Genomic DNA, 55898 nt, shown 5'->3' on the forward strand with positions numbered 1-55898 from the left:
GCCCGGCCGGGGACAGCTTGTCGAGCGCGGCGGCGGCCGCGTTGGCCGCCGTGCCGCCGGCAGTCAGCGCCTGAGTCTGGTCCCGCAGAGCCCGCGCGACGTCCCGCTGAGCGTCCGCTATCTGCTCGGCGGAACGCTTCTGCTGGCGCTCCGCATCGCGAACGGTGCGGTCGAGCTCGGTGTGGGCGTCCTGGACTTCCCGGACGGCCTCGACGCGGGAGCGGGCAGCCTGCTGCTCCGCGTCTTGGACGCCCCGGACGGCGTCCTGCTCCGCCTCCTGGGCTCGGGTCAGCTCCTGCTTAGCGGCGGTGACCTGGTCGCTGCCCTCGACGCCTTCCTGGTTCGCCTTCTTGACGTCCTCGGCGAGCCGCTGATTGCGGACCCGGACGTCCTCGAGCTGGTTGGTGGCCTCCTGGAAGGCGATCTGCGCCTCGCGCCGGTCGGTCTCGGACGCGAACGGCGAGGTGTTGACCTCGTTGAGCCGGGAGCGGGCCTGCTCCAGGCTGAGCAATGCCTTCTGCTCCTCCAGCGGCCCCCGGGCGGCGTCCCGGTTCAGGTCCTCCAGGGAACGCTGAGCATCCCGCCGGGCGTCGTTCAGTGCTTCCTGCGCGCGGGTCGCCGCCTGGTTGGCGCGGGTGACCGTCAGCTCGGCCGCCGCCAGCTGACGGTCGGCAGCGGCCACGGCAGCGGCGGCCTGCTCCTGAACGTCCGCGAGGCGGCGGCGGGCCTGCGCGACCTGCTCGGCCCCGCGAAGGGACTGCTCGTCGGCGTCGCGCTGCGCGGCACCGAGGCGGCGCTGGGCGTCCGCGACGCGGTCGGCGGCGGCCTGCCTGGCCTGCGCGGCGGCGCTGGAGGCTCCGGCGGACTGGGTATCCGCCTGCCCGAGAGCCTTCACGGCGGCGCCAATGCCGCTGAACGCAGCCAGGATGGTGCCGGCGCCCTGGGCGGCGGCGCTCATCGCTCCGGGCAGCGCACCGAGCAGTCCGACCGCAGGGGCAGCGGCCGCGCCCATGGCGAAGAGGCCGCCGGCTGCCTGGGTGAGGGCCTGGCCGAGCGCGAGCGCACCGGACGCCATCGCGGGTAGGCGCATCAGCCCGGCGATGGTGGACCCCAGCCCATCGGCGGCCTCGGCGAGGCCGCCGCCCGCGCCGCCTCCGCCGGTGTTGATCGGGATGTCCAGCGCGCGGCCTGCCGTCGTGCGGAACGCGGCGACGCGCGCGGCAGCGGCGGTCGTGTCGACCTCGACGCGGACGTTGACGGACAGACCGGCCAGCGCCGCCCGCACTCGGGAGCGCAGCCCGGCGGTGTCGACGTCCAGGCCGACCTTGACCGTGTTGGTGGCGGCTTCGACTGCGACCTCGACGCGGCGGCGCAGGTTGCCGGTGTCGAACGCGACGCCCACCCGCACGTAGGCGCCCCGGGCGGTCGCGGCCCGGATCTTCTCGGCCAGGCCCGAGGTGTCGGCATCGACCGCGACCTTGATACGGGCGCGGGCAGCCTGGGCGGCGGCCTGCACGCGCTGGCGCAGCCCGGTGGTGTCGGGCTCCAGCCGCACCCGCGCGCGCAGGTTGCGGGTCGCCGCATCCACTCGGGCCCGCGCGTCCTGCGCGAACCCGGATGAATCAGCGGCGACCTGGACGACCAGGCGACCGGAGTCGATCTCATCCGTCACCGCGGGGCGCCTTCCTGGTAGTGCCGCGCAGGACGGCGACCGCACGAGCGATCCCGTCCGCGTCGTGTCCCTGCGTGTGGCCGGCCCGCAGATGGGCCGGGCGGGGCAGCTCGACCGGCTGCCGCAGACGGCGCTCCGCCGCCATCACCGAAATCAGCTCGACGGCCTGCGCGAGGAGTTCCTGCGTCAGGCCCCAACGATCGGAGCCGACTTCGCCGGCGTCACGGCGCAGCAGCGCCTCAGCAGGCAGTCCCCGCATCAGGGTCAGGAGGCGGCGGGTGCCGAGGAATCCAGGGTCACCGGGCCGTCGCCAGACGCCCCGGGCGTCGAGGTGGTAGAAGCGCTGGAGGTCGGCTTCGAGGTCGTCCCAGCGTTCGAAGGCGTCTCGGACGGCCCGATGAGTTCCCCCAGGCCCGCACCCCCGCCCATGTACTTCGTCCAGGCGTAGCGCACCAGCTCCAGCACATCGGAGTGACTGGGCCGCTCGGCCATCAGCCGGGTGTAGCCGTCCTCACCAAGCAGGCGCCGGCCCATCTCCCCCGCAGCGGCGATCAGGTCGGACGGAAGGCCCGGCTCCGAACCGAGGACGTCCACGATCAGGCCGGCGGCCTCCGCCTGCTGCTCACCCTTCGACTGGGCGGCCTCCACCAGCTTGCGCAGCAGCAGCGGCAGGTACGGGATCCCGATCAGCGGCTGCCACACCTCCAGGGGCAGTTCGGCCGGCAGGAGCGCCACCTGGGCGCCGCCGAGGATGATCGGCTCCTCCCCGACTGTGTACTCGGCCTTCGCGGCGCGCGCCTTGTCGGCGGCGGCGGCCAGACGGCGCGTACGTGCGGCGTCCAGATCGATCCCGGGCATTCAGGGCTCCTCGGTCTGTCGGGCGAGTGATCGCCGCAGACGCTAGGAGCGGGCCAGGGTTAGCGTCGCCCCGAGACGCTGGCCAGAAACGGGACGAGGGGGCCCGTGAACGCGGCGGAGGGGCCCACGCCTGGCGTGACCCCCTCCCGGGTGCAGATCGGCCGCTAACGGCGGCCTACACGGGCCTCAGGGCCGCGTACAGCCACTCCAGCGCGGCTCCCAACGCTTCGGGCTGCGTGGTGTACAGCCGCTCCCGCCACTCGTCCCTTCCGGCCCATCCGTCGGTCTCCGAGGACCACCGCCAGCCCGGACCGCACGGGCCCCACTCGCACATGCACGACTCGGTGTAGAAGACCCTCACCCGCCGTCGGGCCCACGGCCGGATTCGTGCGCTTCCGGACGCGATCGCCTCGACCCGGCCTCCCGGGCGCTGCTGAATGCCGTACCAGCCCGGCGCCAGCTGCACGAGCGTGCCGAACCGGGTGTACTCGCCCTCCTGGTCGAGCCGGACGAACGTCCCTTCCGGGTAAGGCAGTTCCATGGTTCCTCCCCATGCCTGTTGTGGTCCGGCCAGCCTCAGCGGCGGCGGCCGGCGCTGGGCACAGCGAAGCCCCGGCCGGGGGGGGTTGGCCGGGGCTTCGCGGAATGCAGCCGGGCCCACCCTGGGGGGTAGGGCGGCCGGGCTGACACCACCACAGTAGGTGCACGAGCCACCCATGGGCACAGCGGCAAGAACGCCAACTTCGTTGGCAGGAAGGACGTTCAGGCGGTCGGGGCGAACCCGGGATCGTCGGTGAGGTCATACCAGGGGTCACCGACGGCGCCGCCAATGACCTTGAGCTCCAGCGGCAGCGTGGACTCCGCGTCGTTGGGGAACTTCTGGTTCACCGAGGCCACCTGCTCGCAAAGCGGCACGATCCGCCGGTAGTGCTTGGCCCCGTCGATCAGCTCGATCACCGCCGCGAACTGGTTACGGCCACCCACAGCGGGCGGCGTGTACCGGTAGAACGTCTTCCCGCCCGCAGTGACGCTGGTGACCGCGCCACCGCCGTACACCGCCACGATGTTGGTGGCGTTCCACTCCTGCAGCTCGACCTTGGCCGTCGCAGCGTCCTCGGTCTGGATGGTGCGGGCCGCGTACCGAAGCTGATGAGACTTGATCTCCTCGAACTTCGGGTCGGTGTTCCACTCCAGCGACCCGGGCTTGAACAAGCCCACGTCCTTCCAGGCGGCCGGCATGGCCACGATCGGATCGGCGGGCGCGACGGTACCCGGCACCGCCAGGTACAGCCGCGCCATCTGGGCGACGAACATGCTCTCCGTAGGCACGAACGATCTCTCCTCGGGGCGGACCGGTAGGTGTGCCGGACCGTAGGCGCCCGCCGGCCGTAGCGTCGCGCCGTCCCCGCACGGGCTGGGCGGCCCCTTGTCCGCGCGCGTGGGGCTGTCGCAGAAGTCGCGAAATCCCGTGGTTCAGCCGGCGGCGGGATGGGCCGTCAGCGCCACGACCCCGAGGTACCGGCCCTGCCCGGTCGGCTCGGGCAGCCACCCTCCGGTGGACAGGGCCTGTACGGCGGTCACCACCGGCTGTCCCGGCAGCGCGGGCCGCACGGTCAGCTCGTGCAGCGCCTTCACCGCGGTGCTGAACGCCAGGTGCAGCGCGGGCCGGGCCGTGGAGCGGTCGAGATCGCCCAGGGCCTCCACCTGGATGTGGAACGTGCCGAGCCAGCGCCAGCCGGCGGCGGCTCCGCCGGGGATCTGCGTGATGCGGATACGTGGGTAGGGCGGTGCGTTGCGCGCCCCGATCCGGCCCTTGCCGCCCAGCACGCCCGTCAGCTCCTCGTGGTTGGACAGCCAGTCCACCACGAGGAGTTCGGCGTCGAGGGAGGCGAGATCACGCACTCGGCTTGGCCTCGGCCTTGTCCGCCGAGGGCTTGGCGGCGAGCTGCTTGCGGGACGGCTCGGGCGCCAGGGCCTTCGCTACGGCCTCCGGGTCGGACGGGTCGACGCCGGCCACGTACCCCGAAGCGATGAGCTGCCTGGCCTCGTGGTGCGGCACCTCGATCTCGTCGCCGGGGGCCAGGGCCGCGCCGTCGCGGGTCAGGTGGTGGGCGAGGGTGATCCGGACGTTGCTGGCCATGGGGGCTCCTTCAGGACGGGATGGGATGACCCGCCGAAGGAAAGCAAGCCGAGGCGGCTACCGTCCCGCTGTGCCGGATGCGGCACGGCCGTCGGGCCTTGCGGGTGCTGTCAGCGGTGGCGGGTGGCGACCTGCGCGGCGGCCCTGCTCATGAAGTGCGTGCCCTCACCCTGCGCGAACTCGGCATCGGCGGCGCCCGGGAAGTCGCAAACGACCTGGGCCTCGGCACGCGAGCCGCGAATGGCGGCCTTGCCCGCAGTGATGGACGCGGCAACGGCCTCGGGGTCCTCGGTGACGGTGCACCGGCAGCCGGCAGTCTCCTCAATCGGCCCGCTCGGGTCGCGAGGACCAGCAAGCAGAGCACCACCCACGTTGAACGGCACCGGAGCAGCCCGGGTCTGCCCGTCAGCGTCCCGGTGACTGGGCCGTGCGTGCCCGTCTTCACGTGTGTGCCAGGTCTTCGCGCCAGGCGCCAGCCGCCGGGCTTCGACAGCCACCTCTTCCGCAAGGCGCTCGGCGCGCCGGGCCAGCAGTGGGGCCAGCCGGTCCGCGATATCGGGCGGCAGTTCGAGCCGTGCCATCAGCGGTGTCCTTCCGGTCGGGTGCCGCCCGCAACCCGAGGCCGGGCCGTCACACGCACGTAGGTGAGGGCGGGGTCCACCGCGTTGCGCAGCTCGTCGGCTGCCAGCACGGTCCACTCGGCGCCGGTGGCTGGCTCCGCCACGATGTCTCCGGCGAGCAGGAGTCCCGCCCGCGGGTCCACGGCCAGAAGCCAAGTGCCGTCCGTGTGGGGTTGAGCGCGGCCAGGCCACGGGCCACGCAGTTCACCGGGCGGCCCAGTCGTCTCGTCTCCGTACGCGTCGAGCACGGGCATGCCGCGGGTGCGCACGCCGAGCTGCCGGGCGGCGAGCAGGACGGCCATCACAGGCCGCCCGTGCCGGGGATGCCTCGGATCGTGAGCCCGGGCGGGGTGGGCCGTACTGGGGCCTGGTAGACCCGGCGGCCGCGCAGCCGCCATCGGTCCGTCGTGGCCAGGTCTGGGGGCGCGAGCAGGGCGGGCGGTTCGGCGGCGGTGTCGTAGGTGACGGACTGGCCCTCGACGGAGGCGGAGGAGATGCGGCGCTGCCGGGCCGGCGCGTCGGCCAGCAGCGGGTGATGGCAGGCGGTGGCCCGAAGCCACAGGCGTAGCGGGGCGGTCTCCGGCATGGAGCGGGCGTCGATGCCGGCCAGGTACCGGACGGTGTAGGTGGGCGCGCCGATGCCGAAAGGGCCGGGCGGAGAGTTGGGCTCCGAGGTCGCGGACAGGACGGTGACGACGGGGGCGTGGTGCAGGATCCAGCCGTCTGGGCCAGCGTGTACCCCGGTCTCGGTGTACTCAGCGGGGAGCAATGGCCGGCCAAGGTGGGCCACGAGGGCGTCTTGGGCGTCCTCGATGGCGGTCTCGATCCGTTGACGCAGCTCGTCGACGAGGGGCGTTGGGTAGCCAAGGCGCCGAGCGACGTCCTCCGGCGTGACGATCAGCTCCACTGCATTCCTCCTTCACCGGCTGTCGGAGGCTGACGTTAGGCAGCGGCTGAGATTGTGTCGTCCTGGCCCCGACGGCCGGTGGTGCGCGTTGTGATTGCCGATGCGGGTGACGGCGTCCTTATCAGGCGTCGCGCAGCGGCCCGAGTACGTGGTTGCGAGCGGCGCGGGCAAGAGCGCCTTGGGTGGCTGTCGGGATGCCGGCTCTGTTCCAGTGAAAGATCACCATGTGCGCGAGGACGGCGCGCAGGCCTCGGGTTAGGTCTCCGGTCCGGGCCGCTGCGGCGAGGGCTTGCCCAGCGGTGTGGAACTCGTAGGCCCACGTGGCGGCGTACTCCAGACGCGCTCCGGGCCGAGCAAGAGCGCCGGTGTCGGCTGACAGGAGCGTGCCGACGCTAGCGGTCAGCCGGTCCAGGTCGTCGGTGGCAGTCTCGGGGAGGGGACGCATGTGTGTGACGCGATCCCAGACGTCTCCCTGCTCGGTCCATTCCTGACCGGCCGCGCGAAGCATGTGGCTGCACAGCATCATCGAGAGCTCGCGGCGGCCGATCACCGGGCGGGGCGAGTCCGTGTTGCGCCAGTGGGTGTGGACGAGGATGGCGCGGCTGTCGGCGTGGAAGAGCCGGTGGGCGGCGGCGATGCCGTGGGGGCCTCCGAGGGCGGCGGCCTCGGGTTCGTAGATGCCGGGCCACCAGGCCGTGATGACGTCTTGCTCGCGTAGTCGGTCGAGTAGGCGGGCCGTCGCTTTCTGGAAGTCGTCGGCGGTCGCGGCGGGGCCTCGCTGGAGGCGGAGGCGCCAGCAGGGGTGTTTGCGGACGTACCACCAGGCGTGCACGGCGCCGCTGTTCTCGGCCTGGCGCAGGTGGGGGCCGAGATGGGCGGCGAGGTGCTGCTCTGCTTGGTCCCAGTCCGCGGGTTGTACGTACACCTGGATCCAGGCTCCGGTGGCTGCTGCGGTGGTCTGGGTGGTGAGGGCGTTCAGCCCGGCCGCCCGGTAGAGGTCCAGTGCGTCTGTCAGCTCGTTGGGGCTCAGGCCGGCCAGGGCAGCAGCCTCAGGTAGCGGGGTGCCGCTGAGGGCTGACAAGACGGCTTTCTCGGCCTGGTGCGGGGCGGGTGCGTCGGTCATGGGTTCCAGTCCGGTTCAGGAGAGCAGCAGGCAGGCGTCCCAGCTGGTGGTGGGTGCGCCTCCTCGGTCGGTGGCGTGGAGGGCGAGCGCTGTTCCTGCGGTGCCGTCGAGGAAGCCTGGCTGCCGGGCCGGAACCTGCGCGTGGAGCAGCGCTCGAAGGGCCGGCAGGTGGGCGGTGAACTGGTCGGGGCGGGCGGCATCCTGGGCGACGCGGTGAACGGTGTGGAGCAGGCCGGCGGCGCCGTGGCATAGGCCGGGTTCGCCGATCTGCGCGAGCTGGGCAGGGTCGGTGATGCAGCGCAGCAGGGCGTGTTCGGCAGCCTTCTTGCGGCGGTCGTCGCCGAGGGCAGTGGCGGCGAGCTGCTGGGCGCGGGCCAGGCCAGGGGTGCCGTAGCACCAGCTCGGCCGACGAGGGCCTTCCTGGAAGACGGTTGTGAGGCGGTGTTCGTCGGCGGTAACCCATTGCGGCCACCACGGTCCGGCCGGGACGTCCTGCCGCAGGCCGTCCAGCCAGGCCAGGATGCGCAGCATGGCGTCGGCGTGGCCGTCCACGAGCGCGCCCGCGCTTTTTGCGAGGGCGAGCAGAGCGAGGGGGCCGGTGATGCCGTGGGCGAGACCGAGGTTGCCGTGGCCGCCCGGGAACGCGCCGGAGGTGCGGCCGGACGGGTCGTGGCGCACCCACCAGCCGGGCAGGTCGCTGCCGGGAAGAGGCTGGGTGAGGCGTACGAGGTAGGCGAGGACATCGTGCAGGGTGTCGCTGCGCGGGTCGCGCTGCAGAAGGTAGGCGCCGAGTCCGGTCAGCCCGTACAGCAGGTCGTATTCGGAGGCGGTGGTGTGCTCGCCGCGGTCGATGCGGGCGTGGGCCTGGTCGAGGCGGCGCGTCGTGAGCTTGGTGACGGCCGCGTCGAGGGTGCGCAGGGTGTCGCGGTGGTGGCCGGTGGTGCCGGCTGCGGTGTTCAGGACGAAAGCGAGGGCGGGGGCGCCGACGAACAGGCTCGCGTCGTCGGAGGCGATGAGCGGGCTCGCCGCGATGCTGACCAGCCACTCGCGGACGCTGGCCCAGCTGCCGACGCCGATCTCGGCGCGTTCGATGTGCAGCAGGGTGATGCCGACAGCGCCGGTGGCGAGGGCCTGCGAGTGCTGGATGTCGTCGGGCCCGCACGGCACCACCGGCCGGGAGGCAGGGGCGGTCGGGTGCGGGTGGGCGGTGCGTGCGGTCATCAGGTGGCTCCGTGGGTGCGGGTGGTCCAGGAGAGGGCGGCGGCTCGGGCCAGGCGCCGGCATGCGCGTTCGGCGTCCGGGGCGATCCCTGCGGCTCGGATGTGGTGCATGTGAAGCAGGGACGTCAGGACGGTGTCTGCCGGCGGGCCGTCGAGGACGATGAGGCGGCGGCGGTACGCGTCCAAGGCGGCGCGGCGCCGCGCCCAGGCTTCGGTGATGCCCGTCCCGGTGGCGGCGCGCAGGGCGGCCCAGGTGTCGGCCGGGTCTGCGAGGGCGACGGCCTGGGTGAGCAGCGTCCGGTCCGGGGCGGAAGCGGGGGTACGGGCGAGGTTGTCGATGAGCCAGCGCATCCCGGCCTCGGTGCCGCCGAGGAAGCTGGCGGCGATGTCGGTCATGCTCGCGGCGGTGAGCGCGGGGGCCGGGAGCCGGCCAGGCCCGGTGTGCTGGAGCTGGGCGAGGACCGCGGCGGAGTCCGCGACGAACACCCACTCCGCGAGGCCGAGCAGCTGGCCCTCGCCGTAGCGGCCGGTCTCGGGCCAGTAGGTGTCCCACTGGACCCGGCCGGTGGCCAGGCCGGCGTCGGCCAGGTTCTGGACCCAGATGCCGACCTGACGGGCGGTCTCGGCGAAGCCGCCGTCCCCGTGGCGAATCCGTAGCCGTAGGTGCGGGTCGGGGTCCTGGTAGCGGATGAACCACCACGGCGATTCCCCGAAGGTCGCGGTCAGTTCGGGTAGGCGTGCCAAAAGGTCGGTGTGGCGGGCCGCGTGGGCATACACCTTCGCGTACGCCCACCCCGGGCCTGGAGCGCCCGGAGAGCGGCCCGGGGCGGGCGCGGCGGGGTGCCGGGGCGCGGGCAGGCGAACAGGCTCCTGGGTGGAGACGAGCGGGATGGTGAGTTCGTGCGCGCGGCCACCGATCCAGCCCAGGGCACTGGGCACGGGTGCCTCTCGCAGGATTGCCCGGCCGTGCTGGTCGAGGTGGGCGCGCAGGAGCTGCCGGTGGTGGCGCTCGGCGAGGTCGAGCCGTAGGCGCTGGTCACCGTCGCCGAGGTCGAGGGTGTCGGCCATCAGCCGGCGTTCGCGTAGCGAGGCCAGCGCGTTGTCCCAGTCCCGCCACGAGGCTGCAGCCGGAGGAAGATCGGTGCCGTGCAGGCGCCATCGGGCCGGGGCAAGGATGCTGCGCCCGTGCCGGACAGCAGGCAGGTAGGGCAGCTTCCCGGCGGCTGGCCCCCAGGAGAACGGCGCCAGGACGGCAGCCCGGGCCCGGGGCAGTTCGGCCAGGAAGCGGACCAGCGGGTGGGTGAAGTTGCTCAGCTGCACTGCGTTGAGGACAGCGGGCTCGACCGGGCGGCCGGTGAGGCGGGAGACCAGCCATATGCGTCGGGCGTCGGCGGTGACCGCGAGGTCCGCCAGCGCCATGGTGCCCTGCTCGTGCTCGGCGACCGTGATCGTCTCGGTCAGGACGGCAGGAGTGCGGGCGACGTTCTCGGTGCGCACGCGCAGCGGCGGGCTGGAGAGCTGGGCGCGGACGGCGCCGGCGGCGAGCGCCGGCGCTCGGCGAAGCGCCCCGGCCATGCGGCGGCGGTCGGCGCTGTCGAGCAGGTACAGGAACCGGCCCGTCGTGGTTCCTGCGCCTTGGGCGAGGCCGGTGACGACGAGCGTGAACAGTCCGTCGTCCAGCTGGGCCTGGGAATCGCTGTGGAGTTGGAAGCACAGCTCCAGGTGGGCGGGCGTCTGTTCCACCGGTCCGTTCGCCAGGCGTGGAAGCACATCGGTCACGTCCACCACCGCCAAGCCGTCGAGCGCGGCCAGCTGCGCGACCTCGAGCAGCGTGGCATCGCGGTCCTGCATGGCTGGCGGTTCGACAGGCAGCGGGGAACCGCGGTACCCGGCCGGGTAGCCGAGCCCTGTGTCGGGCTTGACGAGGTCCAGCAGGGGGACGTGCGCGCCTGGGCCGTAGCGCTCCAGGAAGCGACCGTGGTAGTCCCTCCAGGCGGGCGGGCCTTGCGGGTAGGGGCTGGCGAGTGCCAGGGCATCGGCCGCGCGCTCGGCTTCCTTGGCCACGCACGCCGGTATCACCAGGGCGCAGTCCAGCCGTAGGTCCACGGCCAGCAGCGGCGTGACGTCACTGGGTACAGCCGCCATGATGTTCAGCGCGTCCAGGCGGGAGCTGCCCTGCCGTGCGGGGTCCTCGCCGTTGTGCCGCTCTAGGCGGCTGTGCAGAGCAGTGAGCAGGCGCACGGATGGTTCCACGGAGCCGAGGTCGGCGGCCCCGACGTGCCCGAGCTGGGCCAGGACGTGGCCGAGCGGGTCGGAGGCGGTCATGGGCGGCCGTAGCGAGGTGATGAGCATGCGCTGCTCCACGAGCTGCATGACCAGCCGGTCGATGGCTCCGGGGGGAGCGTCCGGGAACTCGGCGCCCACCTTCTGGACCAGTTCCTCGAGCGGCACAGCGTCCCGGGCAGCGGCCAGGATCGCCGCGACCGGCGGGGTCCGGCGCGCCGACACTTCCTGAGGCGCGTCACCGCCTGGTGGCGGCTGACGGCACGGCAGCACGAGCTGATCGCCGCGCACCTGGCAGGTCGCATCCGCGATCACCAGCAGGCGGCGTAACAGGGTTCCCTCGGCCTCCAGGCGATTCACGACGCCGGCCAGCCAGGCCGCGTCTGGCCGCGCGGCTGCGCGGTGCCTACCGGCCCAGGAGACCTCAAGGCTGTCGCCCAGCCGAGCGGGCGCGACGCCGGCGAACAGTCCGAAGGGCGTCGCCCGGTGCCGCATCCGCAAGACGTAGCGCACCAAGGACTCCCCGAGCCGGCGCAGCTGGCGGTCCGAGGTGATCCGGCCGGCGCAGGCCGCTCGCACCCGTGAGGCGAGGACCGGGCTCGCCAGATCCACGGCGCCGGCCGCATCGGGACTCGCCCACGCTTCTGCCAGCCACCGCTGCCACGCGGCGCCGTCCGGCGGGTCGTCGCCGCTCAGGTCTGGCCATGGCCCGATGGCCGTCTCGCTGTCGGCGGTGGCTCGCAGCAGAACCGCGTCTACGGCCCGGAACATCCCTGCCCCCCAGTCTCTACGTCGGTTGGTCGGATCACCCGGCGTGCCGGGGCCCGGCTGGGCCCCGGCACGCCGCTCGGTCAGGCGACGCAGGTGCTGTTGGAACAGGCGCTCGCGCAGGTCTGCCCGCAGCCGTCGTCGGTGCTGCTCATCAGCTCGGCGATGACCGGACCCTGCTCGACGAGCGTGACGTCCAGCTCGAAGTCGTTGATCTGGGTGTTCTTCATGTGCGATTCCTCCTCGTGGAGTTGCCGGAATGACAGGTGGTGCCAACCTGGCCCTTGGTCTTGCCGGTCTACGGCTGCTGGCCGGGCCAGGAGATCGAGATGCGGGTGTGGGTCTTGTCGACCACGCGGCCCGCGGGGAGTCGGTCGTCGGGCGTGCTGGCGGGGTGGACCTCGATGCGGGCGCCGGGGCCGCCCCGGTGGTCCTGATCCCAGGTGCGGATCTCCTTCACCAGCCCGGCGGCGGCTGCGGCGGCGGCCGGGCCGTGGCCGAACGCCCCGAGCTCGAAGCGGGTCCGGCTCTCGTCCACGGCTCGCACGGTGCGGTAGGCGAAGGTGCTGCCGGCCACGAGCGTGGCGAGACCGAGGGGCGAGGCGGACGCGACGAGGCCCTTGTCGCGCGCGCCGACGGTGGCGGTCAGCCGGGCGTGACCGTCCAGGGCGGTGGCCAGCCACAGGTCGAGGTCGTCGATCGGCTCCTCTCCGCCGACCGTGACCCCCGACCACACCTCGTACCGGGGTGAGGCCAGCGCCGCGCGCAGAGCCTCGACGTCGACCTGGTCGCCGTTGTCCAGGCGCAGCCCGACCTCCTCGTTCGGCACGTCGTGCAGCAGCACCAGGCGTTCGCGCTGCTCCCCGGCGCCCTGCATCGGTACGAAGCCGCACAGCTCGTAGCCGCGGCTGACGAGGTGGTCGCCTTCGCGGACCAGAACGAAGGAGCGCATCAGGCCGCGTACGCGCAGCGGGACGACGATCCGCCCGCCGGGTGTCAGCTGCTCCAGCCAGGCCGGCGGGATGTCGGGCGCGCCGACCGTGACCTCGATCAGGTCGAACGGGGCCCGGTCCGGGACGCCGAACTCGCCGTCGGTGGTGACGACGTGGACCCGCTCGTACCCGGACTCCGCCAGGAGCCGACGGGCCCGGTCGGTGACCTCAGGGTCGATGTCGATGCTGGTCACGGCGCCATCGGAGCCGACGAGTTCGGCGAGGTAGGCCGCGTTCATGCCGCCGGAGCCGATCTCCAGCACCTTCTCGCCCGGCTGCGGGTTCGCCTGCTCGAGCATGAACGCCTGGACGTTGGCGGCCGAGACGGAGCTGATCGCCAGCCCGTCCTTGTCCCGCTTGGTGACGACGGCGCGCTGCGGGTCGTAGGCGTCGGCGAGCTGCGCCTCGGGGGCGAACAGCTCTCGGGGAACCAGTCCCATGACGTCGGCGACCCGATCGGTGCGGATCGCGCCCTGGTCGCGCAGCTGCTTGACGAGGCCGGCGCGCAGGGCCTGCGGGGAGTCAGAATCGAGCGGAGCGGTGTTCAAGAGGTGCTCTCCTTCGTGTCGGTACGCGCCGGGTTCAACGAGCCTGGCTGGGCGGGGCCTCGTGCTGCTGTCGGACAGGCGGGGCCCCTCGATCCTCGCTCTCCGCCGCTGCCGAGTAAGGCAGTTGGACGCGGCGTGGGCAAGGAAGTCTGGGAGGACTGGCCGTTACGATCGCGCCGGGCCTGGTTGCGGATTTGTTCGGCGGCTGCCGTGCCGCGTCGCAGCCGCTCGGGCCGGTACAAACACGCCTGGACGATCGCGCGGGCGAGGGCATCGGTGTCCCCTCGGTCTGCGAGCCAGCCGTTCGCGTCGTGGCCGCCGGTCGTGATCTCCCGTTCCAGGCTTCCACCGGTGGTGCCGATCACTGGCAAGCCGGTGGCCATTGCCTCGTAGACCGCGCGGGTGGTCTCGGCCGAGGAGGCGAGAAAGAGATCGGCGGCCGCGAGCAGGACCGGCCGTTCCTCGAGGTCGCACGCCGCCACGATCACGTCGCTGTCGGCGGACGGCCAGGGTTGGGACGAGCTGGTGGGCGGGCACAGCACGAGCACCGGGGCGAGGTGTTCAGGAAGACGTGGCGGTCCGACCTTCAGGAACCCGTCGAGGAGGCTGGGAAGGAACTGCAGCTCGCTCTCCTCGGGGATGGCGACGACGACCGGTCGCAGTTGCACGTCCTTGGTCCACAGCATCGGCAGACCGCGGCTGGAGACCACGTGGTGCCGGCCCCGCGCGTTCGACCCTGCCTGCCCGGGTTTCATCGCCGCCTGCGCGAGGACCCGGGCCCGTTCGGCGGGGAGCAGCGCTCGTGGTCGGAACGACGTGGTGTCAACGAGCATGGTCGCTGTCCTTGGGCCTGTCGGGATGGTTGAGGGGGCTGGGCCAGCGGCCCCGGGGGGCGCTGCGTGTTCGCGAGCGCGCGCCCGCGCCCGGGGACCGCCGGCTGCGGGTCGGCCAGTGGGAGGTGGCCAAGCCCGCCCCCGGTCCTCGGGGGTTAGTGGGGACCGGGGTGGAGCCCCGTCCCGGCCAGTGGAGCCGCCAACTGGTCGGGACGGGGGACTCAGGGACGCCGCGCGGGGGGCCTTCGCAGCTGGGTGCGGGCTCGGCGTAGCGCGTTGGCGAGGTTGTGCGGGTGGGTGAGGAACTGGCGGCCGTCGGGCGGGACGAGCCAGGTTCTGCCCTGAGTGCGGGGCAGGCCCGGGGCAGGCATCGCCACCGTGACCGCTGGCGAACCGTCGATAGCTCGTGTGATCAGCTCGGAGTCCCGCATCTGCCAGTGCTCTCCCTGGCGCAGGGCGATCAGGAACTCGACGGCGTGCCGGGGGCGGTTGAGCAGGACGGGGCCGACCACGACGCCGGCCAGCTGCATGTCCTGGAGCGCCGCTGTTCCGAGGCGCTGGTCGGTGACGCGAACGACGTTGAACCGGCGGCCAGTCTCGATCGCCGCGAGCTGGCCGGCGCGCCATTCCGTGAACGCGGTAGCGGCCTGCCGATTGGCCGACGCGAGCCAACGCGCGCCAAGGATGTGGGCGGGCGCGGGGTGGGGGCGCCGAGGGGCTGTCGTGAGCATCGCGCTCGTCCTTCCTGGGTCAGGCGGGGCAGGGGACTCCGCGGCCGGGCAGGCGCGGCTCCGTGCCATCGCTGGGCGCTGCCGTGAGCACATAGGTCACGTAGCCGTGGGTGAAGGTGACGGCGTGGCTGCGGCCAGCGGCAAGGTCGTCCACCGCCCGCGCGTAGCCGTCTCGGCTGTCGAGCCAGGCAATCGGCTGGCTGTCGTCGGCAAGTTCGAGTTGCTCGGCGAGCCGCTGGACCTGCCGCCGTAGCACTCGGACGGCCAGGCGTACGTCCGGGGCGCCGCCACTCCAGATCCGCAGGGGCTGACCCGAGCTGTAGTAGGCGGTCACGGTGCACCAGAACGGCTCTGGAGGTGACCAGGGGCGATCGCGAACGAAGACGCTCTGGCCCTTGCCTGCCCCGTGAGTTGCCTGCGAGCGGGACGGCGGGCGAGTCGTCGGGGCCGGGCGGCGGGGCCGGCCGACGGCCCTCAGGGCCCGACGGATCGCGCTCTTCACGGGATACTCCTTGACGTGTCTTTGGCGGCGAGGAGGACCCTCGCCTGCACCTTCTTGGTCGTACAGGTCGTCACTACGTCCATGCCGTCTGCAAGCTCGCGTACGAGAATCAGTCCACGGCCGTTCTCGCCGTGCGGGCTGGAGGTCTTCGGCAGTGACAGATCCGGCCGGGAGTCCAGGACCTCGATCCGGCAGCCGCCGTCGATCTCCTGAAGCCGCAGTCCGACCTCGTCGCCTTCCTGGCTGGCGTGTCGGATGGCGTTTGTCACCAACTCCGAGCAGATGACGACAAGGTCGTGTGCTCGTTCGCTCTCCAACCCCCACTCTTCGAGTACTGTGCGCACCCGTCGGCGCGCCATGGAGACCGTGGTCGGCGACGCCTTGATCGTGGCCCCCCAGCGGCGAGGGGTTCTCGGCTGCTCGGCGGCCACCATGTGCATCGCTCCCGTCATCAGGAGCGTGTGGACGCCCCGTCCTTGGTTCGCTTGCGGGGATCAACCATGGACCGGCAGCGGAGACATAACCACCGCCGAAGCGCCGACACTTGGCTCCCGTTCAGGTGAGCCGAGAGACAAACTGTGGACAGTTCGCAGACACTTCTCCACGGCCTATGGGATCACCGGCCCCGCAGTGGTAGGCAGGGTGATGAAGTAGTTCGCAGCTGGGGCTGCGGCCCCGAAGGGACCGCGATGAACACGCTGTTCGAGGCCTTAGTCACCGAGGCCGGCATGGACTTCCGCAGCTTCCTCGCCGAGTACAGGCGGGTCGCAGCGCTCCTCTACGAGAGGACCGGAGATCTTGCCTTCAGAAACGTCGTTCTGACGGACAAGAGCTTCACGCGATGGCGCGCGGGCCAGGTTGCCCGGCCTCACCACCCGGCGCCCGCGATCCTCAAGCACATGTACAGCCGGCCCGTGGATGAACTCTTCGCGCCCTGCACCGACGAGCAGATCCAGGTGCTGCGCACAGCGCCAACTCCTGTGCTCGATGAAAGAGAACTCGCAATGACCGCACGAAACGCCCGTGCTCACGCCGCTGACGCCGCCTCGCAGCTGCTCCCCGATCTCAGCCTCGACCAGCTCGAGGACGACATGGTGCGCCTGGTCCGGGCGAACACCATGACCCCGCCTCACGTGATCTTCATGCAGGCCAAGGAGCTGCTTGGCCTCGCCACAGTGATGCTCGACCGTACGCAGGTTCTGTCCCAGCGCGGTCGCCTCTACGTCGTCGCCGGCCAAGCATCAGCGCTGCTCGGTGCCTGCGCATTCGATCTCGGTTCTATGCCGACCGCGGTCGAGCTGATGCGCGCCTCTGCCCTGTACGGCCAGGTGGCGGAACACGGGCCGCTCCAGGCGTACGCTCACGGCTACCTGGCCCTGTTGTTCTACTGGAACGGCAACCCCGTCCACGCTGTTCGCCAGATCGAGCGGGCCCAGTCGTTCCGGGGAGTCGGCGCCACGGGCAAGGCAAGGCTGGCCGCGATCGCTGCCCGCTCCTACGCGCACCTGGGCCGCGCGGAGGAGGCCCACGCGGCAATAGAGCAAAGCCTGGCCGATCGCGGCCCCGCTGTGGACGACCTCCACGATGGGATCGCCGGAGAGTTCGACTTCAGCTTGGAGCGCGTCGCCATGAGCAACAGCGCGACGCTTCTGCTTCTCCGGGATGGCGCCGGCGCGGAGGCCTCCGCACGGCGGTCGCTGGAGCTGATCGCCTCCCAGTCTTCGGAGTCCACACCGCTGGTGGTTGCCCCACAGGCTGGTGCGGACCTGGCGACGGCCCTGCTGATGCGGCGGGACCTGGATGGCGCCGCCGACGCGCTGGGTCCCGTGCTGAGCCTTCCGAGGGAATGGCGCGGGGCTGGACTCGTCGGCCGGGTGAACGCGGTCCGAGTTGAGCTAACGTCGCCGGCCTTCCGGGACGCTCCCCTCGCACGGAGCCTCGCCGAGCAGATCGACGACTTCACGCTGGTCGCCGCACCGCGGATCCTGGGCCCGGGCGCGGTGCGGCTCGCCATCGATGGCAGCACCAGCTAGCGGACTCCCTCCAGGATGGCGTCCTCCTTGTCCGGAGAAATTCCGTGCTCGTCCCAGCGCTGGTGCGGCACAGGTACGTTGCCCTGCTGGAGCCAGGTCCACGTATCGGCGACGGTCTCGGAAAGCGGCCGGCTGCGGAAGCCGGCCGCGATCGCTGACGACGAGTCGATGGCCCAAACGCCGGGGTGGGTCCGCCAGAGGGGGATCTCCGTCCACTGGCGCAGACCGCTGCGAAGCAGGACCTCGTCGGTGACCCACACCAGCTCGCCGGAGCTGCTGGTCACGTCCATGCATGCCTGGAGGAAGCCGTCCATCGTCTCGCGGCCCACCGGTGCGGTGACGTTGTGGACCTGGTGTCCGACGCGCTGGACCTGGTCGAGCGCGAAGGCGGCCACGTCCCGCACATCGACTGGCTGGATCGACTTCGCCGGGTCGCCGGGCGCAAGGATGCGTCCTCCTCGCTCAGCCCGGCGCAGCCACCAAGGCAGCCTGCCAACGTACTCACCCGGCCCGAGGATGACACCCGGCCTGAGCAGGCTCGTGCGGGTGAGGCCGAAGGCCTCGGTCACCGCGCGCTCGGCGCCAGCCTTCTGCTGCCCGTAGTGGGTGTCCGGGCCTGGCCACCCCTCGGGCAGCTGTCCGTACTCGGGGCCAGCGTCGGCAGGGGCATCCAGTGTGGGCGAGTCCACGGTCAGAGGCTCGCTGGGCCAGCCCTCGTAGACCGACACCGTGGAGATGTAGACATACCGGCCGACGACCGGCTCCAGGGCCCGGGTGCCGGCCAGGACAGCACGCGGCGACAGCTCGGAAGCAGAGGTGTCGATCACGGCGTCCCACGGGCCATGCTCCGCCAAGCGCGCCATGTCCTCCGCCCGCTCCCGGTCGCCGTGCACCGCGACCGCTCCGGGCACCTGGATACCGGACAGGCCGCGCGTGAACGTGGTCACCTCCCACCCTCGTTCCAGCGCGCCGCTCACAACCGCCCGGCCCAGGAACCAGCCACCGCCCAGTACGAGAATCCTCATGCGGGCGATCCTGCCAGTCCCGCTCCTTGGTGCGCAGCCGCCCGCGGGATCGGGTGTCGATTACCGGTCACGGAGCAGGTCGAGGCACCGGTCAACGAGCTGCTGCTCCAAGTCGTCCTCGATGGAACGCACAACGGCCAGGGCGTGGGTCTCCACCGTCTCGGGGGAGACCCCCTCGAAGCTGCTGCCGTCGTGCAACTCGATCCACAGCTGCTCTCCGGGGAGCCGGCGTAGTGCCTTACCGGTGACACGGCCACCCGCAGCGCTCGGCGGCACCGCGCTGCCGTCCTTGAAGTCGACCTCATCCAGGTGTTCAAGGGCGTCTCGGATGTTCTTCAGCAGCTCGTCCGGTTCCACCGGGTCTTGGCCGCGCTCGCTCCGGAGTCGGCCTTCCCACCGCTCAAGCTGGTGGGCCGCCCAGACGAGCATGTGTTCCTCAGCCCACTGCTCGCGGAAGTTGGCTTCGATCTCCTCCGTGGTGGGGCTCCAGTCCTCCATGTGCTCGTAGTTCCTGCTGTCCCGGGCGGCCCTCACACGTACGGCCCGTGCCCGTTCGGCCTGCCGGACCACCGCCTCCGCCCACGTGCGGACGAACTGCAGCGCGTACTCCTTGGTCTCACTCACCTCGCGAGGCTATGGCACCCGGGCGCGGCGGGGTCGATCTGGTCGTAGAGGTCCGGGCGCCGCCGCCAGCGGCTGGACAGCCGGAAGCCCGTCCCCAGGTTCGGGGACGGGCTCGTGACTGCGACCGGGGCTACTCCCCGCCGAGGGCTCGCTGAAGCTGGTCGAACTCGGCCCGGGGGATGGACTGGGCGGGGGTGTAGAGCAGTTGGGTGACGGTTCGCCGGCTTCCGGTGTAGGTGCGGCGCTGGTAGATCCGCAGGCGCGGGTAGACGACGGTCCACTCGGGGTGGGTCAGGTCGAACAGCTCGGCGAGGTCGCGCGGAAGCTCGTTGCCGTCCTCGCCCACGAGGTCCGTGTGGTCGACGACCAGGGGCTGGTGGGCGGTGATCCCTGGCTGCGTCGGCGGCTCGGGACTGGGCGCCGGCTCGGGTGCGGGGGGCGCCGTCGGCGGTTCGAGCGGGGCGGCGGCCGACAGCTCCATGCCGGGCGGGCTGGCCGGCGGCGTAGCGCTGCCAGCCTCGGGGGTGTCCTGCGGCTTGGGCGGGCTGGCGGCCGTCTTCACGGGCGGCTTGCGGGTGGCCATCAGGGGGTCGCCTTGAAGGTGCCGTAGACGAAGGACTCGGGGCGGGGCACCTCGAGGCCGACGCGCTCGGAGCCGCGCACGGTCACGACGCCGCGCTCGAAGTTGTCGCGGTTCTCGGTGGAGATCTGGACGGAGACCTGCTCGCGGTCGTAGAGGCGGGCGCCTAGCCCGAACGAGCCGATGAGGAACTTGCCCTCGTTGATCGCCATGGAGTCGACGACGGCGAGCCGCCAGACGACCTTCTGCGCGCCGACCGCGACGTTGACCGCGACGCGGTAGGCGCCCTGGTTGTCGGTCTCCAGCTCCAGGTCCTCGAAGTCGAAGGGGTGGAGGACGATGCCGGTCGGCGGGAAGTAGGCGAGGAACGCCCGGGTAGCGGCGCGCCGGATGGCGGCGGACTGCTTGTCCGGGTCCACCTGGGCGTAGGTCTGGACGCCCTGGGTGTTGACGATGCCGGTGATCCTCTCGTCGCCGCCCGGGCCGTAGAGGATCTCGTTGTCCTCGGCCATCTTCACGCCGTCGACCATCTCGCTGTCGATCAGGTCGCGCAGCCGCGGTTCGTCGGCGAGCGTGTTCTTGTGGATCGGCATGGTGTGCGCGATCTCGGCAACCGGGTAGGTGACCGTCTTGAAGGTCAGGTTGGACTGGCCGGCTCGCGCGAACACCTCCACCGCCGCGCCACCGCCGGGCGGCACCTCCATGGCGCGCTCGGGGACGATGCCGGCCGCGTTGGTGAAGCCGGTGACCCGCACGCCGTACAGCAGGTTCGCGGTGGTGGTCTGCGAGGGGAAGAGGTCGCGGACACGCCCGGGCCGGACGGCGCGGGGGACGATCTCCAGTCGCTCCGGGGTGCCGAGGCCGAGGACGGAGGCGGTGCCGGCGGACCGGCTGAAGATGTCCTTGCTGAGCTGGTCGAGGGCGTGGCCGTCGACGGTCACCATCTCGTCGAACGAGCCGCGGAAGCCGGCCGCGCTGAGCGCCTTGAATTCGTCGGAGTCGACGAACCGCTGGCCGAGGCTCTTGGCCTGGCCGGCGCCGAGGCGGGCGGCGAGGGCGGCGTCCTGGGGGGCGTAGGGCTGGCTGGCCGGCTCGTTGAGGAAGGACTCGATGCTGGCGGCGCCCTCGAGGTCGGTGATCAGCTGCTTGATCGCCTGGGCCTCGCCGAGGGTCTTGCGGAAGGCGGCGGCCTTCTCGGTGGAGACGGTGACTCCGCCGTCCTCGATCGTGAAGGCGTTGCTGATGGTGTCGAGCTCGGCGGCCTTGGTGCGCAGCGCGGCGTTGAGTTCCTTGAGCCGGTTCTTGTCGGCGGTCACGAGGTGACGCTCCTTGGGGTTGGGCCGGGCCGTCCCGCCAGTGCGGGGCGAAGGGGTGTCACGTCGTGCGCCCGGTCAGCACCGGTGCGCCACGGCGATCGGCACACCGTAGGAGCGGCCCGTCCTTAGTGTCGCGTCGAGCCGCCGCCTGTTGGCGGGCATCCGTTTTCGCCCCGCTCTCGCGCCATAACTCTTGTGCCGGTCAGCGAAGTTGGGTGTGCCCAGGGTGGGTGAGGTTGGTGACTGTGGAGAGCGGTCCCGCAGAGCGTTGGACGGCTGGGCCAGGGCTCGGCCGATACCGACACCGACGATCGGAGTCCCGACGTGTATCCCTTCCCCCGTCCCGACCTGCCGCAGATACCGGGAGACCTTGACCTGGCTGCGGCGGCGCCGGCCGGTCAGCCAGGCAGCGAGCTGGCTGTGGCCGGGACCCGGTACCAGGTGCTCTCCTCGGGCGCGGGCTGGGTGCTGCGCGTTGCCGGGCCTGGTGGGAAGACGGCGCTGTACGGGCCGTGCGCGGTGGAAGGGCGAGCGGAGGCGTGGATGCACCAGCTCGCTGCGTGGTCGCTGTGGCCGATGGCGCAGGTGCGTGGGACCTGGGGCTGCCTGACGCGAACGGACGAGGGCTGGTTCACGGCCCTGGCCTTCCCGCTCCTCACGCCGCAGGTGCAGATCCATGCGGACGTTCGGGCCGCCGAGGAACACGCCGCCGGCCACCTGATCGCTCCGGCCGTCTGGTCGGACGCCGCAGACTCGGGTCTGCCGGATGCGGTGCGGCGGGTCGAGGAGCAGTTCTGGGTGCGTGAGGGCTACCGGGTCCTGGCCACATGGGCGACCAGCTCGTTGGGAGAGCTGACCCGGGAGGCGTATCGGGGGCGGGTGCTGGCTCGGGGGAACTTCCCGAGCGCGGACCTCGCTGAGCGTCTTGGGGTGTCCGTCGCCACGATCTCCGGCGCCACGACCGGGCGAAGCTGGGATCCGCCGATCAACCGGGCGCGCGGGGTACTCGCGAGCGGCAGGCGGCACGCCTGGTAGCCGCGTCGCTTCCGTGTTCGCAAGCCCGCAGCGCCCCCACCGTTCTGGTGGGGGCGCTGCGCCGTGTCAGCGGGTGACGGGCCGGTCCCACAGGGCCGCCCAGGTGAGCGGTCCGATCTCTCCGTCGTCGTCCAGTGGCCAGCCGTTGGCCGTGGAGTCCTGCTGGAAGGCGACGACGGTGGATCGGGTGTGCTCCCCGTACCAGCCGTCCGCGCCGTCGGGGCCGACGTTCCAGGTGCGTTCGATCAGCCGGGCCTGCGCGGTTTGCACGTCGGAGCCGTGCATCATCGGTTCAGCGAGGCGCAGGATCCGGCCAGGGAAGGGCGGAGCGGCCGACGGGCCGGACGGCGGCACCGGCGCTGGCGCCGCTCCCGAGCCGCCAGGCCTGGGCGCGCCCTGCTGGATCCACACGTACAGGTCGTCGCCGGGGCAGTCGGTGGCGTAGCCGTCCCGGTGGCCCCGGACTTCGCTGCCGGCTCCGCCCTCGCTGCGGCAGTACTCGATGGCATCGACCAGGCCGTCCAGCATGGCGTCCGTCGGCGAGGTGATGCCGGAGGTGCCGACCATGGCGCACACCGCGTAGTGGCCGACGTTCAGGGGCCCGTTGCCGTTCGCGCCGTTCTTGCGGTGGAGGCCGCGTCCCTCGTGCACGTAGCCGTGCGGGCAGACGACGAAGCTGTAGGCGATGTCAATCCAGCCCTCGTCCCGGTTCGCCATGTGCGAGGCCTGGATGTCCCGGACGTGGCCGGCGCACCGGCCGTGGTCGCTGGCGAGAGCGCCCGGAACGGCGGACCCCTCGTAGTGGATCTTGACGCCCTTGGTGGAGCTGACAGGAACGTAGGAGCCGGTGGGCCGCGCCGCGCCCCACTCGGAGCGGGAGACGAGCTTCATCGGCTCGCCTCCGGCTCGCTCCAATGCCTCATTCGCACGGTGTCCTCCCGGTTTGAGTACTTGGTGCCGGGAAGCTAGGCCGGGGCCGTGGCTAAGGTCGCGTCGTCACTTGGCGGCGTTGGCGCCCTCGTGGGCATCGGCGAACAGGGCCAGGGCAGCACTGATCTCGCCCAGGTGCAGGGTCGTGGCGGCCTGCTTGCTCTGCGACGGCGGGTCGTCCGTCTGCTGCCAGGAGATGCCGGCGGAGTCGAGCACGGCGACCAGCTGCTGAACCGCGGTGGCCAAGCGGCCGGCGTTCTCGCCGGACAGGGCCCGGCCTTCCTTGCTCTCCACCGTGGTGAGGGTCTTGAGCTGGGATGTGACCCGGTCCAGGTCGGGCACGAGCGGGGCGAGGGCGGCATCCGCGCCGCCGCCCTCAACGTCCAGGACCAGGCGCACCGGGGTTGGCGGGCCGGCGGTCGGCTGTCCTTCACCGTCCAGGGTGTACGGCACCTCCCAGGTGGTGGCGCCGAAGCCGTCCTCGGTGTACTTCCACAGGGAGGCGATCACCCGGTCCGGGTAGGTGCCGATGATTTGAAGAGTGCCGCCGCCGAACTCGTCGGGGGTAGCCGGCAGAAGCCGCTGCTGCACGACGGCGGTGATCGCGTCGATGCGCTCTTCCAGTGTTCCGGCGAGCGGCGCGAGTTCGACCTCGGCTTCGCGCAGCAGTCCGCGGGCCTTGGCGTCCCGGTGGCGCTTGAGGTCGAGGGTCGAGGTGTACGGGTTTGCGCCGAACAGGACCGGACTGTACTCGTACAGGTCGAGGTCGGTGATGTGCCGGGCGCCCTTGCTGCGCTTGGCGGTGCGGACCTTGTAGCCGATCGACCACTGCACCTGGTCGCTGAAGAACTGCAGGTTGGCGTACATGTCCTGCCCGGCCTGGGTGGCGAGGTTGCAGCGGCCCTTGACGAGCAGCGCGCCCGCCCCGGGGGGCCAGGGCTGCCCGTCCGGGAGGGTGGCGGGCAGACGCGCGTCGCCGGGCAGCAGTTCCTCGATGTGCTCGGTGCGGGCGGTCCACACGTTCCAGTCGTGCGACCACACCCCCTTGGGGGTGAGCTCGGCCAGGGTGCGGGCGTAGGCGCCCGGCTCGATGACGTCGCCGTCGTGGTCTAGGAGGCCGGTGACGGACACGAGCGTGGTGAACGCGCCCTGCTCGTCGTCGGTCTCCAGGACGCCGAGGATCGCCTGCTTGTGGTCCAGCGTGGCGCTGGCTGTGCGTGCTCCCACCGTGTCGCTCCTCCGAGGTTGGTGCCGGCCACCGTAGGCGCCGGCGGGGTGTTGGGTCGCGCCTGGCCTCAGCCGAAGTAGTCGTCCGTCTCGTCGGGGTACACCTCGTAGATGTGCCACTCCCCGGGGCCGGCCAGGACGACGATCTCGGTCTCTTCCAGGCAGCCGATCCCGGTCCCTGGGACGGCCAGGATGCGGGTGACCGGTACGTCGCCGCTCATGACGTAGCCGGACACTTCGCCGCCTTGCGTGGCGAACTCCTCCGCCATGTGGTCCTCGGTGGAGAACGAGGAGAGTGGCCGGAGCGGGAGGTCTGTGATGGTGCCGGACCCGTCGATCTCCCTGGTGTGGGAGTCGTCGTAGTCGCCGGTGAAGCCGCGGTGCACGGTGACGTGGTCGATTCCCAGGGTGGCGAAGTGTTCCTGAGTGGTCTCCCACATGGCGGTGAGGAAGGCGTCCAGCACCTGGCCGTCCTCGGCGAGAACCTGCTGTGTCTCGGCTTCCAGTTCCTCGTGGCCATGGTCCCAGGGCATCGTGTCCGCGAGGTTGAAGCGGCGGCGGGCTGTCTCCTGTAGCGCAAGGGCGTGGGGGTCGTGATCGTTGGCGGTGGAGGCCCAGCCGGCCACCAGGTGGGAGACGGCCTCGGCGCGGGCGAAGTCGCGGTACTCGTCGCCGGTCATCCGTGTGTAGCCCCACGGCTCTCGGCGGGTCCCGCTGTCCAGGTCGGCCTGATCCACGTACTCGGCGTACCCGTTGGCGCCGCTTTCCGGCTGGTAGGCGGCAAGTTGCCCGGCCCGTACTCGGGTGAGGCGGTCGCGTTGCCGGTCGGAGAGCAGTTGCTCGTCTGTGATGGCGCTCATGCGCTGGGCAAGCGAGCCGCACATGGCGGCCTTGACCTTCCCTGCGGGGCGATGACGGCTGCCGAGCAGCTCCGAGTCGGGGATGTGCTGGCTGTTGGATCGGGTGCCGGGGAGGGCTGCTGGCGCGGTGCCGGCGTGTTCGGCGAAGCGCCCGCGGTTGTCTCGGCGGTGGCGGTGTTCGTCCCACGGGCCAGTCTTGGCCCGCAGGCGCAGGGTGACGGTGGTGGGCTCGGCGTGCACCGTGCTGCTTTCTGCCGGGCGGTGTGGGTCGCGGCAGGCTGGCAGCGCAAGGGGCGCAGCGTCGCGCCGAGCGCAGGGCTGAGCAAACGTCAGTCAGCGGGCTGCCAGTGCCAGGTGCCCGGGCCGGCTAGGACGACGACCTCGGCTTCGTCCAGGCAGCCGATTCCGGTGGCCGGAGTCGCGATGATGCGCCCGGCGGGCACGATGGCGCTCATGACGATGCCGGGCCCCTCCTCGGTGGCGAACTGGTGGGCCACGTCGGGGTCGAGGGAGAACGCCGAGAGGGGGCGCAGGGCTGGGTCGCTGAGGGTGCTGGTGTCGGCTGCCCACCCGGCGGGCGGTTTGCCGTCGGGGGTGCTCATGCCTCGGAACACTGTGAGGGAGCCGAGGTTGGCTTCGGCGAGGTGGGTCTGGGTGCGGTCCCACATGGCGGTGAGGAACGCTTCGAGCGCGAGCCGGTGAGCGGCCTGGTGGTCGGCGGTGGCCTGCACGAGGTGGTCGACGCTCGGCCAGTCGGCGGTCGGCTGCAGGCCGAAGTGGTCGCGGGCGGTTGCTTGAAGCGCGAGGGCGGCGGGGTCCTCGTCGTTGGAGGTCATCGCCCAGGTCGCGACCATGCGGTTCACGGCTTCCGATCGCAGGAGGTCGCGGGCCTTATCCGGGCTGACCTGCGTCCACGAGGGGTGTGGGGGCGGGCTGCCGGGGCCGGTGGTGCGCAGCTGCCCGGTCTCCGGGTCCTGGTGTGCGGTGGCGTAGCCGTTCTGGACGTTGGCCAGGCGGGTGCGGTCGTTCTCCGCGAGGAGGGCATCGTCCGGTACGTCATTCATGTCCCGGGTCAGGCCGGCGACGACGTTGGCCTTGTATGCCTGCGCTACGCGCTCGCTGTCGCCGTCCCGGAACACCAGGCCGTGTTCCTCCTCGTCGAACCGCGGCTGCGAGCGTGGACCGCGGGCGGGCCGGGCTGCGGCGGCCCGGATGCGTTCGAGTAGCGGGTCGGTGCTGGCGCCTGGCGTGTGCGCGAAGCGTCCCTGGCCATCCCGAGGATGCAGATTCTCGCGGAAGGGCTGCTGCTTCACGCGGAGGCGCAGGTGGATGGCAGGAACGGCAGAATTCGGCACGGCACTCCCTCGGCAGCGCTGGGGCAGAGGGGGCACAGTGCCAAGAAGTCACCGATAGCGTCGCTGCGTCGCGGGACCGCCGATCCGCGTTCCGGCCTGCGCAGTTCGGTGAGGGCGCGGGATCAGGAGGACGGGTCGGCTGCGGGCTCCTGGTGGGCCTCGTCCAGCAGCTCTTGGGGGGCGGCCTTCCCGAAGGGCTGGGTCAGGACGCGGCGGGCCGCCTCGCGCCGATCGATGCCGAGCACTTCAGCGAGGCCGTCGAGCGTGGTCACGGGGTTGCCGTTGGCGTAGCGGATGTCCCAACGCCGGCTGCGGATCCAGTCCTCGTTCAGCTGCTGCCGGTCACTGGGTGGGGTTCCGGTGGTCATGCTCCATCCTCACACGTGCGCCTACGGGCCCTGGGCGGGCCCGTAGCGGGCTTGACGGGGGGTCAGTGCTGGATCCGCCAGGCCAGGCGGCATCGGCAGTTCAGGGCCTGCCCCGGGGGCGCCTCGGGGTCGGCGGGGTGGCGCAGCAGGTCCTGCCCGACGGTGAAGGGCTGGCCGAGGGGCTGGGTCTGGCCGTCGGCGGCGTCGTGGTCGGGGCGGGTGCGGGCGTCGTCGTGGGCGACCCAGCGGCGTACGAGGCCGGCGCGGGCGGTCGCGGCGGCGGCCTGGTCGCGGGCGGTCTCGATGGTGGCGGTGGCCAGCCAGGTGGCGGTGGCGCTGGCCCAGGTGGCCATAGTGCGGCCCCAGGCGCGGATGGTGGCGGTGATGCCGGCGATGTCCGCGCCGGATCGGTCCTCGGTGCGGACATCGTCGCCGAGCCGGTCGGCCTGCCGGGTGACGGTCTCGGCCAGGCTTGGGGCGAGCGCGGCCCAGGCGGCGACGGGGGGCGTGCCCGGGACGTCGAGGAGCCGGTGCATCTCGTGGGCGGCGGCGTCGCCGGCCTGCTCGATGAGGGGCTGGAGGGCCTGCTCGGCTTCCTGCTGCCAGGTCGCCGTGTCGATCATCTGCTCGACGGGCAGGTCCTTGCTGCCGGTGCGGGGGTCTGCGGCGCCGCGGTCGTCCCAGTGGCGGGTGCCCTGGCGGTTGCGGGGCGCGTTGAGGCGGGCGATGGTGCGTTCGGTCCATCGGACCGCCAGGGCCTGGAGGGCGTCGTCCAGACGATCGCGGAGGTCGTGGGCCGCGTTGTCGTCGAGCGGCAGGTCGCCGGTGGCGGGGTCGAGGGCCTTGGCGGCGCGCGCGGGCGGCTGGCCGGGCTGGGGCGGGCCGGCGCCGAGGGCCTGGGCGTCGGCGGCGCGAGCGGGCACCGGGGTGCGGCCGGAGGTCAGCCACAGGGCGCGGGTGGCCGGGGTGTCGTCCACTTCGTCGGCGTACCCAGCGAGTTCGGCGTAGGAGCGGACGGACCGGACGCCGGCGGCGACTTCCTCGCGGGCCTCGGCGAGCCGCTTGGCGCGGGACTCACGGAGCACGTCCACGTCGGAGACATCGAAGTACGCCTCGTTTCCGTCGCCGGCGTCCTCCTGGAAGGCTGCCGCGACCAGGCGCAGGTGCGGCGGCATCGTGATCTCCCAGAACATGAGCTTCTCGGCGCGGGCGTTGTCGTAGGTGCGGCCGCTGGCGTTGCCGAGCTGGGATTCGGGCACGCCGAACGCAGCCAGGAGCTCGACCTTGGAGTTGAGGGAGACGGTCTCGTAGGCCATGTCGCGCGGGGTGGCCGAGGTGTCGGTGACGGTGACGTTGCCGCCCGACAGGACGGTCCACGCGCCGGCGGCCGACGGGCCTCCGGCGAACTTGGCGCGGAGCACGCGAAGTTCGGCGTCGTCCATGTCGCCGTCGATCCCGATGACGCCGCCGGGGCGGGCGTCGTTGTGGACGAAGCTCAGGTTGTAGTGGCGGGTGAAGAAGTCGAGGTCGGCGGACAGGCCGGCGGCCTCCAGCGGGGTGATGCCGGAGTAGGGGTCGAGAGGGTGGGGGTTGCGGATCCACCGCACCTGCTCGACGTCCAGGGTGCGCAGCTCTCCCGTCGGTGTGACGGTCTCGAAGTGGGATACCAGGTCCGCGCCCTTGCCGGGCACCGGGCGGGTGCGGCCCGGGGGCAGCAGGTCGATGCGCAGCAGGTCGCCGCCCCTCGTGAACGTGGGCTCCAGGAAGACGCCGCGCTTGGAGAGGAGCAGCTGCATGCTGACCCGCTTCTTGAAGATCCAGGCGCCCTCGAGGGGGTTGGCCTTGACGTTCATCGCCTCGTACAGCGGGTGCACGGCGAGTGGCGGCAGCGGGTCCTCGGAGGTTCCGCTGCGGGGACGGACGCGCAGCAGCCGGTCGGCGGCGTGGTTGGAGATGGTGTCCACGGCCTTGTAGATCCACACGGCGCGTTCCATGCCGTCCTGGACGGCTCGTTCGACGGACCACGGCCGGGCCCGGTCGATGCCGGCGGGCGACCAGTTGAGGGAATAGTTCGGCTCGCTCTTGGTGGCCGGCAGCGGGGTTCGGCGCAAGGTGGGAAACCAGCGGCGGGACATGGGTGGGGGTCCTCCTACTGCTGCTCGTCGTCGCGGCCCAGGACGGTGGCAGCTGCGAGCGCGCACAGGCTGGTGCAGGCCGTGCCGAGCCGCATGTCCGTGGTGTAGGCGGCCGCGTTGAGGCCCGCCGTGCCGAGGGCGAACAGCGCTACGGCGGCGATGTCGCACACCCGGCGTGCTGCCGGGTGCGCGACATCGTTCTTGGCGCGCGGGTTGGGCCTCCTGGGTGTCGTCACGGCACGCAGGCTAGGCAGCCCCGCTGCTTAGCGTCCCGGTGTGGCTGGCGGCGGGGGTGCGCCGCGCACCCTAGGCGCTGGCGAGCCGGACGGCGGACGTGCCGGCGGTGCCGGCGGGATGCGCCTCGGGGGTGCGGCGCTTGCGGGTTCCGACGGGGCCGCCGTGGAGGGTGGGGTCGGAGCCGGGGCACTCGGTGTGCAGGGCCTCGTCGTAGGGCTTGCGGCAGTGGATGCACATCACCTCGGCGGAGGAGACCTTGGTGGTGGCCGGAACGCGGTAGACGCCGCGTCGGCGTGCATATGCAGCGCCCTGCGCGTCCACGGGGACGTAGGCGGCGATAACCCATTCATGCGAGAGCTTCTCAGCGGCCGTGGTCATTTGGAAGCTCCTTTCCGAGCAGCCCGGCGGGGGCAGGCCTCGTAGCGCATGAACTGATTTGTGAGCACTGATTCATCCTTTTCTCGCCAGGGGCGAAGGTGCTTCCGACGTGGGGATGGAAGCACTTCCGTCTCGACCTAGTTATCCGAGTAAGGAGAAATAGAGGGGTGTGGTGAGCGTGGTCCAGACATTTGACACGCCACCGCCAAATCCCCCTCATCCCCCGACGCCGTCTGGCATATGCAGTACGGCTCTTCATGATTCAATAACCGCCATTGCCGCCCCCGCCACTCCTTTTAATGTGATGTCTATCACATGGCTTGACATGCAACTTTTGGGCCGAATGCCCGTCTAACAGGTGGGATCCACATGCGTGCATTAGACGTGCCGTCTAACAACTCTCGGTATGCGATTCGATCGGCCCTATGCGACAAGTCGGACCTTTCGGCGACGCGCCTGCGGCTCATACAGCGCCAGCAGCAGAGCCTCTGCTCGGTCTGGAGAACTCACCCCCCTCGCCTTCATTGACCGCTTGGACTCGATCACCGTCCGGCCGCTCGCGCTCGTGCCGAGCTTGGGCGCGGACAGCTGGGCCTGAGTTCGCCGGTCCACGCGCAGGCGCAGCGCCGATGCGGCGGGCGAGACCAGCGCCCGGGTCGCCAGCCACATCTCGTCGCGCTGCGTCGCAGGGCGCAGCGTGGCCGCCTCGTCGTCCCGGCTCGGCGCCTCACTGACGACGACCGACACGATCTCCGCCTCGTGCAGCCCTTCCCGCCGCCACGCCGCCAGGAGGCCGGCCACACCCCAGCCGACCCCGACTCCATCGACCTTGACCCGGACGGGGAGCCGGGTGCCGAGCGTCCCCGCGAGGACCTGAGCCGCCAGGATCTCGCGCAGCACGACGCCGGCGACCGCGACGGGGTCGGCGTTGTCCTGGCCGGCCGTGGCGTGGCGCAGCTCCACAAGGTCGCCGACCGCGCGGGCGATCACCATCTCGTCTCCGCCTCCGGCAGCGACGTCGACGCCCAAGCGCACCCACGCGCCGGCCTTCACCCGGTACGGGGAGGTCTCGCCGTCCAGGCCGAGACCCTTGAGCACGTGGAAGTCCTCACCGTCGGGCTCGGTGGCGTCGGCTGCGGCCTCGATCCAGGACGCCGGGATGGCCCGGGCCTGGCCGCCGCGCGGGAACTGGGCGTGCACCTTGGCCTGGACGAACGGAGCGTCCTCCCCGTGGTCCCGGATCGTGTCCTGCACCCACTCGGGGTCGACGAGGTGGGAGGCGAGCAGGTGCGCCGGCGCCTGCGGTGGGCAGGACCGGCAGCGCCGGGTCCGCTCGCCCGACATCAGCGGGGTGTCGTAGACGCTGATCGGGAGCACGTGCACGGCCGGGTCGGCGCAGGTCTGCTCGAACCAGCTGCCCTCGTCGTCGGTCGGTGGGTTGCCGATCAGCAGGGCTCGGGTGTGCTCGCCAGTGAGCACTCCGCGCATGGCAGCGCCGATGATCCGGCCGATACCGCCGGCCTCGTCCACGATGAACATCAACCGCGGTGCGTGGATGCCCTGCACGGCGGACTCGTCGTGGTCGGGAGCCGAGAAGCCGTACGCCACCACGACGTCCGAGCCGTGGGAGTCCGGCATCTTCCACTGGGTGACGCCCACCTCTCCGGGCAGGCCCGCCCGGGCGACGATCTGCCGGATGTGGGGCCACATCTGACGCTGCACCTGCCGGGCACGGGTGGCGGTGGTGACCGTGAGGGCGGTGCCGGGCGGGTGGACGACCGAGGACCACACGGCCGCCCTCGCCGCGATGTGGGTCTTGCCGGAGCCGAAGCACGAGGGGACGGCGACCCGGCGGTGGTCCACCAGGGCTTCCAGGATCTCGCGCTGGCGGCTCCACTGGGATTCGCCGAGGACGTCTTCGACGAACCCGACGGGGTCGTCGGCCCACAGGGCGTACGGGGTGCCGGCCTCGTCCTTGGCGGCGGCGAGGACCTGGGCCCAGTCTCTGGCCGCTAGGCCGTCGTAGAAGCGGCGGCGGACGGCCGGTGGCGAGGCTGCGAGGTCGGTGTACAGGCGGCGGCCGGCCTTGCCAGGGCGAGGCGCTGGCAAGGATGGCAGGGGCTGCTTCACGCGCTCCCCCACGGGTCGGGATCGATCGGCAGGCCACAGTGCACGGCTGTCGGCGGTGTGTCGCGTCGAGCCCCACAAGACGAGAACATACCTCAGTCAGCTTTATGGACTTAAGTCTGTTTCTCTGCGAGGCTGGTCCTGCCAGCCGGGGACCGCGAACCCCCAGCCCACACACAAGGAGACCAACCATGGCCCTGACCAACCGGATCACCGCCCGCCACGCCGCCGTCGCCCTCGCCGTGGCCGCCGCATTCACCACCGGAACCACCCTCGCGTCCCGCCCGGCCGCCACCCCGGCCACTCCCCTCACCCCGGCCGCCCCGGCCACCGCGTTCCTGAGCCCGGCCCCGGCGCAGCCCGTGATCACCCCCTCCGCTCCCACCGCCCCGGTCCTGCCGACCTGCCCCGCCCCGGCCGCCGCCGCACCCGGCCTTGCCACCGCCACCCTGACCACCCCCATCCCCACCATCACCGCCCCGGCCGCCCCGGCGACCGTCACCGAGCCCGCCCCGACCGTCACCGTGACGGTCACCGCCACTCAGGTGGTCACCGCCCCGACCCCGGCCGCACCCAGCACCAGCAGCCCGGCCACGATCCTGCCGACCGCCCCCCAGGCCCCGAGCCCGACCGCCACCCGCAGCCCGCTGCAGCCCAGCAACAGCCCGCAGCCGACCCACTGACCGCCCAGCCGGGCCCTTCCCGCACCGGGAAGGGCCCGGCCCGTTCACCGGCCGACGTGCTGCGGCGGCAGAGAGAGCACCCACCCCTGCGCCGTCTTCGTCGCCACGACCCCGAGCTCCGTACGCGCCCGCTGAACCGTTCGCGGAGCCAGGCCCACGCCTGCAGCGGCCGCACTCACATCCCGGGCCGGCACGGGCCCCCCGGCCAGCAGCCCTTCCAGGAACCTGTAGGCCCCGGTGCTCGCCGGACGCCGACGGCACAGGTCGGCGCTCTCGATGGCCCGGCCCGTGCCCCGCGAGAAGCGCGAGTTCCACACCACCGGCCGGTTACGGACGGCCTGGCAGAACTGCAAGCCACCCATGACCTTCCACGACTCGCTGGCAACCGGCACCAGCGCCTTCGAGCGCTTAGGCCCGTTCACAGCCATGTGCACCGCCGCGACACTCCCCAGCTCCGCAGCCTCCTGCGCGCGGCGCGATGCCAGCCAGCCGGCCCGCTTGGACGCGTCCCTCACCGCCAGCACGGCCACCCCGAGATCCTTCGACATCTCGCACAGCGCCTGCAACGCCATCTCTGCGGGCACCCGGTAAGGGCACACCAGCATCACGTCCACCACGAGCAACTCGACGCCCCGGCCGCGCAGCAGTTCCTCAACCTGCGCCAGGTCGGCCGGCAGTCGCAGCCCCCGCTGGCCACCGCGCCCACCCAGGACCTCAATCACTTCGGTCCGCCCGGAATCCGCACCAGAGGCCGCCAGCAGCCGCCGCGCGTCGGCCGTGGTGTGCGGCGCCGTCAGCACCACCACGTCGTGGCCGGTGGGCGGGTGCTGGCCGTCCGGAAGACCAGACCCGGCCGACGCGCGAGCCGCCACATCCAACGCCACCGCCAGGGTGTTGACGCCGTCCTCCCCGTCGATCAGCGTCAGGCCGACCGACGGAAGGTAACCCGGCCAGATCCAGCCCGGACCGTCCTCGAACGCGGGCGGCGGTACCACCACGTACTGCGCGCCGATCCTCAGAGCCGCCGCCACGTCTTGCGGGTCGCAGCCGGCGCCCAGGCAGTCCAACTCGACTCGGGCATCGCCAGCAGCAAGCACGAGTAGGGAGCCCTGCCGGTCGTCGTGGGCTGGGCACCTTGCCAGCCATCCCCCTTCAGTCGGCCTCACGTTCCCCCAGCGGCGCAGCGCTTGCTGCACCACCTCGTAAGGACTCTCCGACAACTCGATCATTCCTCCTTCGTTCAATCGGCGAGAGTCGCGTCGCTTCGCAGCGATGCGCCCCGCCCCCTCTTCGATGCGCCGACCGGACAGGCCGACTGACGCCACGACAGCTCGTGACTACAGGACGTCCCAACTGGCAGGCGGTTGCGCCAAACCGAGCAGCCTATCCCCGGTCCGGGACCGGGCCACAGGTCCGAACGTCCCTGTTCACCGGGCCAGGCGGACACGTCGCCGCATGCGGCACGAACAGCCGCTCGTACGGCAGCAACGGCAGCTCCCGGGTGGGCCGGCGTGAGCGAATCGTCCCGACGCCATCCCGGTAGACCGCGGTGTTCCCCCGATGGGAAGGCTCAGGGTCGACGGCCAGGCGCGCCCCCGAGATGGTCACCGTCCAGTGCACCGGGCGCCGGCACCTGCGGCACCTCGACAGCCCTCGACGCGGCAGCACGGCTCACACCCCGCCGGTCGCCGGATCCGGGACGGCAAGCAGCGCAGCCACCTGCCGCCAGCCGTACATCGCCACCGCGTTCGCCTGACCGTGCTCGGCGATCGCGTCCAGAACATCCGCCGGTTCAACCGCGCCCTGGTCGCCCCCGGGCAGCGCCGCCATCAGTGGACGCTGCCCGGGCATGACCGTCGACGGCGGGCGCTTCCCGCCAGCAGGCAGCGCGTCCACGAGAGTCAGCGTCCTCGGCCCGGCCGCTGGCGAGCTGTCTTCCAGCGCGATGCGCCGCTCGATGCTCGCGAACCGCTCGGCCACCGACACCTGCGCCGCGTCTGCCACCCCTCGGTGCTGCGCCGGCCGCGTAGGGCGCTCTGAGGCCTGATCCGCAGGCGCCCCGGGCCGGAGCCGCTGCTCCCGCACCCACTTGCGCCACATCGCCTGCCAGTCGGCGCCCTGCGTGCCACGGCCGCGGTGCCAGTCCACGAACGCCTCGGTCGTGGCCGCCAGGCCTTCCCGGCCGCCGAGCCGGTCGAGGTGCCCCTCGGCAGCCGCCCACAGCAGAGCCGCCTCATCGGGTTCGAAGCCATCCGGAAGTGGGTGCCGGCGCGCCGGCCCCCACGGACGTACAGGCTCCCCACACGCATCAACCCCCTCCCTTCGGGAGGGGAGGGCAGGGGCCGGGCGCGCGCGAGGATCAGTTCGGTCCCCGGGGGACTCAGCGCCCTGACCTGGGCCGGTGTTCGTAGCGGGCGCGCGATCGGCTACCCGGTTGTCCGGTGAAGCGTCATCATCGGCGGGCGGATGACCGCCGCCGCGCTGCTGGCGCTTCTTCTCCGCCGCGCGCCGCCGGCGCTCCTGAACCTGCCGGCGGCTGGGGTTTGCGTCCAGGTAGTCGTGCATCACGAAGTCGCCCTCACGGACCTGCGGGCACTTCGGGCAGGTGTGCCGGGCGGCGTGCCACAGCCCGGCCGCCACGAGCTTCCGGACCTGCGAGGCGGTGCCGTTCTTGGCGGCGACCGCCCCGGGGATCACGCCGTCGGTCAGGTGGGCGCTGGCGTAGGCGCCGCAGCGGACCCACAGGCCAAGTGCCGCGTTGCCCGCCGAGAGGGTCTTGAAGTGGTCGTCGGTGCTGTCTCCAACAGCGAACCAGGACATGCCGGTGGTCTCCTACCAGGGGTTGTGTGCCGGGGCCGCAGTCCGGCAGATGGGTGGTCGGGCGCCGGGCCGTTCAGGCCGCCACGTCTGTGGGAGCGACCGCGTCGATGCCGAGCAGGGTGCGCAGCTTGGCGGTAGGAACCAGGAGGCGCCGGCCGACCGAGATCGTCGGGATGTCGCCGCGCCGGGCCGCGTTGTAGCTCGCGGCCTTCTGCAGGCCGAAGAGCCGGCCAGCCTCTGGCACGGTCATGGTCGGCTGGACTCGCGGGTCGGGCAGGACGGGAGTGTCGTCTGTCGTCGTCATGCCTGCACCCTGTCCCGGGCCGGGCCTTTTCGTCCCGCCGTCCACCTCCGGCACCGCCTGTCTCGGTACGTCTCATCAGCCACTCGCGCGGTACACGCGAGGCCACATTCATGCAGGTCACAGGGCATTCACGCCGCAGATGGCGTTCTTGACCTAAACGCGCTGACACAGGGTCACCTAAGTAAACGCGGGCTCTCGACCTGCTGAAACTCCCTATTTCACCGGCTAGTTGTTCGCTCGCGGTCCACACCCGTCCAGGCCTGTCCACGCGCACCGCAGGCAGACCACCTGTGTCCAGGCTCGACGCGACCCAAGGCACCCGCGCGCGTACGGTCTCCAACTTCCCCACCGCCCTGGGTCTGTGCCCCCACAAGCGCAGGTCCGTGACTGTGGGCACGCCCTGCACATCGGCCCGCTACGGGCCCGAGCACCGGATGAGAGGCCATGACCCCGCACCACCCGCGCCGCCGGCCGGAGGCGATCCGATGAGCAGCACCGGCTCGGTGTACCGCCGATGCACCTGCCGCGAGCCTGTCCGCGATGAGAACGGCAACCAGGTCCTCGATGCCGGCGGCAAGCCCAAGACGCGAGAGCTCGGCTCGAAGTGCCCCAAGCTCAAGGGCAAGAAGGCCCATGGCACCTGGTGGTACTACCTGCCGCTCAAGCCTGGCCCCGACGGCAAGCCTCGGCGTGACCGCAAGGGCGGCTACGAGGACAAGGACGAGGCCCAGAAGGCGCTGACCAAGGCGATCGGGAAGACCGACCGCGGTGAGGTGATCGATCACCGCACGACCGTGGCCCAGTTCCTGACCAAGTGGCTGGAGGGCAGGAAGACCCTCGAGCCCACGACTGCCAGTTCCTACGGCAGCCACATCCGCAACTACCTGCTCCCCGCGCTCGGGGACATCAAGCTGGAAGACCTGACGGTCGGCCCGATCCGCGACATGTTCGACGAGATCGAGGCGCGCAACCTCGTGATCGGATACGAGGTGGCGTTGGTCGCCAAGGCGCGGGCGGAGTACGCCGAGTGGAAGGCCGTGTACGGCCGCAAGCCCGGCCGGCCGAAGGCCGACGCTGCGCCGCCCGCCGTCCCACCGCCCGTGATACCCAAGCGCGAGCCGCACCCGCAGATGCGGGTCGTGGCTCCCGCGACGATGCAGCGCATCCGCGCGACGCTTCGGTCCGCCCTCACCCAGGCGATCCGTGAACTGCGGATCACCACGAACTGGGCGAAGCTTGTCGAACTGCCCTCCGGCAAGCGGCCCAAGGCCCTGCTGTGGACACCTGAGCGCGTCGCCGAGTGGCGGCGGACCAGCGAGAAGCCGTCCAAGGTGATGGTGTGGACTCCCGAGCAGGCGGGACAGTTCCTCGACGCGATCGAGAGCGACTGGCTTCGCGCCTTCTGGCACCTCGCGATCTTCCGAGGCCTCCGGCGCGGCGAAGGCGCCGGGCTGGAGTGGGCCAAGACCAGCCTCGACACCGCACTCATCACCGTGGACTGGCAGATCGTGACGGTGGATGGCAAGCCGCTCGGCAAGGCCCCGAAGCAGGACAGCGTCCGCACGATCGCCCTGGACAGCCACACCCTCCAAGAGCTTCGCGATCACCGCGACCGCATGGAGGAAGCCCGGAAGGAAGCCGCCGACGCCGGCCTACCGTGGCCCGAGCACGGCAGCGTCTTCGTCCGCGAGGACGGCGCCCCGATCAACCCGGACTACCTCACCGACCGCTTCGAGCTGCTGTGCGAACGCCTCGGACTCCCCCCGGTCCGCCTGCACGACCTTCGGCACCTGGCCGCCACGCTGCTTCTCGGCTCCGGCGCCGACCTCAAGGTCGTGCAGGAGGTGCTTGGGCACTCGACCATCGTCCTGACCGCCGACACCTACACCTCCGTGCTGCCCACGCTGGACCGCGAGAGCGCGGAGAAGGCTGCCGCACTCGTCCCCATGAAGACCCGCAGGACCAGCGACCAGCAGGCATACGTTCTGACCCTCGGCGGCCTCGAAGTCGCCGTGGTCACGAAGGAGCACGCCGAAGCCCTCGTGAACGAATGGAACACGCTCGTGGACGACCACGGCTCCGGGTTCGCGCATCGCCTTGCGGTGATGCCGGAGGAGGCCACGTCCTGGTCCGGTTTGGGCCGTCTCTGGGATCGGTTGCCTCGGCACACGGTCATCTTCTCCATCGCGGCCGCCTTCGACCGACGCAGCGGAACGCTGCTCTACCAGGCGCCCCTCATCGGCGGCCCGGCGTGGGAGTTCGAGCGGGACCTGTTCACCGACCAGGCCGCCCACAGCTCCGTAGAAGCACGGCTGGGCCTGCGCGGCCCGATCGAGGTCGTTGTCCGCGGCACCGACCAGGACGCCGTAATGGGTGCGTTCGCGCAGGCTCGCCAGGAAGCAGAAGCGCTGCAGCTGCGGTTCCAGCCTTCGACCGGACCGGATCAAGGCGAAGCCTCGGGCTCGGCCGACGCGGCCTGATCTCCGCGCCGGCAGGACCAGCGTGCGGTCGCTCAGGTCAGGCGTGCAGGCCAGCCATCTCCTCCAGCTGAGACGACGACCGCTTGGGACCCCGCGCCTCGCGGGTGCCCTACCGCCAAGTCCCTGATGGGTGGCCGGCAGAGAGACTCTTGGTCGGCGACATGCAAGCAGGTCGGGCCCGGTACGTTTCACGTACCGGGCCCGACCTGGATTGGTAGCGGGGACAGGATTTGAACCTGCGACCTCTGGGTTATGAGCCCAGCGAGCTACCGAGCTGCTCCACCCCGCGTCGGCACCGCTGACTGTACGGTACGGAAGGGCGCGGACGGTAATCAGTAACGCGGCCCTTGCTGCGGGTAGGAGGGCCGCCGCCCGCCCAATACTCAGGCATGTTCGAGCGGTTGGACATCGTCTGGAACCACGTCTGACCGAGTCCGCAGGACCCGCGGGCGATGCCTCAGCCTCCGAACTCTGGGACCGTCTGGCCGGCTTCGATCTCCACGACGACGTCCGGCACGACCGGAATGTACGTCATCGGCGCGCTACCAGGGAGCCCACCCGATTGTGCCAGGCAACTCCTCCAGCTGGTCGCCTGCCGGGCGCAGCTGGCCATTGCTCGATCACCGATGGCGCCGCAACGCTGAGGTGCAGCGTGGAAAAGCCGACCGCGACGACACCGGCGCCGAACCGCGTGCACAGGGGGGCCAGCCCCACCCGGGGTCAGCCGGGCCTGCGTGGGTTACGCAATATCGGGCGTACGCGGCCGAGTATCCAGAGATGATGTGGAGCAGGAGACCGGCTGACGCGACGGAGGATAGACATGGAGCGGTTGGAGCTGATCGTCGTGCAGCTCGAAGAGGCCAAGGGGATGATCGAGAAGGGGCGTGTGCCCAACCTGCGGTTGGCGTACCTACTCATCGACAGCGTGACCGAGCTGATCCTCCACCGAACCGTTCAGACGGAACTCCTGCACCAGGACATGCTCAAGAAGCTGCTGTTGGCCTACCAGCAGAACGCGGCCTACGGAATACCGGAAGACGCGGAAGAGGTCGCGTCCGTCGAGGCGCAGATCCTGTCCAAGTCCGACCTGAAGGGCATCGACCGCAACTTCGACGCCAAGGTCGGTCTGTTGGTCCGCCGCAACCTGCTCGACAAAGCGCTCGGCCCCGTCCTGGAAAAGCTGCACAAGTACCGCAACGAGATGTATCACCGCGACAAGCAGAGGCCCGAGATCATCAGGCCGGCCACCCTGATCTACTTCGACTCCGCATGCACAGTGCTGGAGTCGTACCGCCAGATGGTCATCAGCTACCCGGCCGACCTCGGCTCGGAGATCTGCCGCTTCACCGAAGGCAGGCACCCGGGCTTCGGCGAAGCGGAAGACCTCCCGAAGAAGATCGCCGCACAGCTACGCCGAGAGGTGGGACTCGACCTCCCGCAGGTGAGGGGTGCCCTCACCGCCTACCTTGATGCTCGGCTTGACCAAATGGTCGACGGCCTGGAGTTCATCGAGGACAACCTTTCCGGCCCGCCCCTCGTGCGTGGCGACGCCTTGCGGCTAGTGCAGGCGAACCTTTCCGCGAACCCGACGCTCGAACAGGTGCGTGGGCGGAAGTATCCGTACTCCAAGGTGGACCTGGAGCAGTGGCGAACCCGGATTGCCGCTCTGGAATCCATCGACGACAGGCACGCACTGGTCAGCGAGTACGCCGCCATCGAGGACTCCTTCGAGCCCCTGGAAGAGAAGATCAGCGAAGCTGTGTTCCAGGTCGACTGCGAGGTGCAGACCCAAATCGACTTCGCTCGCGGCAAGTAGGGGGCTCGACAAATCGCAGCACAGCACCGTCGGCGGGCGATACGGTCGTTAAGGTGCCCGTGGCGCCGGACTGATCGGGCGTTCCGCCGGTGGCTCGCAGGCTGATCCTCACCCCAGGAAGTCCGTCCGTGGAGTCCTGCCGGCCCTGACTACGCGGCGGAAGGAGGTGGCCCGATGTGGTTGAGCTTGGTTCGGGCCTCGACGCGGTCCTGGACGGCAAGCTCGGCCCAGAAGGTGTGCGCCCACACGACTCGCGCGGCCTCGCTCTCGGCCGCCAGCAGCCGCGAGCTCTGGGCACGCTGCTCGTCGGTGAGCTCCTGGCCTTCGCTGGTGCCCCAGACCGGCAGAGTGGCGAGGAATGCCGAGCGCTCGGCCCGTGCCGCCTCCAACGCCCACTGCGCCTGGCGCAGGTCCTGCGGATAATCGAACATCTTGTCGTTCTTCGCCACGGCCGCGATCGTACGCCAGCACAACCGGGGAACTCCGGCAGGCCCGCCGGGCGTGCGTCCAGCGGACTGACCAGGCGGTACGCCAGACAGTGGATCGGTGGCGCCCAGGCTGCTGTGAGGCCTGTGAGGGGGTGCTCGAACGGCACCCCCTCCGGCTCACCAGCGGTGCAGGTTGACCACGATGGCCACCACTGCCGCCAGCGCCTGGAGCACTCCTCGTGCGTACTCCAGCCACTGAGGCAGCGGCGCCTCGGCACCACGAGCGTTGTCGGCCAGCGGCCGCCGGCGAAACCAGCGCTCGATCATGGGCTCACCCTCCTTCCGGATCTCAGGCAGGACGTCCTCGCACCAGCCCCAAGCGACCGCAGGTTACGGCCGCTAGAAGTGCCGGAGCGCAGACCCTTCCTGCGCCTGTGAATAACTGACGGGCCGTGGAGAAACAGCTGGCGCTGTGTTGACCCGTCCGGGTGATGCGCCGCCCGACTACCTCCCTGCCCGCGATCCCATCTGAGCACTGCGGCCATCCGCAGGTTCCCGGCAAGTTCGGGGGGTTCTTCTGCGGGCCGGCGGACCGCTACCGTCGCGCCATGGCCCGCACCTCGCCAAGCCCCGCCGATGCCCGTCTCATCGAGTACGCCAGGAGCCAAGGAGTCGAGGTCACCGCCCGTCAGCTGGAGCGCTGGCGGGGCAAACCCGACCCGTTGCTCCCGCGCAACGAACGCTCCTGGCCTGGACGGCCTGTCGGCGGCAGCTCCTCGACCGCCGACGGAGAGATCGGCGAGCTGGTGGCCTGGCTCGGGAAGCACCAGAAGCAGGGCCGGAGCCGCGACCACCTGATCCTCGGCGCCTTCGCGGCCGGCCTTCGAGTTCCCGAGAGCTCAGTGCGCAGCGCGTTCGGTCGGCACGTGATCGAGATGGCCGCCGACCTCCGGAAGAACCTCGGCCCTCTCCTTCCTGGGGCCGACCCGGACGACTGGGTGGGGGACGGGGCGTCGCGGATCGCGCTCGAGCAGCAGCACCGCGGGGCGGGGGTGAACCGACGGATCCGCAAGATCGACAAGTCGCTACGCGAGCTCCCGGCCCTTGCCGAGTTCTGGCCCACGATCGGCGCCCTGGACGGCTCCGCCGGCGCCGAGCCGCTGGACAACGCCGGACTGGCGTTCCACTCCGTGCTCGGGATCCTGCTTGGAGCCGATGGCATCATGCCGGAGACAATCGCCCGGGTCGTTCGAAGCCGCTCCGGAGTCAGCGATCTCAACCCCGGCGCCTACCTGCTGGAGACCGACAACGGCGATCCTCTCCAGGCCCTCCGCGACGCACCGGCGCACCAGGTGCCAGGGTTGCCGGAAAGCAGCATGCTTCACCACCTCCACTCACTCGTCCTGGACACACCACTGGAGCGCCTGCGGGCTGCTTGGCAGGCGGCCGGCACTCTCGCCACGTGGGCGGAGGACCTGTGCGCAGCCGTCGAAACTGAGATCGCATATGGCCTTCCTGGACCCGCCAGCGAGAAGTGGATCTACGGCATGCTGTTCTCGCTCAGCCGGGACCTGATTCGGGTGGGACTGGCTGAACCGAACCCGACGCCAAGTCAACAGTGCTCGTCGGCACTGTCACTGCTGTTCGTGGCCGGGGGGACCGAAGCAGCCCTCGCGCTGGCCGACGAGGACGGCCGGCACCGTGCCGATCTCCTGACCCCAGCGCCCCTTCGCCCCTTGGTGGCCGGCCTGCCCGCCAGATGACGTGCACTGCGGCGGCACGGCGCGGCCGCGCCGACCGGTGGGACCTCAAGGCTTCAACTGGTCCCGCATGTCGTCGTAGATCGGCGTCACACCGACGCGCTCGAAGAACGCGTTGGCGAAGGAGAGCATCGACATCCACGCCCAGGCAGCGCAGCCATGCCCCAGGCAGCGGTCCGGGAAGAACGGGTTGCCCTGGCTCGTGAACGGGTTCTCCGTGAAACTCCGGTCGGACAGGCCCTTGGCGATGCCCTTGAGAGCTTCCTGCGACGCCCCCGCCCCTGCGCGCCATTCCGGGCGGTAGTGCACCAGCTCATTCCGGAGCTGGACCACCAGCCGAGCATCCTGGAATGGCTTGGTGCCGGCCTCGAAGGGCTCGCGACCGAGTAGCTCAAGCACGAGCTCGATCCGCTCCAGAAGCGAGGTCCGCCTCCCGAATACCTTCATCAGGAACGTGAGATCGCGACGCTCGTCCGGCGGTAGCCCACCCTTGGCGCCCGCGAGCTCCAGGTTGTCCTCGGATGCAGAGCCCAGCAGTTCGTTGAGCGACGCCTCCAGGAACGCGACCGAGGCGAGAATCGACGCCACCGCGTAGGACTTGTGCTCTTCCGCCTCAGCCACCGACCACTGGAGTCCGCGACGCTTCTCGTCTTCGCTCGGCGCCGTTGGATTCCGCTCCAGTTCCCCACACCTTCGAGAGAACAGCGTGGCCGCACGCGCCTGATCGATCGAGTACCAGTGCCAGACCGCCACGGTGGCATCGAGGGCGTTCGCTCTCACCATGCCGAGCAGTCTGATGCCCGCCCTTGCCCACCAGCACGAGCCACGCCGCGGCGTTCGCCCAGTCTGCCGTGAGGTCGTCAGCCTCCCGATCGCTGTCTGGACGCCGTTTGGCCCACGGGCCTCGGAGGACACGGTCCGTGATTTTCAGAGCTTGAAAGAGACCCCGTTGGACGGCTGTGGACGTGGACGGAAAGGGGGGCGGTGGAGGCCGCGCGGGGGCGCTGTCCCGGCAGAATCCCCGCCGGGGGACATATCGGGCATGATTTCGGGCCGGCGAGCCACGCCAACTAGGCGTCAGAAATGAAAAGAGCCAGGTCAGATGATGTCTGACCTGGCTCCTGCTCTGTGGGCCGCCAGGGGCTCGAACCCTGAACCTACGGATTAAAAGTCCGCAGCTCTGCCAATTGAGCTAGCGGCCCGTGGCCCGCCCGTGCGGAACCGGCCACCGCGATCCTACCCGGTGTGACCCAGAGCTCCGCCAGTGGATTGCAGGGGCGCGCCGGGTCTCAGGAGGCCCGTTCGGCGGGCGGGCGGTAGTGCGCCGCGCGGACCCGGCGGAGCCAGGCCTCGGCGGGGCGCGGGTCGGGGGCGGCGGGGAGGACACCGGGGCGGGAGAAGCGCTCGACGGCTGCCGCGAGCAGGGGTTCGGCGGTGGCGGGGTGGTCGGCGATGCGTTCGCCGAGCCGGCGGACGCGTTCGGGATCGGGGATGCGGACGACGTTCTCGCCGGTCTCGTGGAGCCGGACGCCCTGTTCGACCAGGCGGACCAGGTGGCGGGCGTGCTTGGCGGCCCGGCGGCGGGCGGCCGGGTCGGTGGTGTCGCGGGTGAGCAGCTTGCGGAACTGCTGGTCCGCGTAGCCGAGATAGGAGTTGCGGACGGCCTTCGCGCTCAGGAAGGACGTCCGGATCGCGATCAGCTCCTCCCCCAGCGGGCTGCGCGTCTCGTACAGGTCGTCCGGCAGCCAGGCGAGTTCGGAGGCGGTCGGGTTGCAGCCGAGCGCGAGCCGGCACCACTTGGCGGCCTCGTGCAGCGTCACGTCGGGTTCGGTGCTGACGTGCGACTCGGCCGGGCGGTGCAGCCCGTGGAACTCCTCGGTGGGGGCGGCGAAGAGGCCGAGCCGGTCGATGTCGGAGCCGGCGTGGGCGAAGCCGTACGCGGTCGAGCCGACGACGCCCGAGAGCAGGACGGTGCCGGGTGCGGTGGTCATGGGCGGGCCTCCTTACGGCCGGATCTCGGCGCGGTCAGAGGAGTCTGCCCTGCGGGGCCGCGCCGGGCGAATGAATTCCGACCGGGGGCCGGGGCGGACGGACGGGCTGCGGCCGGGGCCGCGCTGGGCGGGCCGCTTCCGGCCGGGCGCCGGGGCTCGCTGCGCGCGGCGGACGCGCCGGGCGGACGGGCTGCGGCCGTGTGCCCGGGCTCGCTGCGCGCGGCGGCCTCCGGAGGCTTACCCGCCCGGCCCGCGGGTACCGTTCGGACCATGACCGACCCGGCCGCCACCGCCCGCCCCGAAGTCGTCCTCGTCACCGGCGGGGGGCGCGGCATCGGCGCCGCCACCGCCCTGCTGGCAGGGCGGCGCGGCTACCGGGTCTGCGTCAACTACCGTGCCGACGAGACTGCGGCGGCCGCCGTGGTCGCGGCGATCCGGGACGCCGGCGGCACGGCCGTCGCCGTCCGGGCGGACGTCACCCGCACCGCCGAGGTGGAGCGGCTGTTCGCCACCGTGGACGCCGAACTCGGCCCGCTCACCGCCCTGGTGAACAACGCGGGCACCCTGGAGCGGCAGTGCCGCCTGGAGGAGATCGATGAGGACCGGCTGAACCGGATCTGGGCCTCCAACATCACCTCCGCCTTCCTCTGCGCCGCCCAGGCCGTCCGCCGGATGTCCACCCGGCACGGCGGGGCGGGCGGTGCCATCGTCAACGTCTCCTCGGCCGCCTCCCGGCTCGGCTCGCCGAACGAGTACGTCGACTACGCGGCCGCCAAGGGCGCCGTCGACTCGATGACCCGCGGGCTGGCCCTGGAGGTCGCCGCCGAGGGGATCCGGGTCAACGCCGTCCGCCCCGGCCTGATCCACACCGGCATCCACGCCCTCGGCGGCGAGCCCGGCCGGGTCGACCGGGTCGCCCCCGACCTGCCGATGCGCCGCGGTGGCCGGCCGGAGGAGGTCGCCGAGTCGATCCTCTTCCTCCTCTCCCCGGCCTCCTCCTACATGACGGGCGCCTTCCTCGACATCGCCGGCGGCCGCTGACCCTCTCGCGCCTCCCGGTCCTCCCGCCTGCCCCCGCTCCCTCTACTCCCTCCTCCCGTCCCCCTCCCTTCCCTCCCCCACCTTTTCCCTTCCTTCCCCCGGCAGGCCGTTTGTCCGTACGGTGGAACCCATGACCGACGACCTGCCGGACCGTGAACCCGACCTGCCGTCCGCCTTCCTCGACATCCCCGGTGTGCGCAACTTCCGTGACGCCGGCGGTGTCGGCGCCCTGCGCAAGGGCGTGCTCTACCGCTCCGGGTCCTTCCACAACCTCGCCCCGGAGGGCGCCCAGCGCCTCAAGGCGCTCGGCCTGCGCACGGTGATCGACCTGCGCAGCCCCGTCGAGCTGGAGGTCTGGCCGGACCTGCGCCACGGCCTCGACCACGAGACGCTGAACCTCCCCACCCTCCCGGCCAACCGCGAGGACACCGACCGGCCCTGGCCCGAGGACCAGGAGACGCTCTACCCCTTCATGGCCGAGACCGCCGGCCCGTCCCTGGTCGCCGCCATCCGCCGGCTCGGCACATCGGACGGCGTCCCGGCTGTCGTCCACTGCGCCGTCGGCAAGGACCGCACCGGCCTGACCATCGCCGTCGTGCAGTCCCTCCTGGGCGCCTCCGACGCCGACATCACCGCCGACTTCCTGCTCTCCAACGCCGGCCTCGGCCTCCTCGACGGCCCCACCCCCTACCTCGACGAGACCGGCACCGAGCGCGTCTCCCGCCCCGTCTCCGCGCCGCTCCTCGCCTCCTCCCTCACCTGGATCCGCACCCACCACGGCTCCGTCCCCGCCTACCTCCGCTCCCACGGCACCACCGAGGCCGACCTCACCGCCCTCCGCACCAACCTCTCCGCCTGACCCGTTCCCCCGGGGGCACCGGTGGCTGGGCCGGCCAGCGCCGGCCCGCCGCTGTGCACCGTCAGGTCAGCAGTTCCATCACGATCAGATACCCGATGCCTGCCCCCGCCCGATCGCAGCATCCGAGCCCACTACGGTCATCACTAGTTTGATCAGATGGCCGGATCAGCCGGTCGCTTGGATGTGCGGGCAGGAAATGAGCAACAACTCAGACGACTGGAAGTTCGACGTCCCCACCAGCGGCAGTAAGCGCCTGCCGCCAGATCCGCGGTACGTGGAGGCGCTGAGCAGCCAAGGCTACGGATTCGAGATCGCCGTGGCGGACCTGGTCGACAACTCGATCGACGCCGGTGCCCGCGATGTCGTGATTCATTTCCTGCGCGACGGTGACCAGCTTGTCAGCCTGCTGATCGTGGACGACGGGTACGGCATGGACGATGCCGCGCTGGATACCGCCATGACCGTGGGCGGCCGGCGGGAGTACGAGGACTCCGCTCTCGGTATGTTCGGAACGGGCCTGAAGGCAGCCTCGCTCTCACTGGCCGAATCCCTCACCGTCATCTCCAAGACCAAGCGCACCCGCGCCGCCGGGCGCCGGCTGGTCGGCGCCGGCTTCCAGACGGACTTCCAGTGTGGCGTCGTCGATGCCGAATACTGCCAGTCCCTCATAGACCGCTACTACGAGAAGCCCATTACCTGGCACGGCACCGTGGTCCGCTGGGACGGGGTGAAGGACTTCCCGAAGCACGGCGGGAGCGGCCAGACGGACCGCTACCTCACCAAGGTCATCAACCGGCTTGGCCTGCACCTCGGCCTGCACCTGCACCGTTTCCTGGAGCGGGACGACTTCAATATCACCATTGCCGTCGAGGATGTCCGCACGCGCATGGTCTATCTGAACTACGGGGTCGAACCGCTCAATCCCTTCGGGTATCCGGTCTCGGGGGCGCCGGGCTATCCGCGCGAGTTCGAGGCAGACCTGGACACCCTTGGCACGGTCAAGGTCGTCGGCCACATCTGGCCGCCCAAGTCCAGCCTGGACGAGTACCGGGCGGTCGGGTCCGTGCAGGACCGGCAGGGGTTCTACTTCTACCGCAACGACCGGCTCGTACAGGCAGGCGGCTGGAACGGCTACCGCCAGGCCGAAGCTCATCTGTCGCTCGCCCGTGTTGCGGTCGACCTACCGCCTTCCACGGGGGACGTCTTCCGTCTGACGGTGAAGAAATCCGGGGTCGACACGTCGCCGGCCTTCCCCGCGGCACTGGAGCAGGCCACCGATTCCACCGGCCGTACGTTCCGCTCATACGTGGAGGACGCCGACCAGGTCTACCGCACGGCCCGCAAGCGCACCGCGACCGCACGCAAGGCCGTCATCCCGCCCGGGCGGGGGCTCGCGCCTGAGGTCCGGCGCGTCATCGAGGACGAACTTCCCGTGCTGCCCGGTGAAGAGCCCATTGCCATCCTCTGGGGCCGGCTCGCCCCCGATCAGTTCTTCGAGCTGGATCGTGAGGAGCGGACCATCGTCCTCAACCAGCACTACCGGGCGGCCCTTCTCGGCGGTCGCCGTGGCGGCCTCAACGACGTGCCGATGGCCAAATCGCTGGTGTACCTGCTCCTGCACCAGGTGTTCGAGAAGGAGTACAGCGGATCCAGGGAGAAGGACAACCTCCTTCTCTGGCAGAACATCCTGGTCGCTGCCGCACGCAATGAGCAGGACCGCCTCGACCGCAATGAGCAGTGATTCAGATCCATCCCTGTCCCGGAGCTGACCCTGATGACCGACGACCTGCTGGAAATCCATGCCGCCGTGCACGCGCTCATGCGCGAATCCGGACCGCGGCGCCTGTCCAAGTACCTCGCAGTCCTGGGCGAGGACATCAGCCCGGAGGCTGATCTCACTGAGCAGCGCCTGGCGGCGCGGCTGGGCAGCGCCGAGGCGGGTGACCCGCTGCTTGAGATGTGGCGGAAGCTGCTCAAGCACTGGGACCATGAAGAAGAGGCTCCCTGGGCGGCGGCCACGGCGCCCAACACGGTGGAACGCAGGTCAGCCGTCTACGCCCTGCTCGGTATCAGCGAACAGCTTCAGGAAACCGTCACCCAGGCCGTACCTGTGGCCGTGGCCGCTGGCCCTGTGGTCATCAGCAAGGAACGCCCGGACAACGACTGGTACGAACAGAGCCGTCCAGCTCGCTCGTTCTACTGGCCCGCCTACGAGAAGTACCTGCTGACACAGCGGAAGTGGTCAGCTGACGCGGTGGCCAGCCTCGACCAGGCAACCACGCAGGTAGTCTCCCGGCTCGCTGATCCGACGTCCCCTCTGCCTTACCAGGCCAAGGGGCTGGTAGTCGGCTACGTCCAGTCCGGCAAGACCGCGAACTTCACCGGCGTCGCGGCCAAGGCCTTCGACGCGGGCTACCGCCTCGTCATAGTCCTCGGCGGCACTCTCAACCTCCTCCGGCGCCAGACCCAACGACGGCTGGACATGGAGCTCGTCGGCCGGGAGAACGTCCTGGGCGGCATCGACCCCGCTGATCCCGTGGCCATGGAGGGCGTCGACTACCAGGACGACAAGGACTGGGCTGCCGGCCGTTTCCTGAAGCACGGGGCCCAGCCGGCTCTCCTCGGCCACTTCAACATCGAGCGCCTGACGACTCGCGACGATGACTACCGCTCTCTGCTCCGGGGGATCACCGCCTTGGAGTTCGACAAGCGCGAACCCGAACTCCCGCTGTACGACCCTCGCAACCTGCACCGTACGGCCGGCCGTCTGATGGTCGTCAAGAAGAACAAGACGGTGCTCACCAAGCTCGTCCGCGACCTCAAGAAGATCCGGACCAGCCTCGCGGAGATTCCGGTCCTCATCATTGATGACGAATCAGACCAGGCCTCCGTCAACACCTCTGATCCCCGGAAGTGGCAGGACGGCGAGACTGAACGGACCGCGATCAACGGCCTGCTCTCCTCCCTCATCAAGATGCTCCCACGCGCCCAGTACGTGGGGTACACGGCCACGCCCTTCGCCAATGTCTTCATCGATCCGTCGGACGTTGACGACATCTTCCCGAACGACTTCCTGATCTCCCTTCCCCGCCCGTCCGGCTACATGGGAGCCCAGGACTTCCATGACCTCGGCTCGGACATCAGTCCGGAGCACCGGACCATCGCGAACTCCCAGGAGAAGGCCCACGTCCGGAGCATCGAGGCTCCTGACGGGGAGTCCGTCTCCCCTGAGGAGGCAACGGAGCACGCCGACTCCCGCTACCTGCGAGAAGCGCTCGACATGTACGTGCTGGCCGGCGCGATGAAGCTCTATCGCGAGGACCAGGGGGCCGACCCGTACCGGCACCACACCATGCTCGTTCACGAGTCCGTCAAACAGACCGAGCACCGCGATCTCGCGGAGCGGCTCCAGCGGCTCTGGGACACTTCCGACTACTTCGGCCCGCGGGGCCACGCCCGCCTCCGCGCATTGTTCAGCTCGGACGTCCAGCCGGTATCCGCACTGCGGTCCGAGGGCTTCGCAGTGCCATTCTCCTTCGACGGACTGGCACCCTACGTCGGCCCGGCCGTGATCCGGATCGGGGGCAACAACCACCCCATTCTGATCGTCAACGGCGACAAGGACATCGAGCAGCCGGAACTCGACTTCGACTCCCAGTCGGTGTGGAAGATCCTGGTCGGCGGTACCAAGCTTTCCCGGGGCTTCACCGTCGAAGGCCTGACCGTGACCTATTACCGCCGCAGTACCGCCGCCGCCGACACCCTCATGCAGATGGGCCGCTGGTTCGGTTTCCGGCACGGTTACCGCGACCTCGTCCGGCTCTACATCGGCCGCAACGAAACCAGAGGCCGCCAGACCGTCGACCTCTATGAAGGATTCGAGGGGATCTGCCGTGACGAGGAGTCCTTCCGGTCACAGCTCGCCCTCTACAACGCGGCAGGCGGTCCGCCGCTGACCCCGGCCCAGGTGCCGCCGTTGGTGGCCCAGCACATCTCATGGATCAAGCCGTCGGCCCCCAACAAGATGTTCAACGCCGAACTCGTCGAGATCCGGTCTCCGGGCCGGTGGGTCGAGCCGGCCGCCCACCCGGCCGCCGCTGCCGATACCCGGCACAACACCGACTGCTGGAACCCGGTCTACGCCGCTCTCGGCGGCGGAGAACGGCTTACCTTCGTGCACCTCGGCCAGAACGACCGGGGCTCGTACACTCGCTTCGCCGCCCAGACGGGGGTCGTCAGCCACGACGTTCTGCTCAAGATCCTGGCCGGCCTGCGGTGGGACCGGCCGGAGCTCTTCGCCCCGCACCTCAGCTACCTCGCCGATCCCAGTGAGGCGGGCGCAGCGGCCGACGACTGGGTCGTCATCGCCCCCCAGCTGAGCACGGCCGGGGCAGCGAGCACTGACCTGCACGGAAGCGGACCGCTGACCGTCGTCAACCGTGCCCGCAGTGCGAGCGGCGTGTTCAGCCGCATCAGCGGTATGGCTCACCGGCAGCCAGCAGAACGGATCGCCGGCCTGCTGCCGGCTACGGGGGAAGACCCCTTCGCCTCCCAGCTCGCCAAGGCACGCCGCGGTGCGGTCCTGCTCTACCCGGTGGTCGACCAGCATTCCGCGTCGAGGAACGGCAGCCCGGAGCCCGGACCGGTGACTACGGCCTTCGCCCTTCTTCCGCCCGGCAGCACAGACGGCACGGAGCACGGTCCGCTGATTCGTTTCCGGACGATCGATTCAGGAACGGACTCGCCGGTGGTGACCCGGATGCCGGACTGACGGCTCGCTCCGGTCTCAGTCCGCGGTGGCTGCCTTCAGGACCAAGTCGGCTTCGTCGTACCGCTGCGCCGAGTTGAACAGGCGGACGATGCGCAGGACGTCGTCGTGCGGGCGCCGGGCCGCGCTGTGCAGCAGAGCATCGGCGGCAACGGCGAAGCCCCGCCCCTGACAGGCCGTCACCACATCTGGGATCCGGTGCACCGGCAACTTGTCGCCGACTTCGGCCAGAACCAGATGTGCGTCCCGGTCACGCCCTGCCAGAAGGTGCTTGATGGCATCCTCAAGGCCTGCTCCCAGCGGCGGCAGGTCGGCCACGCTCTGCCGGTCCCCCTCCGGAAGGGGGACCGGCAGGTTCTGCTCGATGCCGACCACGGTGTCAGCGGGCCGGCGAAGCGTCCGGCGGACAGCACGGCGACGGATCGCCGTCGCATTTCTGCGCCGTCGCAGGACAGCGCGCCTGCCCGCAGGGGGACGTACGACATCGCAGGTCGCGGTGCAGTGCCCGCACTGCGTGCACTCCTGGGAATCCCAGTCGCGGCAGCGCTCACAGCGACGCGCATCCGCGTGCAACCGCTCCAGCTCGCCCAGCGATCTCGGCGGTTCTGCCCCGGAGTCCTTCCACGCCGCAGCATGCAGATCCTTGACCAGCTCCATCGGCGGGATGTGACGGGCCCTGAGGTATCCGCTGAAGGCGCTCTGCGAGTAGTCGAAGCGGCGTGCGTTAGCAGCAAGAGTCCCGGGTTTGGGTGGTGCGGCCCCCGGCTTGGCAGTCGTTACGGAGACCGGCTTGAGACACCGGTACAGGTCGCCCAGGCCCGCGGCCAGCGCCTGCTGCTCCCGGGTACTCCCTTTGACGAAGCTTCCGCCAACTCGGCCAAGCGGTGGCACAGCCCCTCCTCAGTGTCCGCACAATCGTGACCATCCGAGTGTGTCCGGTCAACAAGACGGCGCAAAGACAGCCCTGTTCAGAGTTTCACTAAAGATCGTTTGCGGCTGGCGCCAGCCCCACTTCCCGCCCTTAACTGGAACTGTCCACGTGGGTGGTCCGATGCACGGGCTGCTCCATGCTCCGGTGCGCTGCAGCCCGCGTGGACTCCATAGGCCCGACTGAGAGGAAGCGCCGTGGCACTCCCGTCCTGGGAAGACGAAACCCTGGGTTCGATGAAGCGCGTGGCCCTTTGGCTGGCCACCGAGGTCGGCGAAGGCGGCATCTTCACCTACACCAGCCTCCGTGAGGTCTTCCCCAGCACCACGCAGATCGACCGGCGCGTACGGGACCTCCGCGAGCGCGGCTGGCGCATCGACACCGCACGGAACGACGACACGCTCGGGAGTGACGAGCGGCGGCTGGTATCCGTGGGCGAGCCCGTGTGGGAGTCCGGACACGGACCGGGCAAGAAGGCCGCCGGCCTCAACGGAGCCCGGCGCCGTGAAGTACTGATGAAGGACGGCAACATCTGCCGGAGCTGTGGCATCACGCCGGGCGAGGAGTATGCCGAGTCCTACGAGACCGCGCAGCTGGACATCGCCCGCCGCCCGGTGAGGCACGCCGACGGGAGTGTCACGACCGAGCTCATCACCGAGTGCCGTCGCTGCCGGGTGGGAGCGCCCAAGGCGGAGGCCGACGAAGCCAGGACGATCGCGGCGATCGACGGCCTCGGCAGCATGGAGCGCCAGCTGCTCGCTTCCTGGGTGAAGGCCGACCAGCGGGACTTCGGCAAGGTCGAACTCCTGTGGGCCGCCTACCGCACGATGCCCGCAGAGTCCCGGGCACTCTTCCGGAACTCCCTGGAAGCCAGCCTCCAGCAGTAGGAATCCCCCTGCGTGGCGGCACCAGTACCGCCCAGCACCTACCAGACATACATCCCAACCTGAGGAGAACTGCGGCAATGAGCCCGGACCTTGGCCGGCCCCCGATGGCGGTACAGAACCAGGACCTGGTGGAGAAGCGGCTCCACGAAGCCTCCCAGGCCGGCGGGGTGCGCGAGTCGCTGAAGATCGAATGGCGCAGCCAGCCGCTGCACATCGAAGTCATCGACATGCCGACCGACAGCCTGTACTACAACCCCGGAACGCACCGGATCCGCGCCCAGCGCAGCCACGACCCGAAGCTCGACGCCACACTGGACGCCGACCCGTGGAGCCCGGAGAGCCAGGAGTACCTGCACTACCTTCTCCAGGCCAAGCCCTCGAAGACCGACGAGACCGACCCGGACTTCTCCGAGCTGAAGAAGAGCATCAAGGAGTTCGGCCAGAACGACCCTGGCCTGATCACCCGCGAGGGAATCCTCGTCAACGGCAACACCAGGCGTGCCGCGATGAAGGAGCTCGGCCAGCAGACCATCCGGGTCGGGGTCCTCCCCGGCGACTGCACCTGGGCGGACATCAGCACGGTCGAGCTGTCGCTCCAGCTGCGCAAGGACCACCGGCGCGACTACTCGTACATCAACCGGCTTCTCGCGATCGAGGAGCAGATCGCGCTCGGGCGGCCGCTCGGGAGCATCGCCCACGAGTTCCGGACGACCGTCCCCGCGTGCGAACAGGACCTCTGGGTGCTCGCCTGCATCCGGGAGATGATCGACCGCAGCTCCAACGGTGGCGTCGGCCTGCGCCTGGTCGATTTCGAAGAGCACCAGGAGAAGTTGAAGGAGCTCCGCCGCCGTTACGCCAAGGAGCTGGCCGCCAACAAGCGCGAGGAGGCTGAGCTGATCAAGGAGACGCGGATGGCGGCGATGGTCCTGGGCTTCTCCAAGACCGACGTCCGCGTCATCGAAGACGACTTCCATGACAGGTACCTCGCCCAGCGGCTGCCGGACGAGCTCCGGCCTGCCGCCGCCAGTGCCCCGGTGGCGGTGGCGATCCCCGGGCTGGGCCGTTCGGTCGCGCCGGCCGAGACGGCCAAGGTGGCTACCGCGAAGGCGTTCACCGATTCGGTACTCCGTCTCAAGGCCGCCGAGGCGGCTGGCGGCAAGCTTCCCCCGGATCAGGTCAGCGCCGCGTCACGGAGCTTCCAGGCCGCGCGTGAGGCGGTGGAGGGCGCGCTCGACCCGGCTGGCCGCGATGCCCGGCTCCGGAAGCGCAAGCGGGCAGCGCCTGACCGGCTCAACGACGCCAGCCAGGACATCGACCAGTGCATCACCGACCTGGTACTGTCCCGCGGTTCCCGCAGTCTCGACGAAGAGGCGTTCGACGAGGCGGTCCTCCAGCTCCGCGCCAGTCTGGCCAAGCTCGCCAAGGAAGCGCAGCGCAGCGTCACCGAGGCCGGAGACGGAGTCACCTGGCTGTTGAGTGCCGTACGGCAGGAGAGTTAGTGAGCCTGACAGCAGAACCGTCTCTGCAGATCGGCTTCGACGTCACGCGCACCGCTGCTGTCCTCCGGGCAGCAGCGGGCTTCCAGAGTGAGCTCGCCAAGCTGTCACTGCGCTTCGGCAACGGCAGCATGCGGGGCCCGGTCTCGGCCGAGATCCCGCTCGACGACTTCCTCGCAAGCCTCGAGGAGCTCGGCAGCTGGCCCGCGCCAGAGAGCGTGCAGTGGGAGGAAGCTCTCGCTGAGCTGGCCGGGAGTGTCCTGGACGATGCCGACCTTGCCCAGAAGCAACTGTCGGGGGAGGCTCCCGAGCAGCCCGCCGCGGACCCGGACAACGTGCTTGGCCTCCTGGGCGAGGACTGGGAGGCCGGGCTCACCTCATTCCAGCAGCGGGACGTGGCCCGGCTGCTGTCACTGCGGCACGGAGCCAACTTCAGCGTCCCCGGCGCCGGGAAGACGCGGACCACCATGGCAGTCTTCGCTGCCCTACGGGAACAGCGGGAAGTCAGCCGGCTGCTGGTGGTGAGCCCGAAGTCGGCCTACGAGGCGTGGCAGACCGAGGCGGTGCTGTGCTTCCGGCAAGCTCCCCGGACCGTTGTCATGGCTGGCTCGCCCGACCCCGGTGCGGAGATCCTGATCGTCAACTACGAGCGGCTGGACCGCCAGCTGGCCGCACTGGCCGGCTGGTTGAAGGCCGGGCCCAGCATGCTCGTACTCGACGAAGCGCACCGGATGAAGCTGGGATCGCAAGGCATCTACGGCGCGGCCTGCATGGCCCTGGGGCCGCTCAGCAAGCGGCGCCTCATCCTCACCGGAACTCCTGCCCCCAACGGCGCCCGTGACCTGGAGAACCTGCTTTCGTTCGTCTGGCCCGGCCACGGGCGCCGGGTGGTCAACCGGGCCGTCGCCGGCGGCGATCTTGCCCACGCCAGCGCCGTGCTCCGGCCGCTCTACACCCGCACGACCAAGCGGGAGCTGGGGCTCCCCCCGGCCGTCACCACCATCCGGTATGTCGATATGCCCGCGCTCCACCGCGAGATCTACGACGCCCTGGCAGGGCAGTACTCGGCGCGGGCGGAGGCAGCCCGTTCCGATTTCGAAGCACTCGGGAAGTCCATGCTCCGAATGCTGATGGCAGCAACCAGCCCGGCCCTGCTCAACCAGGGGAACAGCCTGTACGAGCCGCTTGAGTACCGGCTTGATCCGCAGGAGGTGCCCGAGAACGCCTCACTGCAGGCTCTGCTGGCAGACCTGCCGTCGTACGAACTGTCGCCGAAGTACCAGGAGGCCCGGCATCTGGTGGCCGAGAACGCCGCCAAGGGGCGCAAGACACTGGTCTGGGCAAGCTTCGTAAGGAGCCTGACCACCCTGGAACTCATGCTCAAGGACTTCCAGCCCGCAGTGGTCCACGGTGGTACAGCTGACCGTGACGAGCAGATCCGGAGGTTCCGGGAGGACCCTGACTGCGCAGTGCTGATCTCGAACCCGGCCACGCTGGGCGAAGGGATCAGCCTCCACCAGGTCTGCCATGACGCCGTTTACGTGGACCGGGACTTCCAGGCCGGACGGTTCCTGCAGAGCCTGGACCGGATCCACCGCCTGGGCCTGCCTCCTGGGACCGAGACCCGGATCACGGTCCTGGCCTGCCGGGGGACGGTCGACGAAACGGTGGCCAAGCGGCTGGAGTTGAAGCTCCAGTTCATGGGACGGATCCTCGATGACCCGGCTGTCCAGCAGCTGGCCGACCTGCAGGAGGAGCCCGCCATCGCAGCGGGTATGAACATGGCCGATATTCAGGCGTTCCTGGAGCACCTCGATGCCGCAGCTGCCCGCTGAGGGGACGATGAAGGCCGCCGTGCGCTGGCTCCGTGCTCTGCGCACGGCGGACGTCGACCGCGCCCGTGCGCTCTTCATCCACCACGACGCGTACGCGGACCTCACCCCCGACCAGTACAGCAGCGGCCTGGAGTGGCTGCTGCGGATCGGCATGGTGCCGGTCCCCCGCGCGGCGCAGGCATCCCCCGCACTGGAAGAACGATTCCTCAACCTCCAGCTGCTGGAGAAGTCCCTTGAGGCGGCCCGTCCCGACTGGATCACCGGCGGCAACGAGGCCGCCTTCGACGGCACATGGCTGCCCGCCCCCGGCCGGGCGGTCGCCGAAGTCCTTGGTCTCAGCAACACGGATGCGGCTGCCGCTGTGGAGAAGGCCTG

54 protein-coding genes and 2 tRNA genes (2 of these 56 running past the window's edge) are annotated in these 55898 nt (G+C 70.7%); 14 read left to right on the forward strand and 42 right to left on the reverse strand.

The genetic code is table 11. The annotated features are described in order from the left end of the window. The 19 genes from C2142_RS17625 to C2142_RS17715 form a co-directional block, all read right to left on the reverse strand. Nucleotides 1-1672 carry the beginning of a hypothetical protein gene (locus C2142_RS17625; protein WP_148643530.1) on the reverse strand. Its footprint begins 2033 nt before the window's first position, so the window shows 1672 of its 3705 coding nt (coding positions 1-1672); its start codon is at nucleotides 1670-1672; the stop codon falls past the left edge of the window. Then, nucleotides 1662-1931, reverse strand: coding sequence for a hypothetical protein (locus C2142_RS17630; protein ID WP_148643531.1), 270 nt, complete (start codon nucleotides 1929-1931; stop codon nucleotides 1662-1664). Before C2142_RS17630 ends, C2142_RS17625 begins: the two co-directional genes overlap by 11 nt. A 5-nt stretch (nucleotides 1932-1936) precedes the next feature. After that, a complete protein-coding gene (locus C2142_RS17635) occupies nucleotides 1937-2530 on the reverse strand; it encodes a hypothetical protein (RefSeq protein ID WP_148643532.1) in 594 nt (197 codons plus the stop codon). 175 nt (nucleotides 2531-2705) lie between these two features. Further along, nucleotides 2706-3071 (reverse strand): hypothetical protein, encoded by a 366-nt coding sequence (locus C2142_RS17640; RefSeq protein WP_148643533.1) that lies wholly within the window; start codon nucleotides 3069-3071, stop codon nucleotides 2706-2708. Between the two features lie 221 nt (nucleotides 3072-3292). Beyond that, entirely contained in the window at nucleotides 3293-3844 is a 552-nt protein-coding gene (locus C2142_RS17645; RefSeq protein ID WP_148643534.1) for a hypothetical protein, read from the reverse strand. 159 nt (nucleotides 3845-4003) lie between these two features. Beyond that, nucleotides 4004-4432, reverse strand: coding sequence for a hypothetical protein (locus tag C2142_RS17650; protein WP_148643535.1), 429 nt, complete (start codon nucleotides 4430-4432; stop codon nucleotides 4004-4006). Then, on the reverse strand, nucleotides 4425-4670 hold the full coding sequence (locus C2142_RS17655) for a hypothetical protein (protein ID WP_148643536.1): 246 nt from the start codon (nucleotides 4668-4670) through the stop codon (nucleotides 4425-4427). Before C2142_RS17655 ends, C2142_RS17650 begins: the two co-directional genes overlap by 8 nt. Nucleotides 4671-4780: 110 nt before the next feature. Next, nucleotides 4781-5251, reverse strand: a complete 471-nt coding sequence (locus tag C2142_RS17660) for a hypothetical protein (RefSeq protein ID WP_148643537.1) — start codon at nucleotides 5249-5251, stop codon at nucleotides 4781-4783. Beyond that, nucleotides 5251-5592: a hypothetical protein gene (locus C2142_RS17665; protein WP_148643538.1), complete on the reverse strand. Its 342-nt coding sequence runs from the start codon at nucleotides 5590-5592 to the stop codon at nucleotides 5251-5253. Before C2142_RS17665 ends, C2142_RS17660 begins: the two co-directional genes overlap by 1 nt. Then, on the reverse strand, nucleotides 5592-6197 hold the full coding sequence (locus tag C2142_RS17670; protein WP_148643539.1) for a hypothetical protein: 606 nt from the start codon (nucleotides 6195-6197) through the stop codon (nucleotides 5592-5594). The genes C2142_RS17665 and C2142_RS17670 overlap by 1 nt, the downstream gene beginning before the upstream one ends. Nucleotides 6198-6318: 121 nt before the next feature. Continuing rightward, nucleotides 6319-7320: a thiopeptide-type bacteriocin biosynthesis protein gene (locus tag C2142_RS17675; protein ID WP_148643540.1), complete on the reverse strand. Its 1002-nt coding sequence runs from the start codon at nucleotides 7318-7320 to the stop codon at nucleotides 6319-6321. A gap of 15 nt (nucleotides 7321-7335) precedes the next feature. After that, the gene (locus C2142_RS17680) at nucleotides 7336-8541 is read right to left on the reverse strand and encodes a lanthionine synthetase C family protein (RefSeq protein WP_148643541.1); all 1206 of its coding nucleotides are present in this window, start codon (nucleotides 8539-8541) and stop codon (nucleotides 7336-7338) included. Then, on the reverse strand, nucleotides 8541-11594 hold the full coding sequence (locus tag C2142_RS17685; protein ID WP_148643542.1) for a lantibiotic dehydratase: 3054 nt from the start codon (nucleotides 11592-11594) through the stop codon (nucleotides 8541-8543). Before C2142_RS17685 ends, C2142_RS17680 begins: the two co-directional genes overlap by 1 nt. Nucleotides 11595-11674: 80 nt before the next feature. Then, nucleotides 11675-11821, reverse strand: coding sequence for an FxLD family lanthipeptide (locus tag C2142_RS17690; protein ID WP_148643543.1), 147 nt, complete (start codon nucleotides 11819-11821; stop codon nucleotides 11675-11677). Nucleotides 11822-11889: 68 nt separating this feature from the next. Beyond that, nucleotides 11890-13131 (reverse strand): methyltransferase, FxLD system, encoded by a 1242-nt coding sequence (gene fxlM / locus C2142_RS17695; RefSeq protein WP_148643544.1) that lies wholly within the window; start codon nucleotides 13129-13131, stop codon nucleotides 11890-11892. Next, nucleotides 13128-13964: a glycosyltransferase gene (locus tag C2142_RS17700; RefSeq protein ID WP_148643545.1), complete on the reverse strand. Its 837-nt coding sequence runs from the start codon at nucleotides 13962-13964 to the stop codon at nucleotides 13128-13130. Before C2142_RS17700 ends, fxlM begins: the two co-directional genes overlap by 4 nt. Nucleotides 13965-14185: 221 nt before the next feature. Further along, nucleotides 14186-14695, reverse strand: a complete 510-nt coding sequence (locus C2142_RS17705; protein WP_148643546.1) for a hypothetical protein — start codon at nucleotides 14693-14695, stop codon at nucleotides 14186-14188. A 19-nt stretch (nucleotides 14696-14714) separates the two neighbouring features. Then, complete coding sequence (locus tag C2142_RS17710; RefSeq protein ID WP_148643547.1) at nucleotides 14715-15029, reverse strand: hypothetical protein; 315 nt, start codon at nucleotides 15027-15029, stop codon at nucleotides 14715-14717. A 164-nt stretch (nucleotides 15030-15193) separates the two neighbouring features. Next, nucleotides 15194-15631 (reverse strand): ATP-binding protein, encoded by a 438-nt coding sequence (locus C2142_RS17715; RefSeq protein WP_206670985.1) that lies wholly within the window; start codon nucleotides 15629-15631, stop codon nucleotides 15194-15196. 255 nt (nucleotides 15632-15886) lie between these two features. Between C2142_RS17715 and C2142_RS17720 the strand changes: the two genes are divergently transcribed. Next, complete coding sequence (locus C2142_RS17720) at nucleotides 15887-17230, forward strand: hypothetical protein (protein WP_148643549.1); 1344 nt, start codon at nucleotides 15887-15889, stop codon at nucleotides 17228-17230. Here the strand turns inward: C2142_RS17720 and C2142_RS17725 are convergent. The 4 genes from C2142_RS17725 to C2142_RS17740 form a co-directional block, all read right to left on the reverse strand. After that, on the reverse strand, nucleotides 17227-18255 hold the full coding sequence (locus C2142_RS17725) for an NAD-dependent epimerase/dehydratase family protein (protein ID WP_148643550.1): 1029 nt from the start codon (nucleotides 18253-18255) through the stop codon (nucleotides 17227-17229). The two genes, C2142_RS17720 and C2142_RS17725, sit on opposite strands and share 4 nt — an antisense overlap. Before the next feature lie 60 nt (nucleotides 18256-18315). After that, the gene (locus C2142_RS17730) at nucleotides 18316-18879 is read right to left on the reverse strand and encodes a hypothetical protein (RefSeq protein ID WP_148643551.1); all 564 of its coding nucleotides are present in this window, start codon (nucleotides 18877-18879) and stop codon (nucleotides 18316-18318) included. A gap of 130 nt (nucleotides 18880-19009) precedes the next feature. Then, nucleotides 19010-19462 (reverse strand): hypothetical protein, encoded by a 453-nt coding sequence (locus C2142_RS17735; protein ID WP_148643552.1) that lies wholly within the window; start codon nucleotides 19460-19462, stop codon nucleotides 19010-19012. Then, on the reverse strand, nucleotides 19462-20775 hold the full coding sequence (locus C2142_RS17740; RefSeq protein ID WP_148643553.1) for a phage major capsid protein: 1314 nt from the start codon (nucleotides 20773-20775) through the stop codon (nucleotides 19462-19464). The genes C2142_RS17735 and C2142_RS17740 overlap by 1 nt, the downstream gene beginning before the upstream one ends. A 324-nt stretch (nucleotides 20776-21099) precedes the next feature. On the opposite strand from C2142_RS17740, the gene C2142_RS17745 reads away from it, so the two are divergent. After that, nucleotides 21100-21810: a hypothetical protein gene (locus C2142_RS17745; protein ID WP_148643554.1), complete on the forward strand. Its 711-nt coding sequence runs from the start codon at nucleotides 21100-21102 to the stop codon at nucleotides 21808-21810. 66 nt (nucleotides 21811-21876) lie between these two features. On the opposite strand, the gene C2142_RS17750 is transcribed toward C2142_RS17745, so the two are convergent. From C2142_RS17750 to C2142_RS17790, 9 genes are all read right to left on the reverse strand, one after another. Beyond that, entirely contained in the window at nucleotides 21877-22701 is an 825-nt protein-coding gene (locus tag C2142_RS17750) for an N-acetylmuramoyl-L-alanine amidase (protein WP_148643555.1), read from the reverse strand. A gap of 105 nt (nucleotides 22702-22806) precedes the next feature. Continuing rightward, nucleotides 22807-23967, reverse strand: coding sequence for an HK97 family phage prohead protease (locus C2142_RS17755; RefSeq protein WP_148643556.1), 1161 nt, complete (start codon nucleotides 23965-23967; stop codon nucleotides 22807-22809). Nucleotides 23968-24035: 68 nt separating this feature from the next. Beyond that, the gene (locus C2142_RS17760; RefSeq protein WP_148643557.1) at nucleotides 24036-25067 is read right to left on the reverse strand and encodes a hypothetical protein; all 1032 of its coding nucleotides are present in this window, start codon (nucleotides 25065-25067) and stop codon (nucleotides 24036-24038) included. Nucleotides 25068-25156: 89 nt separating this feature from the next. Next, nucleotides 25157-26182 (reverse strand): hypothetical protein, encoded by a 1026-nt coding sequence (locus C2142_RS17765; RefSeq protein ID WP_148643558.1) that lies wholly within the window; start codon nucleotides 26180-26182, stop codon nucleotides 25157-25159. Nucleotides 26183-26304: 122 nt separating this feature from the next. Then, on the reverse strand, nucleotides 26305-26550 hold the full coding sequence (locus C2142_RS17770) for a hypothetical protein (RefSeq protein WP_148643559.1): 246 nt from the start codon (nucleotides 26548-26550) through the stop codon (nucleotides 26305-26307). 62 nt (nucleotides 26551-26612) lie between these two features. Continuing rightward, nucleotides 26613-28685 carry a phage portal protein gene (locus C2142_RS17775; RefSeq protein WP_148643560.1) on the reverse strand — a complete coding sequence of 691 codons (2073 nt, stop codon included), beginning with the start codon at nucleotides 28683-28685 and terminating at the stop codon, nucleotides 26613-26615. Between the two features lie 14 nt (nucleotides 28686-28699). Further along, entirely contained in the window at nucleotides 28700-28921 is a 222-nt protein-coding gene (locus tag C2142_RS17780; protein WP_148643561.1) for a hypothetical protein, read from the reverse strand. A 70-nt stretch (nucleotides 28922-28991) separates the two neighbouring features. Beyond that, nucleotides 28992-29300 (reverse strand): hypothetical protein, encoded by a 309-nt coding sequence (locus C2142_RS17785; RefSeq protein WP_148643562.1) that lies wholly within the window; start codon nucleotides 29298-29300, stop codon nucleotides 28992-28994. A gap of 423 nt (nucleotides 29301-29723) precedes the next feature. Next, nucleotides 29724-31409, reverse strand: coding sequence for a DEAD/DEAH box helicase family protein (locus C2142_RS17790; protein WP_148643563.1), 1686 nt, complete (start codon nucleotides 31407-31409; stop codon nucleotides 29724-29726). 209 nt (nucleotides 31410-31618) lie between these two features. Between C2142_RS17790 and C2142_RS17795 the strand changes: the two genes are divergently transcribed. Further along, nucleotides 31619-32110, forward strand: coding sequence for a hypothetical protein (locus C2142_RS17795; RefSeq protein ID WP_153882787.1), 492 nt, complete (start codon nucleotides 31619-31621; stop codon nucleotides 32108-32110). Nucleotides 32111-32154: 44 nt separating this feature from the next. Here the strand turns inward: C2142_RS17795 and C2142_RS17800 are convergent, their stop codons facing one another. The 3 genes from C2142_RS17800 to C2142_RS17810 all read right to left on the reverse strand — a co-directional run bounded on the left by C2142_RS17800 (nucleotide 32155) and on the right by C2142_RS17810 (nucleotide 35234). Then, nucleotides 32155-33339 carry an AAA family ATPase gene (locus C2142_RS17800; RefSeq protein WP_148643564.1) on the reverse strand — a complete coding sequence of 395 codons (1185 nt, stop codon included), beginning with the start codon at nucleotides 33337-33339 and terminating at the stop codon, nucleotides 32155-32157. Nucleotides 33340-33781: 442 nt separating this feature from the next. Further along, nucleotides 33782-34930, reverse strand: a complete 1149-nt coding sequence (locus C2142_RS17805; RefSeq protein ID WP_148643565.1) for a hypothetical protein — start codon at nucleotides 34928-34930, stop codon at nucleotides 33782-33784. Between the two features lie 73 nt (nucleotides 34931-35003). Continuing rightward, nucleotides 35004-35234, reverse strand: coding sequence for a helix-turn-helix domain-containing protein (locus tag C2142_RS17810; RefSeq protein ID WP_148643566.1), 231 nt, complete (start codon nucleotides 35232-35234; stop codon nucleotides 35004-35006). Between the two features lie 485 nt (nucleotides 35235-35719). On the opposite strand from C2142_RS17810, the gene C2142_RS17815 reads away from it, so the two are divergent. Continuing rightward, nucleotides 35720-37714, forward strand: a complete 1995-nt coding sequence (locus C2142_RS17815) for a site-specific integrase (RefSeq protein WP_148643567.1) — start codon at nucleotides 35720-35722, stop codon at nucleotides 37712-37714. Nucleotides 37715-37926: 212 nt separating this feature from the next. Here C2142_RS17815 and C2142_RS17820 read toward each other — a convergent pair. After that, nucleotides 37927-38003: transfer RNA gene (locus C2142_RS17820), tRNA-Met, on the reverse strand. Between the two features lie 531 nt (nucleotides 38004-38534). Between C2142_RS17820 and C2142_RS17825 the strand changes: the two genes are divergently transcribed. Beyond that, nucleotides 38535-39530: a hypothetical protein gene (locus C2142_RS17825; RefSeq protein ID WP_148643568.1), complete on the forward strand. Its 996-nt coding sequence runs from the start codon at nucleotides 38535-38537 to the stop codon at nucleotides 39528-39530. A gap of 149 nt (nucleotides 39531-39679) precedes the next feature. On the opposite strand, the gene C2142_RS17830 is transcribed toward C2142_RS17825, so the two are convergent. Further along, on the reverse strand, nucleotides 39680-39979 hold the full coding sequence (locus tag C2142_RS17830; protein WP_148643569.1) for a hypothetical protein: 300 nt from the start codon (nucleotides 39977-39979) through the stop codon (nucleotides 39680-39682). A gap of 156 nt (nucleotides 39980-40135) precedes the next feature. After that, nucleotides 40136-40285 (reverse strand): hypothetical protein, encoded by a 150-nt coding sequence (locus C2142_RS17835; RefSeq protein ID WP_153882788.1) that lies wholly within the window; start codon nucleotides 40283-40285, stop codon nucleotides 40136-40138. Between the two features lie 281 nt (nucleotides 40286-40566). Here C2142_RS17835 and C2142_RS17840 point away from each other — a divergent pair, with 281 nt between their 5' ends. Next, the gene (locus C2142_RS17840; RefSeq protein WP_148643570.1) at nucleotides 40567-41721 is read left to right on the forward strand and encodes a hypothetical protein; all 1155 of its coding nucleotides are present in this window, start codon (nucleotides 40567-40569) and stop codon (nucleotides 41719-41721) included. Nucleotides 41722-41766: 45 nt separating this feature from the next. Here the strand turns inward: C2142_RS17840 and C2142_RS17845 are convergent, their stop codons facing one another. From C2142_RS17845 to C2142_RS17855, 3 genes are all read right to left on the reverse strand, one after another. Beyond that, complete coding sequence (locus C2142_RS17845) at nucleotides 41767-42501, reverse strand: hypothetical protein (protein ID WP_148643571.1); 735 nt, start codon at nucleotides 42499-42501, stop codon at nucleotides 41767-41769. Between the two features lie 346 nt (nucleotides 42502-42847). Further along, nucleotides 42848-42920, reverse strand: a tRNA-Lys gene (locus tag C2142_RS17850). A gap of 87 nt (nucleotides 42921-43007) precedes the next feature. After that, nucleotides 43008-43709, reverse strand: coding sequence for a nucleotidyltransferase domain-containing protein (locus tag C2142_RS17855; RefSeq protein ID WP_148643572.1), 702 nt, complete (start codon nucleotides 43707-43709; stop codon nucleotides 43008-43010). 270 nt (nucleotides 43710-43979) lie between these two features. On the opposite strand from C2142_RS17855, the gene C2142_RS17860 reads away from it, so the two are divergent. The 4 genes from C2142_RS17860 (at nucleotide 43980) to C2142_RS17875 (ending at nucleotide 50380) form a co-directional block, all read left to right on the forward strand. Continuing rightward, on the forward strand, nucleotides 43980-44750 hold the full coding sequence (locus C2142_RS17860; protein ID WP_148643573.1) for an SDR family oxidoreductase: 771 nt from the start codon (nucleotides 43980-43982) through the stop codon (nucleotides 44748-44750). Nucleotides 44751-44880: 130 nt separating this feature from the next. Continuing rightward, nucleotides 44881-45609 (forward strand): tyrosine-protein phosphatase, encoded by a 729-nt coding sequence (locus tag C2142_RS17865; RefSeq protein WP_148643574.1) that lies wholly within the window; start codon nucleotides 44881-44883, stop codon nucleotides 45607-45609. Between the two features lie 196 nt (nucleotides 45610-45805). Next, nucleotides 45806-47350 (forward strand): ATP-binding protein, encoded by a 1545-nt coding sequence (locus C2142_RS17870; RefSeq protein WP_148643575.1) that lies wholly within the window; start codon nucleotides 45806-45808, stop codon nucleotides 47348-47350. A 33-nt stretch (nucleotides 47351-47383) separates the two neighbouring features. After that, on the forward strand, nucleotides 47384-50380 hold the full coding sequence (locus tag C2142_RS17875; RefSeq protein WP_148643576.1) for a Z1 domain-containing protein: 2997 nt from the start codon (nucleotides 47384-47386) through the stop codon (nucleotides 50378-50380). 15 nt (nucleotides 50381-50395) lie between these two features. Here the strand turns inward: C2142_RS17875 and C2142_RS17880 are convergent, their stop codons facing one another. After that, entirely contained in the window at nucleotides 50396-51034 is a 639-nt protein-coding gene (locus tag C2142_RS17880) for a hypothetical protein (protein WP_148643577.1), read from the reverse strand. Between the two features lie 507 nt (nucleotides 51035-51541). Here C2142_RS17880 and C2142_RS17885 point away from each other — a divergent pair. From C2142_RS17885 to C2142_RS17900, 4 genes are all read left to right on the forward strand, one after another. Continuing rightward, entirely contained in the window at nucleotides 51542-52192 is a 651-nt protein-coding gene (locus C2142_RS17885) for a hypothetical protein (protein WP_148643578.1), read from the forward strand. Nucleotides 52193-52269: 77 nt separating this feature from the next. After that, nucleotides 52270-53691: a ParB N-terminal domain-containing protein gene (locus tag C2142_RS17890; protein WP_148643579.1), complete on the forward strand. Its 1422-nt coding sequence runs from the start codon at nucleotides 52270-52272 to the stop codon at nucleotides 53689-53691. After that, the gene (locus tag C2142_RS17895; protein WP_241002643.1) at nucleotides 53691-55523 is read left to right on the forward strand and encodes a DEAD/DEAH box helicase; all 1833 of its coding nucleotides are present in this window, start codon (nucleotides 53691-53693) and stop codon (nucleotides 55521-55523) included. The genes C2142_RS17890 and C2142_RS17895 overlap by 1 nt, the downstream gene beginning before the upstream one ends. Then, nucleotides 55504-55898, forward strand: the 5' portion of a protein-coding gene (locus C2142_RS17900) for a DUF3883 domain-containing protein (RefSeq protein ID WP_148643580.1). 493 nt of this gene lie beyond the right edge of the window; only the first 395 of its 888 coding nucleotides appear in the window; it begins with the start codon at nucleotides 55504-55506; its stop codon lies beyond the right edge, outside the window. Before C2142_RS17895 ends, C2142_RS17900 begins: the two co-directional genes overlap by 20 nt.

Origin of the sequence: Streptomyces sp. CB01881, from assembly GCF_002953255.1 — a bacterium.
Lineage (GTDB): Bacteria > Actinomycetota > Actinomycetes > Streptomycetales > Streptomycetaceae > Kitasatospora.

Coding starts and splice junctions, on each gene's coding strand:
- C2142_RS17630 (WP_148643531.1), bottom strand. CDS start 1,931: ATGCGGGGACTGCCTGCTGAGGCGCTGCTGCGCCGTGACGCCGGCGAA.
- C2142_RS17635 (WP_148643532.1), bottom strand. CDS start 2,530: ATGCCCGGGATCGATCTGGACGCCGCACGTACGCGCCGTCTGGCCGCC.
- C2142_RS17640 (WP_148643533.1), bottom strand. CDS start 3,071: ATGGAACTGCCTTACCCGGAAGGGACGTTCGTCCGGCTCGACCAGGAG.
- C2142_RS17645 (WP_148643534.1), bottom strand. CDS start 3,844: ATGTTCGTCGCCCAGATGGCGCGGCTGTACCTGGCGGTGCCGGGTACC.
- C2142_RS17655 (WP_148643536.1), bottom strand. CDS start 4,670: ATGGCCAGCAACGTCCGGATCACCCTCGCCCACCACCTGACCCGCGAC.
- C2142_RS17660 (WP_148643537.1), bottom strand. CDS start 5,251: ATGGCACGGCTCGAACTGCCGCCCGATATCGCGGACCGGCTGGCCCCA.
- C2142_RS17665 (WP_148643538.1), bottom strand. CDS start 5,592: ATGGCCGTCCTGCTCGCCGCCCGGCAGCTCGGCGTGCGCACCCGCGGC.
- C2142_RS17675 (WP_148643540.1), bottom strand. CDS start 7,320: ATGACCGACGCACCCGCCCCGCACCAGGCCGAGAAAGCCGTCTTGTCA.
- C2142_RS17680 (WP_148643541.1), bottom strand. CDS start 8,541: ATGACCGCACGCACCGCCCACCCGCACCCGACCGCCCCTGCCTCCCGG.
- C2142_RS17685 (WP_148643542.1), bottom strand. CDS start 11,594: ATGTTCCGGGCCGTAGACGCGGTTCTGCTGCGAGCCACCGCCGACAGC.
- C2142_RS17690 (WP_148643543.1), bottom strand. CDS start 11,821: ATGAAGAACACCCAGATCAACGACTTCGAGCTGGACGTCACGCTCGTC.
- C2142_RS17700 (WP_148643545.1), bottom strand. CDS start 13,964: ATGCTCGTTGACACCACGTCGTTCCGACCACGAGCGCTGCTCCCCGCC.
- C2142_RS17705 (WP_148643546.1), bottom strand. CDS start 14,695: ATGCTCACGACAGCCCCTCGGCGCCCCCACCCCGCGCCCGCCCACATC.
- C2142_RS17715 (WP_206670985.1), bottom strand. CDS start 15,631: ATGGTGGCCGCCGAGCAGCCGAGAACCCCTCGCCGCTGGGGGGCCACG.
- C2142_RS17720 (WP_148643549.1), top strand. CDS start 15,887: ATGAACACGCTGTTCGAGGCCTTAGTCACCGAGGCCGGCATGGACTTC.
- C2142_RS17725 (WP_148643550.1), bottom strand. CDS start 18,255: ATGAGGATTCTCGTACTGGGCGGTGGCTGGTTCCTGGGCCGGGCGGTT.
- C2142_RS17735 (WP_148643552.1), bottom strand. CDS start 19,462: ATGGCCACCCGCAAGCCGCCCGTGAAGACGGCCGCCAGCCCGCCCAAG.
- C2142_RS17750 (WP_148643555.1), bottom strand. CDS start 22,701: ATGAAGCTCGTCTCCCGCTCCGAGTGGGGCGCGGCGCGGCCCACCGGC.
- C2142_RS17770 (WP_148643559.1), bottom strand. CDS start 26,550: ATGACCACCGGAACCCCACCCAGTGACCGGCAGCAGCTGAACGAGGAC.
- C2142_RS17775 (WP_148643560.1), bottom strand. CDS start 28,685: ATGTCCCGCCGCTGGTTTCCCACCTTGCGCCGAACCCCGCTGCCGGCC.
- C2142_RS17785 (WP_148643562.1), bottom strand. CDS start 29,300: ATGACCACGGCCGCTGAGAAGCTCTCGCATGAATGGGTTATCGCCGCC.
- C2142_RS17795 (WP_153882787.1), top strand. CDS start 31,619: ATGGCCCTGACCAACCGGATCACCGCCCGCCACGCCGCCGTCGCCCTC.
- C2142_RS17800 (WP_148643564.1), bottom strand. CDS start 33,339: ATGATCGAGTTGTCGGAGAGTCCTTACGAGGTGGTGCAGCAAGCGCTG.
- C2142_RS17805 (WP_148643565.1), bottom strand. CDS start 34,930: ATGTCCTGGTTCGCTGTTGGAGACAGCACCGACGACCACTTCAAGACC.
- C2142_RS17810 (WP_148643566.1), bottom strand. CDS start 35,234: ATGACGACGACAGACGACACTCCCGTCCTGCCCGACCCGCGAGTCCAG.
- C2142_RS17815 (WP_148643567.1), top strand. CDS start 35,720: ATGAGCAGCACCGGCTCGGTGTACCGCCGATGCACCTGCCGCGAGCCT.
- C2142_RS17825 (WP_148643568.1), top strand. CDS start 38,535: ATGGAGCGGTTGGAGCTGATCGTCGTGCAGCTCGAAGAGGCCAAGGGG.
- C2142_RS17835 (WP_153882788.1), bottom strand. CDS start 40,285: ATGATCGAGCGCTGGTTTCGCCGGCGGCCGCTGGCCGACAACGCTCGT.
- C2142_RS17840 (WP_148643570.1), top strand. CDS start 40,567: ATGGCCCGCACCTCGCCAAGCCCCGCCGATGCCCGTCTCATCGAGTAC.
- C2142_RS17845 (WP_148643571.1), bottom strand. CDS start 42,501: ATGGTGAGAGCGAACGCCCTCGATGCCACCGTGGCGGTCTGGCACTGG.
- C2142_RS17855 (WP_148643572.1), bottom strand. CDS start 43,709: ATGACCACCGCACCCGGCACCGTCCTGCTCTCGGGCGTCGTCGGCTCG.
- C2142_RS17860 (WP_148643573.1), top strand. CDS start 43,980: ATGACCGACCCGGCCGCCACCGCCCGCCCCGAAGTCGTCCTCGTCACC.
- C2142_RS17865 (WP_148643574.1), top strand. CDS start 44,881: ATGACCGACGACCTGCCGGACCGTGAACCCGACCTGCCGTCCGCCTTC.
- C2142_RS17870 (WP_148643575.1), top strand. CDS start 45,806: ATGAGCAACAACTCAGACGACTGGAAGTTCGACGTCCCCACCAGCGGC.
- C2142_RS17875 (WP_148643576.1), top strand. CDS start 47,384: ATGACCGACGACCTGCTGGAAATCCATGCCGCCGTGCACGCGCTCATG.
- C2142_RS17880 (WP_148643577.1), bottom strand. CDS start 51,034: ATGGAGCTGGTCAAGGATCTGCATGCTGCGGCGTGGAAGGACTCCGGG.
- C2142_RS17885 (WP_148643578.1), top strand. CDS start 51,542: ATGAAGCGCGTGGCCCTTTGGCTGGCCACCGAGGTCGGCGAAGGCGGC.
- C2142_RS17890 (WP_148643579.1), top strand. CDS start 52,270: ATGAGCCCGGACCTTGGCCGGCCCCCGATGGCGGTACAGAACCAGGAC.